Origin of the sequence: Brachybacterium tyrofermentans, assembly GCF_014897585.1 — a bacterium.
Classification (GTDB): domain Bacteria; phylum Actinomycetota; class Actinomycetes; order Actinomycetales; family Dermabacteraceae; genus Brachybacterium; species Brachybacterium tyrofermentans.
This window is the reverse complement of the sequence record NZ_JABUXW010000027.1, coordinates 1-54,741: the sequence shown is the minus strand read 5'-3', so window position 1 is coordinate 54,741 and position 54,741 is coordinate 1. Positions and strand designations below refer to the sequence as shown.

Sequence of the window (54,741 nt, the reverse complement as noted above, 5' to 3'; positions counted from 1 at the left end):
CACCCGGCAGAGAGGCTGTTCGACCGGCCCCTTACACAGAAAACTTGACACCTCCACGGCTGGGATCCGAGGTTCGTGCAGGATCAAGTGGGGCACGAACATGCCTCGACCACGTCGATCTACACCGGGGTCTCCTCAGACTTCCGCACCCGCACGCTGCGACGCGCACTGGACCAGATCATCGCCGACGCGGTCGGCCCGCAACAGGAGGAAGCACGATGACCAGACAACGACGGAAGGTGTCCTACGAGTGGCGGCTGCGAGAGGTGATGGCCGCCCACAAGCTCTACGCCACCACCGAGCTCGTCCCGCTGCTCGCCGAGCGCGGCATCGTGCTCTCAGCCTCACAGGTCCACCGGCTCGTGACCACGACCCCCGAGCGATTGTCGCTTCCGGTGCTCGCCGCGCTCTGCGACATCTTCGATGTCACCCCAGCCGAGCTAATCCCCACCGACGCGACGGGCGTCGGCGTCCGCAAGATCGCCGCTGGCGACCGGCCCGCGAAGCCGACCGGCATCGGCGACCTGCGCCCCGTCCGCGCCCGGATCGTCCGCCCCGGCGAGTGACCGCAACCGCCGCGGATCACACCGCGGGCGAAGCCTCCCGTTGCGCCCGCTGCGACCGCCTCGTCCGGGACCGATACGAGCGGGTCGAAGGGGCAGGCGAGGTCGTCCTAGTCTGGATTCGCCGATGGCCGGACGGGTTGATCTGCTCCGGCTGCTTCGCGACCGCGATGGAGACCTACGGGATCTGCGACGGCTGCGGCATCGACCGCCTCTTGCCCGGCATCGGCCCAGAGGGGCAGCACCGGTGCACCGACTGCGCGGGTGGGTTGGGCGACTTTACCTGCACTCGCTGCGGCCGCGAAGGATGGCGCGAGCACGCCGGCATCTGCGGCTGGTGCGTGTTGCAGGACCGCGTCGACGAGATCCTGGACGACGGCACCGGCAGGGTCCGGATCGAGCTCGTGCCCCTGGCGGCGCTGATCATCAGCATGAAGCGTCCCCGGTCTGGCATCCTCTGGCTCAGCCGCCCCGAGCCGCGAAGCGTGCTGCGCGCGATCGCCCGCGACGAGGTCCCGCTCACGCACGAGGGCATCCACAGCCTCCCGCACCGCCGGTCCACCGTCTACATCCGCGATCTCATGGTCACCGCCGGCATCCTCCCGCCGATCGACAAGTCCCTCTTCTACTTCGAACAATGGTCGCGCAGCTGGCTCAACGAACTCGCGGACCCTGAGCAGCGCAAGATGTTCCGGCTATTCATCACCTGGCACTACCTACGCGTCTTCCGAGCACGCATCGACGCGCGCGGCGAGCTCGGATACGCCGCCCCGCAGATCGCCCGGCATCAACTCCGCACCGCCGCTACGTTCGTCGCTGGCCTCGCCGAGCAAGGACGGGCCCTGGCCGAGGCCACCCAAACAGATCTCGACCGCCTCTTCGCCGAGGGCACTCCGCGACTGCGCGACACCCTTCGCCCATTCCTGCGCTGGACGATGAACACCCGGCGCATCCCGAAGCTCGAACTACCACCTCCCATCAAACGGCCCGTCGCACTCATGACCCAGCAGCGTCGCATCGAGCTCATCCGCCAGGTTCACGACGGCGACGGCATGGAACTCACCGACCGAGTACTCGCCCTGTTCGTCCTGCTCTACGCTCAACCCCTTACACGCATCCAGCAGCTCACCATCGACGACATCGGCATCGACGACGAGGGGAATCTCCTGGTCCGACTCGGCGATCCACCGATACCGATCCCCGCACCATTCGACGACATCATCCGCAAACACGTCGCCGCCCGCCGGAACCAGACCACCGCGACCAACAAGACGAGTCCCTGGCTGTTCCCCGGACGCGCGTCCGGGCGGCCACTGCACACCACGTCGATCAGAGACAGGCTCCACAACCACGGCATCCCGAACCTCAGCAACCGAAGCCGCGCGATCCGCGAGCTACTCCGCCAAGCCCCGCCCATCATCGTCGCCGGAATGCTCGGCTACAGCCCCACCGGCAGCGAGAGAATCGCCACCGAATACGGCACCACCTGGCAGCACTACGCGCCGCTCGGCAAGCCAGCCCGACGCCTGCCCCGCCTCAACGAGTGAGGAACTCGTCATTCAGGTTCACGTCAGGGCGCCAGTTGAGCCCCTGGAGGGGCTCTTCGAAGCGCCGCTATCGGGGCGCGGAGCCTGTGGTTTCGATCGGCTTGTCCCAGGTGAGCAGGTATCGGTAGTAGAGGCCACGACGGATCTTGCGCCCGAGCAAGACCTCGGCACTTATCTGCCGGATCGATGCGAGGTTCTCGCGCGGTTCCGTGGTGGGGACTCCGATGTCGTCCGTCTCGCGGTGCAGGAGCGATCCGATCCTCACGAGCGGAAGGGCGGCTGCCGAGAGGATCCAGTCGATCAGGGTGCGGTTCGCCGCGACCCCGACGACCATCAGGTGCCCTCCGGGACGGAGCAGCGCAGCGGCCTTCTCGAGCGTGGACTGGAGATCCATGTGGTGGAGTGTCGCAACAAAGAGGATCAGGTCGAACCGTGCGGCACCGGGATCGAAGGCGGCAAAGTTGGTGCGCTGGAGCGATACGTTCTCGGCGTCGTGCAGTCGGGTGCGTGCGCGTGCAATGGTCTCCGCGTCCGGTTCGATGCCGATGGCTGTGGTGACGTGCGGTGCAAGGCGCTGCAGTAGGAGCCCGTCGCCACACCCGACGTCCAGCACGTCGCGCACGTCGTCGCGTTGCGCTGTGCGGAGAATCCACTCGTGGTACGCGGTGTTGTGATTCCAGTAGTCGCCCACATCACCAATCTTCCAGGACACCGCTATCTGCAACCTGCTGCGACTTCGCGGTGGACGGTGCTTGTCCGAACACCGCCCGATAGGCGCGGGACGCGTGGCTCAGATCACTCCAGCCAACGAGGCGCGCGGCTTCGCTGACATTCACGACACCTCTGATGAGAAGTTGATGCATCCGGCGCGCACGGGCCTCGCGGAGGTACCGGGCTGGCGACATGCCCGTGTGCCTGGCGAACAGGCGGGTGAGTTGGGACGGGGACAAAGCCACCCTGTCCGCGAGGGCTCGCACCGTCCACGAGCATTCGAGGTCGCTTTCGAGAAGCCTGATCGCCTCTTCGATCTCTGGGTGTTGCAGATCGGGCAGGAAGACGGGTACCTCGCCGTCGGGGTGGATGAGACCGAACACACGTGCCAGGCCGGCCATCTGCTGTAGCTCAGAGTTTGGCGAGATCGTTTGGACCTGCGTGAGCTCGTGTAGTCGACGGTGAAGTTGCGAGCGACGATGGGGCGTGACGGTGAGCGGCCGCGGTTCGGTGGCAGAGAACAGTTCTTCGAGGAACGGTGCTGTGCTTGGGAGCCATCGGAGTTGGTCGAGAGCGAATTGCGGGTCGATGTAGACGGCGATCGTTTCAACGACAGCAGATGGTGATCCCACATATGTCCGATCCGCGGGCAGGAACGCGATCTCCCCCTCGCCCATCGGCAGGGCACCTGCGTCGTACGTGATCTTTGTGCGACCCCCTGAGACATAGACGAGCTTCATCCGCGCGGAGCGGGTGGGGCCGACCGTGCTCACAGCTTGCGCACGAAGCGCACTGACAGGCCCAGTATGGGCGCGGACGCGCTCGGACGGTGAGGTCTGCGGTGGAGGTGTCCGTGCTCCTTCCAGGCCGGAGCCAACCGCAAGAGGAGCACCGACGTCACACGGCAAGGGTCGTCTCCCTGTCTGGGCGGAGCCTTCCGTGCCTGTTTCCATTGGTCAACGCTGGCTTTCGCGTGGTTGGCAACAAGACCTGCGCCGGTGGGTGCTGTCGCAAGCCCATACGACTTCACCGCTCTTGGCCCTCGCATCGTCTAAACCTCTGGAACGAGGTCTGCCCGATGGTGCTCTGTGGATGCCCAGTTGCCTTGGTGGAGTAAAGCGGGAGACGGTGGTATTCGACGAATCGATTCTCCCCGAGCGCTTGGCCCAGGTCAGAAAAGTGCAGCTCTGGGCTCCGCACGATGACTGGCTCGAGCGTCTGCCGGGAGCCCTCGGCGAGATGGAAAACCTCACCTCACTCACTGTCGGCAGTGGCAGCTCGGAACCCTCGCTGGCGAGAGGCCCGCGCCGGTGATCTTCCCGACTCGTTGGAGGAACTACGCATTCTCGACGAGCGCTGATCGTCCGCCCCGGCCAGCGACCGCAGCCGATTCCAGCAGCGACGTGACACGCTGCGACCGCCGGGTCCGGGATCGGCACGAACAGCTCGGGCGCCATGCTGGTCTGGATCCGCCGCTGGCCCGACGGGCTGATCTGTTCCGGCTGCCTCGCCCGGACGATTCGACCTCTTTGGGGAGACGACTCGCGAGCCGCGCCCGGAATCGCTGCACGGTGCGAGTTCACTGGATCACGCCTGACGTCGCGGGCGCTACCTCCATGCTGGAATGCACGTCGTCATCGTGAAGGATCGGCTCGGCCAGCGGACGTCGACGACGAGGACTGAAGACCAACTGCGGAACCCCGTCAATGTCGAGTCGCCGGACGTCGATCCCGTACACGGGGGTGAGCACCTCGGAAGTGAGCACCTGCGTCGGCGTGCCCCGGGCGACGGCGGCCCCTTCGTGGAGGAGGACGAGCTCGTCGCAGTAGCGGGCGGCGAGATTGAGGTCGTGTAGCACGACGACGGTGGTCAGGGGCAGGTCCTGCACGAGAGAGAGGATGTCGTGCTGGTAGCGCACGTCGAGATGGTTGGTGGGCTCGTCGAGCAGGAGATGATGCGCCCCCTGCGCGAGCGCCCGGGCGATGAGGACGCGCTGCCGTTCACCACCGGAAAGCTCGTCGATGGAGCGCGAAGCGAGATGGAGCACGCCCGCCCGCCCCATCGCGTCTTCAGCTGCCCGCTCGTCCTCCTGCCGGTAGCTGGACCAACCGGAGATGTGCGGGGAGCGTCCCAGGAGGACGGAGTCCCATGCTGTCAGCGGAAGACCGCTGGGCTCCTCCTGCGCGACCACGGCGAGGCGCTGGGCACGCTGCACGGGGCTGAGCGCCTCGATGGGATCGTCGTCGATGAGCACAGTGCCGCTCTCTGTCCGGACCGCCTGGAGGATGGCCCGCAGCATGGTGGATTTCCCCGACCCGTTGGGGCCGATAAGGCCGACCGTGCGACCCGACGGCACGGCCAGGTCGGTGGCGTCGAGGGCGAGCGTGGAGCCGTACCGGACGGTGATCTCGCGCGCGGTGATCATCAGGTCAGCGCACCAGTGGCTTCGAGGATGGTGCGCAGCCCCCGGAGCGCACCGGGGTCGGGCGCGAGGTCACTGGCGAGGACCCCGATGATCCGATCATTCTGCACGGCCGTGAGGTTGGCCGCGCCGGGGTCGGCCAGCAGCCTCTGCTTCGCCTCCTCGAAGGTCTCCCCCCAAAGCCCGTAGGCGAGCACGATGCTGTGCGGGTCAGCGTCAAGGAGCGTCTCGATGTTCGCTCCCTCGACGTAGACGGAGTCCTCGTCGCCGTAGACGTTGTCGAGGCCGGCCCGGGCGAGCACGTCGTCGGCGATGCCCAGTCCGCCGCGAGCGGACATGGCGGCGGACTCGGAGAAGTAGTACACGACGGCCCCGGTCTGCGTCTGACCGCCGTTGCCGGCGGTCGCGGTCAGGGTCTCGAGCTCCTGCCGCATCTGGGCCAGATTCTCGTCGGCGACGTCCTCGGTTCCGAAGATGCCCGCCAGGCGTTCGACGTCGGCGAAGATCGCCTCGAAGTCGGTCTTCCCGGATAGCGCGGTGCCGTGCCCGCACTCCCCGTCGATGATGACGTTCGGGATCCCTGCGGCGGCGACGTCCTCGGGGGATGCGCCGAGCAGTCCGTAGCCGACGATGATGTCGGCCTCGGCGCCGACGATCGTCTCGATGGCGGGGTCGGCGGGATCGATGATCGGCGCATCGTCCGGAGTGTGGCGCAGCCCCTCTGGTAGTTCGCTGCCGAACTCTCCGGCCCGGGCGGTGATCCGGTCGGACGCGCCCGCGGCATCGAGCAGCTCGACGGCGGAGGTGCCGATGCTCAGCACTGACTGAGGCTCCTCGGAGATTGTGAGCTCTTCGTCGCAGTTCGGCACGGTCATGGGGTATGACGCGCCGGTGTCGGGGTCCTCGGTCTCGGCGGCTGGACCGCCGGCGCAGGCCGCCAGAGCCAGTGCTGTGCCGACGGCGATGAGTCCGATGCCTGAGTGTCGAGAGATGCGTGAACGGGGCACGATGTGGCCTTTCTTCCTGGTGTGTTGGTGAAGCGTGGCGTCAGCGAGTGAGTGAACGCCGGATGAGGACGATGAGCATCGGGGTGCCGATGAGCGCGGTGAGGATCCCCAGCGGCAGCTCCCTGGGCGCGAAGGCGATGCGGGCCAGGGCGTCGGCCGACACCAGCAGCAGCGCGCCGAGCAACGCCGCGGTGGGATACGCGATGCGGTGGCGGCCTCCGACGAGTCGGCGGGCCAGGTGCGGGACGACGAGGCCGACGAACCCGATGAGCCCGGACACGGCTACGGCGACGGCGACGGTGAGGCTGACGGCGAGCGCTGCGAGCGCCCGGAATCGGGTGGGGTCGGTCCCCAGCGCCAGAGCGGTGTCGTCGCCGATGGCGAGGGCATCGAATCGCCGGGACCAGAACATGAACAGGACGAGGGAGAGCACTACGGCGAGGGCGAGGATCGGCACGGATGCCCATCGGGACTGGGCGAGGGATCCGAGCATCCAGAACATCACGGCACGTGTGCCGTCCCGGGATTCGCTGGCGAAGACCAGGAAGTTCGTCAGGGCCGTGAGCGCGAAGCCGACCGCGATGCCGGCGAACACCAGTCTCGAGGTGATCAGTCGTCCGCCGATGCGCGCGATGGACAGCACCAGGGCGATGGCCAGGACCGCGCCGATGAACGCGCTGCCGGTCAGGGCGGCGGCACCGAGCCCGCCGCCGATGCCGAACAGGATGCTCGCGGCCGCGCCGGTCGAGGCTCCCGAGGAGATGCCGAGCAGATAGGGGTCGGCCAGCGGGTTGCGCACCAGCGCTTGGATGGCGACGCCCGCCGTCGCCAACGCAGCACCGACGAACGCGCCGATGATGACCCGGGGTACGCGGATGAGCCACACGATCGACTCCTCCGACGAGCTCCACCACGGCGTCACTGGCAGGCCCGCCTTCTGGGCGACGACAGCGAGGGCGACGTCGGGCGCGACGGCGACTGGTCCGAGCCCGACCGCGACCACCGACACGACGAGCAGCAGCACGGCGAGAGCGCCGACGAGCGCTCCCCGGCCGCGGCGCAGCGCCCGGGAGCCTTCTGTCGGCGATGCGTCGACGCGTGCGGCCTGCCCCGGCGGAACGAGCATCTTCACAGGCCAAACTCCCTAATTGAGAACGATTATCGTTTACGTTAGCATTCAAGCGTGATCCATCTCCAATTGCTCCGGCTGCTGCGCCCCGTCTGGGCGGGCATGCTGCTGGCGACACTTGTGGGCCTGGCGCTGAGCGCGCTGGCGATCGCGCAGGCGCTGGCGACCGCCTTGCTGTTCTCCGGGATTGTCGACGGCCTGTCCCTGTCGGTTTTGGTGGGGCCGTTCGCGGTGCTCGCCGCGGCACTCCTGCTGCGCCCTGCAGCGACTGCGGGCCGCGAGCTCGTCGCCCACGGCGTCGCCAGCCGGATGAAGCGGGTGATGCGAGAGAAGTTCCTAGAGAAGGACGAGGCACTGGGGCCGTTCGGGGGCCAGGACGTGCGACTGGGCGAGCGGCACGCGCTCCTCGTCGACGGGATCGAGAATCTCGAGCCCTACGTGACCCGGTACCTCCCGCAGGTGATCGTCACGATCATCACCGCGGTCGTCACGGTGAGCCTGCTCTTCTCCATTGACCCGGTCGTCGGGGCGGTCGCCGCCGGCACCGCGGTCGTGGTGCCGCTGGTGCCGCGGCTGTGGGACCGGGTTCTTCGCGGCCGCGGGGACGAGCACTGGAGCGCCTACTCCCAGCTCCACGCCGACGTCGTGGACTCCATGCGCGGCATGGAGACGCTGAAGCTGCTGGGCGCCGAGCAGCGGCGACGTGCGGAGCTGGGCCGATCGGGAGACTCGCTGTTGCGCTCGACGCTGAGCCAACTGCGGCTCTCCCTGGTCGAGTCGGGACTGACCGGCTTCCTGCTGGTCGCCGGCCCCGCTCTTGCCCTGGGCGTCGCCGTGGCCCGGGTCGGCTCCGGCGCGCTGGAGCCCGCGGCGCTCTTCGCCGTCGCGCTCATCGGCTTCGAGGTCTTCCGACCCTTCCGAGATCTGTCCAACCACTGGCACGCCGGCTACCTGGGAGTCACCGCCGGCACGCGCCTGCTGGCCTACTTCAACACCCCAGTGCTGGGATCCGCGATCAGTCCGGTGAGCGACGACGTGCCCGCCGGCACCGCGGTCGAGATCCACAACGTGCGCGTGCGCTACCCCGGGGCGGACGAGACAGCTCTTGACGGGCTGACCCTGCGGATCCCCCGGGCGACGGTGACCGCGATCGTGGGCGGCTCCGGATCTGGCAAGTCCACGGTGGCGAACGTGATCCTGGGCCTCCTGACCCCCGACGAGGGGCGGGTGGCGGTCGTCGACGGCCAGGGCCGCCCGCCCGTGAGCCTCGTCTCCCAGGACCCCGTGATCTTCTCCGGCACGCTACGGGAGAACCTCGCCGTGATCGCCCCCGACGCCGACGACGTGCAGCTGCGCGAGGCGCTCGCCCTGGCAGAGGCCGGCGAGCTCGCCGATCCCGCCCGCGGGGGCCTGGACGCTCCCGTCGGGGACGGCGGGGGACTGCTCTCCGGCGGTCAGCGCCAACGGGTCGCGATCGCGCGCGCCCTGCTGCGCGGTTCGCCCGTCCTCATCCTCGACGAGGCCTCCTCGGCGCTGGACGTACGCCGTGAGCACGACCTGCTCGAGAGCCTGCGGCGCTCGGTGGCCGAGGGCGGCCTCACCGTGATCGTCATCGCGCACCGGCTCTCCGCCATCCGAGAGGCCGACGACATTCTCGTGGTCGATGACGGCCGGATCGTCGAGCACGGCACCTATGACGACCTGGTCCTCGCGGGCGGCGTCTTCGCCCGCCTGCACGCAGCCCAGTCGCAGGGGGTGGCCCAGTGAGCGGGGCCGGATCCATGCTCCGACCGGTGCTGCGGCTGCTGGGCGAGATCCGCGAGGAGCGCGGACTCTTCGCCTGCTCGACCGCGTCCATGACGGCGTTCCAGCTCGCCACCGCGGTCGTGGCCGGAATCAGCACCGCGATCGCGACCGCCGTCATCGACGACAGGCCCACTGGCCTCGTGAATGCGCTGTTGATCGCCCTGGTCACAGCGGTGGTCGCTGTTGCCGTGTTCACGTGGATCGAGTCGTGGCTCAGCCATGTCCTGGCCTACCGGGTGATCAACGCGCTGCGGATGAAGGTCTACGACGCTGTCGAGCGGATCGTACCGGCCCGCTCGGGCCGGCGACGCGCCGGTGAGGTCGCAGGAACCGCCATGACCGACGTCGAGGTCCTCGAGTGGTTCTACGCACACACGCTGGGCGCGGGCATCAATGCGGTCCTCTCCCCCATGCTGGTCTCGGTGGCGCTGGTGGTCCTGGTCGGCCCGATCGGCCTGATCGTCCCGGCCGGGGTCGCACTGCTGCTGACCATCCCCTGGCTGTTCGCCGGGCTCCAGGTTCGGCAGGGCACCGCGATCCGCGAGCGGCTCGGAGATCTCCACGCGGTCGCCTTCGAGGGCGCGGAGGCGCGCCGAGAGCTGGCAACACTGGGGCTGACGGTCCGCCACCGCGAGGACGTCCTCGCGCGCACCGCCGGCGTGCAGGATGCCAAGCGCCGGTTCGCGCTGCGCGCCTCCGTGGAATCGGCGCTGGCGGACGTCGTCGTCGCAGCCACCAGCCTCGGATTCCTCGCCGCACTGATGGCCCAGGCGGCCTCGGGCAGCGTGGACCCTGTGCTCGTCCCAGCGGCCATGGTGCTCGTCTCCGCCGCGGTGCTCCCCGCCGCCGGCGCCTTCGCCATGGTCCAGCGCCTCGGCGAGATGTCCTCGGCAGCCCGCAGGGTTCGGGCCTTCATCGACGAGCCCGACACCGACGCCGCCTCCTCGGAGACTCTGCCCTCAGGCGGTGCCGGATCGGTGAGGTTCGACGACGTCCACTTCGCCTACGACGGGGCCGAGCCGGTCCTGAGCGGCCTCGACCTGACCGTGAACGCAGGAGAGACCGTCGCCCTCGTCGGAGCGAGCGGCTCGGGCAAGACCACCATCGCGCGGCTCCTCACCCGGCTCTGGGAGCCGGGCAGCGGCCGGATCCTGCTCGACGGCATCCCCATCGCCGAGGCCGACCCCGTCTCGGTGCGCCGGGAAGTCGCCCTGGTCTCGCAGCACCCGTTCGTGTTCCGCGGGACCGTCCGCAGCAACCTCGCCCTGGCCTCCCCCGAAGCCGACGAGGCCGACATGTGGCAGGCCCTGTCCGACGCGGGCCTGGCCGACACCGTCACAGACTGGGCGAAGGGCCTGGACGAACCAGTCGGGGACCGAGGCACGACGATGTCGGGCGGGCAGCGGCAGCGCCTGTCCATCGCCCAGGTACTGCTGCGCGACCCCGCGGTCCTGATCCTGGACGAAGCCTCGGCGCAGTTGGACGCGGTCCTCGAGATGGACCTCGCCGACGCCGTCGCCCGGCTGCGGGCCGGGAGGACCACGATCGTCATCGCCCACCGCGTCTCCACGATCCGCCGCGCAAAGCGCGTGATCGTCCTCGGCCAGGGCCGCATCATCGGCGACGGGGCCCATGAGGACCTGCTCGACCGGCTGCCCGCCTACCGGGCGCTGCTGGCCGGCGGGGACGGCCCCCACGATCCCCCGGCGGAACACGCCGGGTCACCTCGAGAGACGGAAAGGAGGTAGCCCCAATGACCGAGCTCAACATCACGGAGGTCGCGACGGAGCGTTCGGACGACCAGATCCTCGCGCCCAACGCGAACAACCACGGACACGTGTCCACGGCTTTCGCCTGGTCCTGACCGACCACCGGGTGCCCCGGGACCTCCCGTCCCGGGGCACCCACCCCCTTGACACGCCTTGACGACGGAGGAACAACGATGACGACGCCCACCCCGAGGGCCGAGGTCCGCGCGCTCGGACCCGAACGCTGCCTGGTGACCACCCCGACTGGGAGGTCGCTGAGCGTGGATGCGCCGTCGTCCACGGCGCTGCGCATGCTCGACGCCTGGGCGACCGGACAGGCGTCTCCCGCCCTCCCGGCGCAGTGGGAGTCCGCCGCCGCTCCTCTGCACGAGATCCTCGTGAATGACGGGGCGTTCGTGCCGCCGCGCGCCATGGGACTGTTGCCCGAGTCCGGGCCCAACTACGACCCCGGCGATGGAGCCGACGCGCAGCCCGGCGACCTGCTCGTGACCGGAGAGCCCCGGCTCGTCGCCGCGCTCCAACACGCCGCCGGCAGCGATGGCGTGCGCGCGGTCCCCTCCGATGACTGGCAGCGCGTCGTCCACCGCGCGTTCCGCACCGGCGAACTGCTCGTCTACGCAATGACGGGGAGCGACGACGCCACCCTCATCGCGCTCGACCGGCTGTGCAGCGATGCACGCACCCCGTGGGTCGCCGTGGAGCTTACCCGGTCCACCCTCTGGGTGGGACCGTTCGTCACCCCAGGGACCGGGGCCAACTACGAGGACTTCGCTCACCGACGCACGGCGGCGGCTTACGACGCGATCTCCCACCGTGCTCTGCGCACGCCGGGCGTCGGCGGGGACTCCGGCCATCAGCCGCACCAGCTCGGCACCGCGCTGGCAGCGGCCACGGGGATCCTGCGCGCAGACCGTCCCGGGGACACGGTCTTCGAGATCCAGTCGGACGGCAGCATCGACGCGCATCCCGTGCTGCCGCTGCCCAGCAGCGTGATCAGCCGATCCCTCCCGCACAGCCCCGACGACCTCGTCGACATGGTGACCGGACTGGTCCAGCGTACCCGCGACGTGACCCACCACCCCAGCATCCCGACCTCTTTGGCAACCGCCCAGAGCGACGTGTGCAACATGCGGCGCGTCTCCCGCTGGGCGAACAACACCTCTTGCCAAGGCTCCGCGTTCGGCGATCCGCAGCAGGCGCGGGCCAGCGCGATCGGAGAGGCCGCCGAGCGCTATTGCGGCAACCTCCTGGACACCCTGCCCGTCACGTTCGCCAGCTACGAGGCGCTGAGGCACGGCCCGGTGCGGGCGCTCGACCCGGCCGACCTGGTCCTCTACTCCGACGCGCAGTACGACGCGCCGGGCTTCCCTTTCGCGCGGATGACCGCCGACCTCGAGATGGCCTGGGTCCCGGGCCGGTCATTGACCAGGGACGAGGATGTGCTGGTCCCGGCGAGCATGGTCTACGTCAACTGGTTCACCGCCGGCCACTCGGGTGCTCCGGTGACGAACTTCTGCCCGTTCGCGGGGATTGCGGCGGGACCCACGATGGACTACGCGGTCACCTCGGCCCTGGAGGAGATCATCGAGCGGCACGCGACGATGGTGTGGTGGCTGAACGGCCACCCGATCGACGCCACCGACCCCGCCGACCTGGCCCGCCTCTGGGACTCGGTGCCGGCCGAGGCCGGGCAGCGCCCCTCGCTGATCATGATCGACAACGAGTTCTCCGTGCCGGTCGCCGCCGGGGTCCTGCATAACGACGTCGACACCCTCGTCAACGTCGGGTTCGCATGCCGCCACACCCCCGAGGACGCCGCCCGGAAAGCCTGGACCGAGGCCTGCACCCTCCAAGAGGGCAGCCGCGACCTGCTGCGGGCGGACGGAGCGCACTGGGACGCGATGAGCCGAGGTGAGCTCAACAGCCGCTCCTTCAAGCCTTGGCGGGCCGATCGCCGGTACCTCGACTCCTACCGCAAGGACATGCGCGACTGCGACGACCTCATGGTCCAGCAGCAGGTCCACCTCGATCCGCGCGCCGTGGAGCGTGTCGCGCCCCTGCTGGAACGACCGGTCACCCGCACGCTCGCCGACACGCCGAGCCTGCCCGAGCGCAGCCCCGACGCGTACCGGTCGGCCCTGGAAACAGCGGGGCACGAGGTCATCGTCGTCGACATCACCTCGCCCGACGTGGCGAGCACCGGCATGGCGGTGGTGCGGGCGATCGTGCCGGGCACGGTCGGCAACGCGCCCGCCGCCTTCCCGTTCCTCGGCAACGGCCGGGTACAGGACCTCGCCGTAGAGCTGGGATGGCGCAGGACGCCGCTGGCCGAATCGGAGCTCAACTACTTCCCGATCCCCCACGCATGACCCGTCTCAGCGTCCATACCCTCGGGGACGACCGACTCCTGGTCTGCACGGACGCGGGCCGGCGCTTCGAGGTCGCCGCGCCGCCGAGCAACATCGGGAACCCGGTGGTCCAGGACCTCCTCCGAAGGCTGCGCCAGGAGCACCCGGACGACGACCTGATGATCGCGCCCGCCGGGAATGGCGCGCTGAAGCTCGAGTGCCTGGCCGCCCTGCCCCAGGCGGCCCACATGATCGGCGAGCCGGCACTCGCGCAGTGGACCTTCGCCGGCCAAGCCCACCGCGTGCGGCTCGAACCCGAGACAGCAGAGCACACTGCGCGGGAGGTCGTCGGCTGCCTGCTGGCGACCATCGCGGACCCCGAGCACGCCGCCGCACTGGTGAGACCCGCCCTCATCGACGACCTCTCTGCCGGGCTGATCGACGAGCCCGTGCACGTCGAGGGCACCGCCTGGCCGGACGCCGACGTGCTCGAGCGGTGGGAGCACGGCGCCTGGCACGAACACCGGCTGGATCCGCCTGCCCTTCTCGACCCGGTCACCGGGATCCTGCGCCGCGTCGTCGAGCGGCCCTCCGAGCCCCGGGCTCCCGAGGGCTTCGTGCACCTGCACGCCGAGCTGCCCCATCTGACCAGCGTCGACCCGACCTACCAGCCGGACCCCCTTGCCCCGGCCGGGGCTCTGCAGGGAGCACCCCTCAGCGCGCACGACGAGGGAGTCCTGTCCGGCATCGCCCACCTGTGCGGCGCGTACCTGGGCCAGGGGACGCGCCGATCGGCCAGCGCCGACGAGCTCCGGCGCGAAGGGCACCGAGTCCTGACGGTGAGCCAGTGGCGTCCCCACGATCCCCGGCTGCACGACATCCCCGGCTTCCCGTTCGTCCGCGACGATCCCGCGCAGCGCATGTGGTGGCTGGAAGGCAAGGACGAGCGCGGGTCCTGCTGGGTGCCACTGAGCCTGGTCCACGCCGGCTATCTGGCCTCTGGGCTCGAAGGCCTGCCCGCCACCAACGGCCACAACCTGGTCGGGCTGCAGGCCGGCTTCAGCGCAGCGCAGGCCCGTGACCGGGCCGCGGCGCACCTCATCGCCCAGGACGCCGTCGCCCACTGGTGGAGGGACGGCAGCACTCATCTCGCGGAAGCTCCGCCGCCTCAGGCCGTGACGGACGGGTGGGGCGAGAGCCCGTGGAGGGTGACGGTCCTGGAGGTCCCCACGCCGTACGGCGCACCCGTGCGGCTGGCCGTCATCGACGACACGGACGAGGACATCGTCGCCCTCGGATACGGATGCGCGAGCACAGCCGACGAAGCGGCGACCAGAGCCGTCAGCGAGGCGCTCGTCCAGCACGCCTCCGCACGCGACCTCGACCGACCCGACGGCCTCATCCGCCGCGCCGAACGGCTCGGCAACGGAGGAGTCGCGGGCCTGGCACCCCACGATCCCGCACGTGGGTACAGTGCAGCGTTCGCGGGCCGACGGCTCCTCATCGACCCGATGTGCCACCTGCAGCACGGCCTGGACCCCGTCGTGGCGGAGGAAACCCGGCAGCGCACGCGTCCCGAGGGCCATGCAGATCACACTGGATCAGCCCCGGTCTCCCCGTTCGAGACGCTGCGGAGGTCTACTCAGGTCGTCCAGGTCGACGTGACGACCGATCGGGTCCGCCGCGCCGGCGCTCATGCGGTCCGGCTGCTCGCCCCTGCCCTGGCCCGCCTCGGCGCCGCGGCGTTCGACTACGACACCAACACGGTTCCTTACCCCGGCTGGTGAGCCGCAGCGGGATCGCCATATCCAGGTCGGCCGGAAACGCGTCGGTCAGGTCGTGGTGTGCCATGGCGGAGGTCAGGCAGATCGTCGCCTCGGCGGGTCGCTGCCTCCTGCCAGTCCCAGTCCGCGGCGGCATGGTCCGCGGGAAGATAGATGCCACGCGCGATCCGCTCATAGCGGCCCTCGCGCGCAGCGCGATAGAGCCCACTGCGGTACAGGCGCTCACGCTCAGCGGTGCCTGGCGCCAGCGCAGCCACTTCGATCACCCTGACTTCGACATGAAACGTCTACAAGAAAGCACAGCTGCTGATGTTTCGTCCCACCATCATGCACCCGCCTCGAGACGTCACGGACTCACGAACGGTGCTCAGCGTGCCGTGGGCGGGTCAATCGCTCCGAACTCGGGCAGGTGGATACGTTCCCCGCTGCGGTTGAAGATGGACAAGATCTCGACAGGCTCGCTGCCGAGGGCGGCGACCCCATGCGGGAGGCGAGTGTCGAACTCGGCGGCCTGCCCTGCCTCGATGACGAGTTCGCGGTCACCGAGAATGACGCGGGCACGGCCACGCAGGACGTAGCACCATTCGTAACCATCGTGCGACCGGGTCTGGATGGGCTCGTTCGTCGGGGTAAGGGTCATCTTGAACGTCTGGACGGGCGCGGACTCGGGTGAGAGGTACTCGACGGTGAGGTTCCCGAACCGCTGGGTGCGGGAGCGGATGCGCGGGTCGGGGGCGGTCCACATGAGCAGATCGTCCAGACTGAGCCGCAAGGCACGGGTGACCGGGATCAGCAACTCCAGGTTCGGCGCACGCTTGCCCGACTCCAACCGGGACAGTGTCGATGGGGAGATCCCGGTGGTGTCGGAGAGCGCTTCGAGGGTGAGGTCGCGTTTCAAGCGGGCGGCGCGCAGGCGCGGCCCGACCTCGCGCAGGACTGCCTGCGTGAGGTCGGGCCGACGATCCTCCGGTGCCTGGTCCGTCACCGGGCGGATCCGATCATCCGCGTCATGACTCCAGCCTACGAAGGTGTAGCACATGGTCCTCACGGACGCCGGACCGCCCTTCGGGTCCGGCGAGCTCGATCCGGTCGAGCTCGTCGCGCACCACTTCCCAGCCGCCCTCCGCAAGCTGCAAAGCGGCAAGATTCTCCGCCGGCGACTGCAGGGTGAGGTTGATCGGATGCCCTGGGTCGGGCATCGGCGGGTGCCGGGGGGGCACGCTCCAGTGCGACACCACGAGCAGGTGCCCGCCGGGCGCGACGGCCTCGGTCGCGCGGCGCAGGATCCGCTCCCGCTCGCCGCGGCCGGCGACGGGCGAGTGCAGGAACTGCGCCGAGACGAGGTCGAAGCGCCCAGGTGGGAAGTCGGTGCTGAGGTCGTGTTGCGCGAAGCGCGCCCGCTGCCCCAAACCCAGCCTGTCAGCATGTGCCTGGGCGCGCTCCACCGCGATCTGGGAGGCGTCGACGCCGAGGACGTCCCAGCCATGCTGAGCCAGCCAGATCGCGTCGGCACCTTCCGCGCAGCCGAGGTCGAGCGCGGCGCCCGGGGCCAGCCATTCGCCCTCGGAGATGAGGATGCGGTTCACCGGTCCCTGCTCGGCCCGGGTGTGGTCGGTGTAGAACCCGTCCCAGAAGACCGGGGCGGTCGGCATGGGTCTGGTCACGATCTGCGTCCTCTCACTGGCCGGCGGTCTTGACGTCGGCGGCGATCGCCTCGAGCGCGTTGACAATGCCGACGCCGCTGCCCTGGGCGAGGTTCTCGTCGGCGCCGTAGACGCGGTTCTCGGTGACCGCGGCGAGGTCGGGAAGGGCTGCGGTGAGGTCGGCGATCGCGGCCTGCTCGTCTCCGACGTAGTTCACGAACACAATGTCGGGGTCCATCGAGAGCGCCTGCTCGGTGTTGAGCTCGGCGAACGCGGTCGGCAGGTCGGCGAACTCGTTGGTGAGCCCGAGTGCCTCGGTGAACGCCGAGACTGGGTAGCCGCCGATCGCGTAGACCTTGCCGCCGACGACCTTCAAGAACGCGACCGTCGCGGTGCTGCCACCCAGGGATTCCTTCGCGGTCACGACGCGGTCCTTGAGCTCCGTATTGAGCTCCTCGGCCTGGGCGGGCACGTCGTAGATCTTCCCGAGGTTGGTGATGTCGGTGTAGACGGTCTCGATCGACTGGGTGCCTGTCGACTGGGCGCAGTAGGCGCCCATGACGTAGGCGTTCGCGCCGATGCCAGCGAGGTCGTCGTAGGACAGCGTGCCCTGGCCGACCAGCTGTGCCTCGTTGAAGGACAGGAACAGGTCGGGCGCGGCCTCGATGACCGGCTCGCGGGCGGGGATCACGTCCGGGGAGACCACGTCGACACCCGCGGGCAGGTCCGCGGGCGCCTGACCGCGGTCATCGGGTCCGAGGACGACACCCGTCACGGAGTCGCCGACACTGAGGGCATCGAGGGTCTCCAGGGTGCGCCAGTTGCCGAGCACCACACGTTCAGGCGCCTTCTTGTAGGTGAAGTCCTGTCCGCACGAGGACACCGTGACCGGATAGCCGGCGGTGTCGCTCGAGGTGCTGGGCGCCTCGGAGGGGGTGGCGGAGCAGCCGGCGAGAGCTAGCCCGGTCAGCAGTAGCACGGCGGGTGCCGTGAGACGAGTGCGGGATGCGGTCATGTGGGTGTGCTTTCTGTGATGAGGCGCGGGCCGAGGTGGATCGCGCGGGTTCCGGTGAGGGGGTTGGTGGTGACGGCGGCGGCGACGCCGAACACGTCGCCGATGATTTCCGGGGTGAGCACCTCGTCCGGGTTGCCGGAGGCGACCAGCCGCCCCTGGTCGAGCAGGTGCAGCCGGTCGCAGTAGACGGCGGCGAGGTTCAGGTCGTGCAGGGCGGCGATGACCGTGACGCTCAGGCGGCGGAACAGGCCGAGCAGGTCGTGCTGGGCTGCCAGGTCGAGGTGGTTCGTCGGCTCGTCCAAGAGCACGAGCGGCGTGGTCTGGGCGAGGGTGCGGGCGGCGAGCACCCTCTGCCTTTGCCCACCCGAGAGGGTGTCGATCCGCCGATCCGCCAGATGAGTGACCCCGGCTGCGGCGAGGGCCTCGCCGACCCGGTCTCGGGGATCCTCGTCGGCGCCCAGCAGGCGACGGTGCGGGAGGCGGCCGGTCTCGACGACTTCGCGGACGGTGTGGCGGGCGTCGGTGCCGTCGTCCTGCATGAGTACCCCGACCCGACGGGCCAGCTCCCGGGTGGGCAGGCCGGCGACATCGGTGCCGTCGATGAGCACGGCCCCGTGCGAGGGTGCCAGGGCGTGCCAGATCGTGCGCAGCAGCGTGGACTTGCCCGAGCCGTTCGGACCTAGCAACCCCACCATCGCCCCATCCGTGACGGTGTCCGTGATGCCCTCGAGGATCTGCGCCGCACCGATGCGCACCGAGATGGCGTCCAGTTCGACGCTCATGCCGGCGCTCTCCGGTCGGTGCGGGCGAGCTGGGCGATGAACAGCGGGGCGCCGACGGCGGCCGTGAGGATGCCGATCGGCAGCTCCGTGGGTGCCAGCAGGGTGCGGGCGAGGATGTCGGCGGCAGGAAGGAACGCGGCCCCCAGCAGTAGGCTCGCCAGCAGGACCCGGCGGTGGGCGGCGCCGACGAGGAACCGGGCGGCGTGCGGGATGACAAGCCCGACGAACCCGATCCCGCCCACGACCGAGACGACACACGCGGTGATGAGCCCGGCGATGCTCATCAGTTCGAGCTGGAACAGGCCCACCGGGACGCCCTGGGAGCGTGCCAGCTCGGGGCCGGCGGCAAGTGCGTCGAGCCAGCGGGAGCGCAGCAGCATCCATCCGCAGCCGAGGACGGTGACGATCGTGAGCAGGGGCAGGTCGTCCCAGCCGACGCCGGCGACGGATCCAAGGGTCCAGAACAGGGCGCGCTGCAGTTGGGTCGGGGTGGCCATGATCTGCAGGAAGTAGGTGGCCGCGGCCAGCAGGTAGCCGATCGCGACGCCGGAGAGGATCACCCGCCCGGGGGCCCACCCGCCGCCGCCGCGGGCGAGGGCGATGATCACCAGGAACGCGGCGATCGCTCCGGCGAACGCGGCGGCGGTGATGCCGAGGCTGCCGGCGCCGAGCAGGACGATCGCGGCGACGGCGCCCAGGCTCGCGCCCGGGGTGACGCCGATCACGTAGGCGTCGCCGAGGGGGTTGCGGACGACGGCCTGGATCACGACCCCGGTCACGGCCAGGGCGATGCCGACGACGATGCCGCCGAGCACGCGCGGGAGGCGCACGTCCCACACGATCTGCTCCGCCATCCGACCGGCGGACGGTGGTGCCCCGAACAGGTTCGTGGCGATCACCTGACAGACCTCACCCAAAGGCACGGTGACCTGGCCGATGAGGACGCCGGCCACGGCGACACCGACAACGAGCAGGCCGGCACCGGTCCACACCCAGCCCCTCGGGCCGCGCGGGCGGGAGAGCGTGTCGGCGGCGCTGCTCGCGGTCGTCGTCACACGCCCTCCCAAGTGATAATCGTTCTCAGTAGACTTCTGGGGAAACGGTACGACGGCGATGGGAGCGGGTGAAAATTCTCATGCCGAATCAGCAAGACACGCGTAACGGGCTCCGGCCGCCGGTGTGGGGGCGGGTGCCAGTGGTCGCGGTGACCGGGTATCTCGGGGCGGGCAAGACGTCCCTGCTCAACCACCTGCTGCGAGCCCCCGGCGCCCGGATCGGGGTGGTCGTCAACGACTTCGGCACGCTGAACGTGGACGCGGCGCTCGTGTCTGGCCAGATCGATGAGGTGGCGGGGATCTCCGGAGGATGCGTGTGCTGCCTCCCCGATGCCGGTGGGTTCGATGACGCGTTGGAGAAGCTCGCCCACCCGCGGTTGCGGCTGGATGCGATCGTGGTGGAGGCCAGCGGAGCGGCGGATCCGGTGACGTTGGCCCGGATGATCCGTTTCAGCGGGGTCGAGCGGGTCAGGCCCGGCGGGGTCGTCGAGGTGATCGACGCGGTCGAGCACTTTCGCACCGTGGACACCTGGCCGGACCCGCCGCTGCGCTACGCGGCGGCGACCCTTGTTGTGATCGGCAAGAGCGATCTGCTGCCTGCCGCCGAGCGGGAGCGCACGGTCGAGCGCATCGGGCAGCGGGTGCGTGCGCGTAACCGGTACGCACAGTTGGTCGTGGCCGAGGCTGGGCGGATCGACCCTGCCCTGGTGTTCGACACCGCGAGCCAGACCGAGCCCGAGGACGAGCTGCCCATCGCCGCGCTGATGCGCGACGAGCACCACGGCCACGAGCGACACGAGCACGCTCGCGCCGCCACGGTGGCGCTGAGCGGACCGGTGGCGCCCGGGGCGCTGATCGATCTGCTCGAGGATCCGCCGCAGGGTGCTTACCGGGTGAAGGGGCGCGTCCGGGTGCGCGGCCCGAGGGCCGAGCGCGGATATCTGGTGAACGTCGTCGGGCGGATGATCCACGTAGCACCCTTGCCTGAGCCTCCAGCTACGGGTGAGCTCGTCGCCATCGGCCCAGACCTGGGTCCGGCGCTCGCGCAGCCGGCGTTGGCAGCGGTCGCCGCCGCGCCCGCGGACTGGCCTGATGCGGCGGGCCTGCGGCGGCTGCACCGCTACCGCCGACTCAGCGACTGAACAAGCCGGACAAAGTCCCAAAGAGGAAGCAGGACGAGTAGATGAACACGTTGCGTCGCATCGCGGAGGAACCGGATGCGGTCCTTGAACTGGTCGCTACGGGTATCGCCCGGCAGAGCCCGTCGCCCGGGTTTGCCGACCGTGGCCTGGACGATGTGCTGTTGCACTACGTCGACGACAACGTGCTGTCCGGCCCGTTCTGGAGCCGCCGCGGCTTCGCACCGCTCGTCGTCACGCTCGCCGGCGACGTCCTGTCTTGACCGTCGCCGTGTCGGCGGCGCAGCAGTGCCGTGATGACCGTGAGATGGGGGAACTCGATGAGCATGCCGAGGATGATCGCGGCGTGCACGACGGGTTGGTCTGGGAGCGCGACGGTCGTGACGGCGAGCATCAGCGGGGCGTTTCGGGCCGAGGTGGTCATCGTCAGTAGCGCGTGCTCGGGATGGCGCAGTCGGAACAGCCGCGAGACACCCTCACCGGCCGCGTAGGTGACGGCGAAGAACAGGAACACCACGACCAGCACCCACGCGAATGACGCAGGGTCGGCGAGGATCGTGCCGACATTGCCCGCGAAGATGGCCACGATCACCGCGGCGATGACTCCGGGAACAGCCCCATCAACCGCGGCGACGATCCCGCGCCGAACGCCCGCAGGCAGCACGAGGCGCAGCAGCAGTCGCAGTCCGAGGCCGACGACCGCCGGGAGGACGAACCATGTCAGCAGCGTCGGGGCCGCGGAAGCGACGAGCCCGTCGACGTGCTCGCGTGCGAACAGGGCGAGCCACACGGGGTACAGGAGCAGCTGGAGAGTCAGCTGCACGGGGATCAGAGCCGCCCCGGTCATGGTGTCCCCACCGGCCAAGCGGGTGAAGCCGAGGAACCAGTCGGCGCAGGGTGCCAGGCAGTAGATGAGGACACCGAAGCGCAAGGCGTCGTCTGGCAGCAACGCGGTGAGCGCGAGCGCGATCAGCGGGACGGCGAGGAAGTTCATCCCCACCGCCAGCAGCACCGTCCGCGGTGCGCGGCGCAGCGCGGGCAGTCCGTCCAGGCGCAGGGTGAAGAACAGACTCCCGACCAGCAACAAGATCAGCGGGTCGGTGAGCCCCGCGACGCTCTGCCCCGTGGCCGGGGCGAGAGAACCCAGCAGGCTGCCGGCGAGGATCGCGGCGAGAAACAGCACGGTCGTGACGCCGGTACGCAGCGGGGCGGTCAACATGCGCACTCCACGCCGCAGCACGAGAGGTCGTCGGTGAGCATCCCGGCGGCGCGCCACGCTTCCAAGGCCCCGGCGTCCTTCCCAGCCCGCTCGCCGATGACGCGGGCGATGTGGGCGAAGCGTTGGCGGAACTTGTAGACGAAGCAGAACTTCAGCCCGCCGTGTCGGATCGCCGGGCCCGACAGGAACAGGCCGGGAGCGATCGTGGATTGGTCGTCCTCGTCAAGCTCGGGCCAGCCGTCCGGCCGGCTCTCGAACAGGTGCTCGACCGGGCCGAGCCCGGGCCCGTAGCCGGTGGCCGCGATCGGTCGCGAGTCGACCCGGACGCGGGTCCCGTTGTCCAGGCTCACGACCCACTCGGCGCCGTCGCGCTTGACGCCGCCGGCGTGCGCATCGATCAGGATCAGCCGACCGGTGGCTTGCGCAGCTTTCAGACGGGTTCGCGAGCGTGGTGCCAGTCGGAAGGAGGGGTCGGATCCGGTGCGGGCGTCCCAGGGAGTGGACCGGTCGACGATCGTGACGTGCGCTCCCTGTTCGACGTGGTGGCAGGCGATGTCGATACCCGACTCGTATCCGCCGATCACCAACACACGGCCGCTGCGGGGCTCCCATGCCTCGGGCGTGCGGCCGGGATCGGCGAGGCCGCTGCCGGAGATGCGCGGATCCAGTGGCTGGTGGAACTCGCCGCCGGCCCACACCAGCGACCGGGCCACCACGGGTCCGCGGCCACACTGGATCTCGAATCCCAGTTCGTGACGGGTGACCGCGGTCACCTCCGTGCCGTCCAGCACCGGGACCCGGAAGTGCTTCACGACGCTGCGCAGATACTTCGCGTACTGCGGCCCGGTCGGATAGTCCACCCCGAGGCTGAACGCCGGAGAGGTCTCCGGATGTACGGCATTCAGGTCGGTGGCACCGAATCCGTTGCCGGTGAACGACGGGGTGAGGAACATCTGTTCTGCGGGCCAGTCCAGGAACGTCTGGCCGATCTGACCGCGCTCGAGCACCCCGAAGGTCAGGTCCTCCACGGCCGCCAGAGCCAGGGCGGTGCCGATCCCGGCGGGTCCGGCGCCGATGACAAGGGCGTCGGGGGTCTTGGAATCTGTCGGCATGGGCTCGCAATCTAGTTGAGAATCATTCTCAACAGCCTACGATAGGCGCACTACTCCTCGCGAATCGCGCCTGACAGTTCACAGGAGGCGACATGGCTCACCACCCAGCGCTCCAGACGGGCGCGCCGGCAGCGACCATCCTCCGGCTGCGACAACGGCCTCCTGACCGGGCGCTCCCCAGATCAGGTCAGATTGGACCGAGTCCCGAGGAACGAGAAGCCCTGGACCGTCAGCGCAGAAACGACCAGGCGTGCCGGCAGCGTGAGCGCGAGTTCGAGCGCCGCTGGAGGCTTGGCCCGTAGGTATCTCCCGTGGTAGGCCCGAGGCCCTCGGCTCAGGAGTGCTGCATGCGATCGACCAATGCGCCGAGCCGGGCGAGGACGGCACCCTCGGTGGTCCCGGTCGCTACCCCCAGTTCGATTGCTAGCAGCCGGGACACCGTCGCCAGCCCGACGACGACATCCGCCGAGTCGGGCTCACGGCGCAACGCCCCGTCGAAGGCGGCCTCTGGCTCGTGCTCGGCATCGGCCCAGGCGGCCACCACGCGCAGCCCGGCCTGGATCGAGCGGAACTGTGCCTCGGACACCCACGACGGCTCAGTGATGCTCACGGGATTCCCGTCAGGTGATCGAGGCCCGGTAGATGGACTCGATCGACGCGTCCAGGGTGCGGTCGAACTCATCCTCGCTCTGCTGTGCGGTGAGCCGGTCAAGCAGGGCGCGGCTGAAGCTCGCGATCAGGCCCGGGCTGCGGGCCAGCCGGAGGTTCGCCTCGTCGCGGGCGTAGCCGCCGGACAGTGCCACGACGCGGGCGACCCGGGGGTGGGCGATCAGATCTGTGTAGAAACCGTCAACCGTGGGGATGGTGACCTTGATGGCGACCTTCCCATCGCCTGCGAGCCCGTCGAGCTGGCGCAGCAGCTCGGCCTTGAGCACCTCCTCCGCCTCGGCCTTGTCGGCGGCGTGGATGTCGACCTCGGGTTCGAGGATCGGGACCAGGCCCGCAGCCAGGACGTGCTCGGCGATGCGGAACTGCTGCGTGACGATCACCTCGATGCCGGCCGGGTTCGCCGCATGGATGACCGAGCGCTCCTTTGTGCCGAAGATCCCCCGCTCGGCCGCACGGTGAAGGAGCGCGTCGAGGTCGGGGATCTCGCGCATCGGCTGCACGGCGTCACGCTGCGCCTGGAGGCCCTTGTCGATCTTCAGGAAGGGAATGATCCCCTTGATGGCCCAGAGGTGCTCGGCGACGGCGTGGCCCTCGATCTCGCGGTCGAGAGTGCCTTCGAACAGGATAGCGCCGAGGATCCGCTCACTGGTGAACGCCGGGCTAGTGATCACGCGAGTGCGGGCGGCGTGGATGAGGTCGAACATCTCCGCCTCGTTCGCGTACTGCGACTCGTCGATCCCGTAGTGGGCGAGGGCCTTCGGGGTGCTGCCGCCGCTCTGGTCCAGGGCGGCGATGAATCCCTGCCCGGTCTCGAAGCGGGTCGTCTGGGTGGCGTCGGGCATCGTTGCTCCTCTGATGGTTGCGCGGCGCGGGGTCAGCCCTGGCGGCCCTTGAAGCGCGGGTTGAGCTTGTTGTTGACGTAGACCCGCCCGCGGCGGCGCACGACCTGCGCACCGGGCTGGTTCTTGAGCGACTTGAGTGAGGCACGGACCTTCATGGCAACTCCTAGATGAGAATAGTTATCATTAGTGAGCATACCGGTAGCGAACGGAACGAGGAACAACGGGTGGATGCAGTAGGCGTAATCGCGGTTGTCGGAGCATGCGGGCCGGAAAGGCTGAGCTACGCGAAGCGGCTGGCGAAGGCGACGAACCGAGCGTTCTTCTCCGCTGCCCGTCTGGCCGGGTCGCCCGATCCGGCGCAAGAGGCAGCGGTACTCGCGTCATGGACCGATCCGGCGGCAGGAGTAGTGGTGGAGCTGCCCGACGAGGTGGTTGCGACCGAGTTGATCGGCGCCTTCGTCGACTTCGACGACCGCACCCGACTGCTCGGATTAGTGTGCGTGGTCGACGCCGCTCATTTGCTGGACGATCTGCACCGGGACGACTACCTGCCGCTGCGAGACGCCGACAGCGGAATCGCGGCGCCGCTGGCCGCGCGGGCTCAGCTCACCGTCACCCAGATCGAGTACGCCTCGACGATCGTGCTAGTGAACTGGAAGGTGCTGACACCGCCCGATCTCGCGGTCGTGATGGCGCTACTGAACCACCTGAGCCCGCACGCCCGGCTGCGGCTGCATCAGGACAGCCTCGAGCGCCTCGAACCGGGGCAGGCGTACTCGGTCGAGCAGGACCGCCCAGGGTGGGTGCGCTTACTCAATGGCGACTTCGACCCGCACATGACCGACCCGCGTGTGAGCGCATTGCGCTACGAGCAAGTCCGCCCCCTGCATCCCGGTCGCCTCAAGCATCTTCTGGACGACCGGATCGAACCCGGCGAGTTTGGTGCCGTCGTGCGCTCGGCCGGGTTCTGCCGGCTCGCCACCCGTCCTGGGATCGTGGCTCAGTGGGAGCATATCGGTCGAGTGATCGCCCTGAACCCCCTCGCGATCGACGACCGGCTCGAGGGCGAGGATGAGCTGCTGGCGCTCGGGCAGGACCTCGCTTTCATCGGTCTCGACCTCGACCACGACGGCCTCGTCGCCGCGCTCGACAAGGCCGCGCTCAGCGATGCCGAGCTCGCCGCCGGCCCTGCCGCGTGGGTGAGGTTCCCCGACCCCTTCCCGACCTGGGCGAAGGCCGCCGACCGCAGCGAGTAACGAGCAGAGATGACAAAGGGGTGCGCCGCAGACGCGGCACACCCCTTGCCAGCAGCGAGCGGGTCAGTGCTCGTCGTAGTGGTCCGCATGAACGGCGCGCTTGTGCCCGTCGTGGACGTAGTCGACGTGGTCGTCGTGCTGAACCGTCTCATGTCCGCAGCCAGCGCCGTGCGCGTGAGCCTCGCGGGTGTGCTCGGCAACCGACTCGTGCTCGTCGTAGTGATCACCGTGCAGCGCGTGGCGGTGCGTGCCGTGCACGTAGTCCGTGTGGTCGCCGTGCGGGACGGCCTCGTGGCCGCAGTCGGCGCCGTGCTTATGCTCCGCGGTGCTGTGCTCCGCATGGACGTCGGCGATGGTCATGATGACTCCTTCTGCTATTTCGATGGGTTCTTGTCCGCGGACAGGCCCGCGGCAGGTTCTTGGACGTGAGCGAGCGCATCGGCGATCACATGACTCACATGCAGATCCGCCAACTGGTACGTGACCTCTTTGCCGTTGCGGCTCGAGGTCACCAGGCCCGCCTGACGCAGCGTCCGCAGATGCTGGGAGACCAGCGGCTGCGACAAGCCCGTCGACTCGGCCAGAGCGCCCACGGTGCGCGGCTCCTGCCCGATCACATGCAGCAGGCCCAGCCTCGCCTCGCTACCGAGGACCTTGAACAACTGTGCCGCAGCTGCAAGCCCTGGTCCTGTGTCCATGTCATCCATCCCATCACACACATAAACAGATTGCAATGTGACTATACTACTGGGAAGGGTTCTCATCCCAGAAGGGAGGCGAGTATGTCCGCCACGATCCACGACCGCCGCAACACCGTCCAGAAGGAGGCGGTGAAAGAGGCGCTGGAGACCGCGCCTGGTTTCATCTCCGCCGGGGAGCTGCACCACCGGCTCAACGAGGAGGGCACGGCGGTAGGGCTCGCGACCGTCTACCGGCAGCTGAACGCCCTCGTTGAGACTGGCCGCGCCGACACCATCAACGTGGCCGGAGGCCAGTTGTTCCGCGCGTGCGAGCCCGGCGACCACCATCACCACCTGGTGTGCGAGAACTGCGGGGTGGCTGTCAAAATCGACCCGCCCAGCGAGGATTGGATCCTCGCCGCAGCCGCACACAATGGCTTCACCGTGACGCGGCACGTCGTCGAGGTCTTCGGGCGCTGCGCAGCCTGCGCGGTCTGAGACCTCCCCGCCGACGAGTTAGAGCGAAGGGCTCCGTCCGTGGCCAAGCGCCGGCTCCGCAGACGTCAGGCCGGCGCGAAGGCCGGCGATGATCGAGTCCAGGCCAAGGTCGAAGATCTCCTGCATCGAGAGCGTGAAAAACTCCGGTCCGATACGCGCCGCGGTGGGGTACTGCGCCGGATCAACCTCGCTCAGCCCGGCGACGAAGGCTCGCGCGCGATTGCGGCGCTTGGTGCGTCGACGGGCGTCAGCGTTGTCCTCGATCGCCACCCGTGAGAACGTCCAGCTCATGATCTGCGCGGCGCCACGAGCGACGCGGGCGTCGTCGAAACCTCCGGCGCACAATGCTGATGCCAGCAGCTCGAGCAGGCGATAAGCCTCCGCGCCGGCGGGCCCATTCGCCATCAGCCACTCCGCGACGCCGGGATGCTGCCGCAATGTGCCTCGCTGCGCGACGGCCCACGCACGAGCCAGCTGCTCCCATGGCGCCCCCGACGGCGCCTCAGGATGCACCAGGCTGCCGATGCGGTCCGCGACGAGCCGGACCAGCTCCTCACGGTCGGCGACATGCCGATAGAGCGCCATTGGAGTCACATCGAAGCGGGATGCGATCGCGCGCATTGTTACCGCCCGCAATCCATCGGTTCGGGTGACGTCCAGGGCCACCTCGACGATGTCGTCGCGGCTCAGCGAGAGGTCAGCCATGCTGGCGATCCTAGCGGGCGTCTTGTAGTGATAATCGTTCTCAACTTCATGGTATACATAGTAAACACCGGCCGTCGCCGGTGTCTCTCTGACGATGGAAAGTGATGGTGTTCGATGGTGTCGAGCAGGAAACGGGGGCTGGCTGCGATCGTCGCGGCGGCCGCGATGCTGACGGTGGCAGGTTGCACGGCAGCACCACAGGGCGAAAGTTCCCCGGAGGGCGGCGGCACGCTGCGGGCCGCGTTCGCGGGCGGTTCGACCGAGACGCTGAACTACTTCCAAGGCCCCACGGCCCTGGACTACGTGCGCGCTCGGCTCGTTCACGCGCCGCTGTGCGAGCTCGACCCGGGCGCGTCCGATGGCGTGGCGTATGGCGTGGTGGAGTCGATCGACGTCTCCGACGATCTGTCGGAGTACACCCTGCACGTGCGTGACGGCGTCTCGTTCACCGACGGGGCCGCGCTGACCTCGGCCGACGTGCTCTACTCGCTGCGCGCACCCGTCCTGCTGGAAGGGCTGCCGTTCACCATGCTCGTTGCCCGCAACTTCGACCTGGACGCGGCAACCACGCCGGATGCCTCGACCGTGGTGCTGCCGACGGCCGCGCCGATCGCGGACGGGCGGGAGCTGATCTGCCAGAGCATGCTGGCGATACAGGACGGCACCACCGAGTTCGCCCCGGACACGCCCTCGTCCGGGCCGTTCACGATCGCCGCGTTCGAGCAGGGTCAGTCCACGCTCCTGGAGCGCAACCCCGACTACTACGGACAGGCACCGTCGCTGGAGGCGATCGAGCTGGTCTCCATCCCCGACGGCACCGCCCGGGTGAACGCGCTGCGGCAGGGGCAGGTTGACTACATCAGTGGCATCACCCCCGCCCAGGCGCAGACCCTCGACGGCGCCGATGGCCTGGCGGTGTCGACCAGCGAGCCGCCATATGTGTCCTACATGCCGTTCACGATGAACACCGCCACGGCCCCGTTCGACGACCCGCGCGTGCGGGAGGCGTTCAAGCTCGCGATCGACCGGCAGCGGATCATCGACAACGTCTACTACGGGCTCGCCTCGCTCGGCAACGACCTCCCGGCACTCGGATTCGCCAGCTACGACGCCTCGATCCCGCAACGCGAGCACGACCCTGACGAGGCCAGGCGGCTGCTCGAGGAGGCAGGCGCGGCAGGGATGAGCGTCGAGCTGACCGCAGGTCCTGAGCTTCCGGGGATGGTGGAGACGGCGACGCTGATCGTGGAGGACCTGCAGGCGGTCGGGGTGAACGCGACCCTGCGCGAGCTGCCGGCCGGTCAGCTGTTCGCCGACTACCCGGCATGGTTGGCGCTGCCGTTCAAGGTCGGTTACAACCCGCCGGCGCTGTTCGAGCCCAACCACACCCCCGGCACCTTCCCGGAGGTCGACGCGCTCGTGCAGACGGCGCGCAGCGCCGCCACGCCGGAGGAGCGGCTGACCGCCTCGCACGAGGCGCAGCGGCTGCTGTGGGAGGAAGGCTACGAACTGGCGCCGGTGTTCGTGCCGAACATCAGTGCCGCCCGCGACGGGGTGACCGGGGTGCGCGAGCTGCAGTTCCCCGACCTGTCGCAGGTCGTCCTCACCGACTGACCCGGTGCGGACGGTCTCCTGGATCGCGGTGAGGGTCGCCACCTGTGCGGCGACCCTCACCGTGCTGTCCTTCGTCGTGTTCTGGGCCACCGAGGTGCTGCCTGGCGACGCCGTCGGCGTGGTCTCCGGCCCCGATGCGACCGACGCCGAGCGTGAGGCGGTCCGGGTCGCGCTCGGCCTGGACCGGCCACCGCTGGAACGCTACGGCGTCTGGGTGGCCGGTCTCGTGCGCGGCGACCTCGGCGTCTCGCTGGTCTCGGGGCGCGAGGTCGCCGTGATCGTGGTCGCCCGGCTGGGTGCGAGCCTGGCCGTTCTGGTACCGGCGGCGGTCGGCATCGTGATCCTGGCCGGGGTGCTTGGCACGATCGCCGGGATGCGCGCCGGCGGCAGGCTGGATCGCATCTTGTCCGGGGTCACGCTTGGGCTGATCGGCACCCCGGACTTCCTCATCGCGACCGTACTGCTGGTCGTGTTCGCGGTGTGGCTGCCGATCCTCCCGGCGGTCGCGATCGTCCCTGCCGGGCAGAGCCTGTGGCAGCACCCCGAGCTGATCGCGCTGCCCGCCCTCGCCCTTGCGCTCGGAGGCTTCGGGTCGACGATGCGGCTGCTGCGCGCCTCGGTCGCGCAGACCGTCGCCACCCCGTTCGCCGAGTTCGCACGACTGAACGGCATCCGCGGGCCCGCCTACGTCCGCACCATCGTCGCGAACGCGGCACCGCCCGCCGTGCATGCCTTCACGGTCATGATCGCCGGCCTCCTTGGTGGCGGCATCGTCGTGGAGACCCTCTTCAACGTGCCGGGCCTGGGTTACGAGCTCACCCGCGCCGTCGAGAACCGGGACGTGCCGCTCGTGCAGGGCCTCGCGCTGGTGCTCGGTGCGGTCGTGCTGACGATCCTGCTCGCCGGCGACATCATCACACGGGTGCTGCAGCAGCGCACCCGGCGGCAGGAGCACTCGTGACCGCCCGCCAGTGGGTCGCCGCAGTCCCCGCGACGCTCGTGCTGCTGCTCGCCCTGACCGGTCCGTGGCTCGTGGGTGGCAGCACCAGCACCCCGGTCGGCGGCCCCTTCCAGCCGCCCGAATCCGGTATTCCGCTGGGGACGGACGTCCTGGGTCGTGACGTGCTCGCCCGCGTCCTCGCCGGCGGACGCACCCTCGTCCTGCAGGCTGCCGCGGCGACGGTGCTCGGCAGCGTGATCGGCATGTGCGTCGGCGTATGGGCGGGAATGACCCACCACGCCCGCACCAGCGGGGCGGTGCTGCGGGTCGTCGACGGCATCGCAGCGGTGCCCGCACTGCTCCTCCTACTCCTGCTGGCTGCCGGGCTCCCCGGCAACGACACGGTCGTCGCGGTCGCGATCGCCGCGGTCAGCGTCCCGTTCTCGGTGCGGGTCATCCGCGAACGCACCCACACGCTCGCGACCACCGACTACGCCCGGGACGCCGAGGCGCGCGGTGAACCTTGGACGGCACGGGTCCGGTTCGACATCCTCCCGGGCCTGATCCCGGCCGCCCTGGCCGAGGCGGGCATCCGCTTCGTCGCCGCGACCCAGCTCGCCGCCACCGCCGGGTTCCTCGGCCTGGGCGCCGGCGCCCCCGCGGCGAACTGGGGGCGCATGGTCCGCGAGAACAGCACCGGCCTCCAGACCAATGCCCTGCCCGTGCTCGTGCCCGCCGTGCTCCTCGTCGCCCTTGCGATCGGCGTCACTGCACTCCTGGATCGGGCCGCCGAGACCCGCGTCGGCGGCCTCGGACCGATCGGGCGGCTCGCATGAGCATCGCCACCGTCACCGGGCTCACCATCGCCGACCGGCAGGGGGAACCGATCCTTCACGAGGTCGACCTGACCCTGCGTCCCGGGGAGGTCACCGGGCTGGTCGGCGAGTCAGGGGCAGGCAAGACCACGCTCGCCCACGCCCTACTCGGCCACCTCGCGCCGGACCTACACCTGACCGCGGGGACGGTGCGCGTCGACGGCCGCGACCCGCTCACTCCCGCGGAACGGCGAGCGTTGCGCGGGCGGGTCACCGCGTATCTGCCGCAGGACCCCGCCAGCGCACTCGACCCCGCCCGCACGGTCGCCGCCCAGCTGCGCACCGCCGCTCGCGCCGCTCACCCCACAGCCTCACGGCGCGCGCGGCACGAGTTCAGTCGCGCTGCCGCGGAGGCCGCCGCACTCGACCCCGCCCTACTGTCCCGACATCCGGCACAGCTATCCGGCGGGCAGGCGCAGCGGGCGCTGCTGGCCTGGACCTTCCTCACCCGACCCCGACTGCTCCTGCTCGACGAGCCCACCAGCGGCCTGGACGCCGACACCGCCCTGCGGGTCAGCGCCACCTTCGCGCGGCTGCCCTGGCACCCGGCCGTGCTCTTGATCAGCCACGATCAGGACCTGATCGACCGCACCGCCGACCGCACCCTCCGCCTCGACCACGGGCACCTCTCGGAACAGACCTCCCCGCCCGCTGCTCCTATGAGCGTCACCAAGACGCCTCGGGTGGACCCGGGGCGTCATCTCGCACCGAGCCGGCCGGTGCTGTCGATGGCGGGGGTGACGATCCGCCGCGGCGGGCAGGAACTGCTGCGCGACGCCGAACTGCACCTCGAGGCCAGTGAGCTCCTCGCGATCCGCGGACCCTCCGGGGCCGGGAAGACCGCGCTCGCCCGCGCCCTCTCCGGTCTCGCCCCACCGCATGCCGGCATCCTGCGTCTGCACGACAACGAGATCCCCTGGGACGCCGCGATCCGCGCCCGAGACCATGCCCCCTTCCTCGCCTACGTCGGACAGGACGCCCGCGCCGCCCTCAACCCCCGCGAGACCGTCCGCCGCACCCTGCACCGCGCCCTCGACACGGCCCGCCGGCGATCTCGGCCGGCGCCGGCGGGACCGAAGAGCGTCCTCGCGCTCGTGGGCCTCGGCCCCGGCGTGCTGGATCGCACCCCGGATCAGCTCTCCGGCGGGCAGCGGCACCGCATCGCGCTCGCACGCGCACTCGCAGCCGGCCCCTCCGCTCTGGTCAGCGACGAGACCACGGCGGCGCTGGACCACGACAGCGCCCAGCAGATCCTCGACACACTCGACCAGCTGCGACGTGACACCGGGCTGCCGGTGCTGCTGATCACTCACCAGGATCCGGTCGCCCACCGCGCCGACCGGATCCTCACCCTCCAGGAAGGACGACTCGGATGAGCCCGTTCACGCTGCTACGTCCCGTCCGTGCCCCGCTGATCCTCGCCGTCGTGCTGCAGGCGCTCGCCGGGCTGCTGGCGCTGCTGCCCATCCTGACCCTGATCGCGTTCACCAGCGCCTGGCTCACCGGCGCTACCGCCCCCGAAGCCGGGGTCGTGATCGCCGCCGTCCTCGGCACGCTCGGGTCGGCCCTCGCCGCGGCGGGGGCGACCTGGATCACCCACCGGGCGGATGCCCGCCTGACCTGGCTGCTGCAGCGCCGCCTCGCCGACGTCATCCGCCACTCCCCGCTGCCGGTGGTGACCGGACAGGGGGCGGCCCGGCTGCGGAAGGTCGTCCAGGACGACACCGCGGCGCTGCACTACCTCGTCGCGCACACCCTGCTGGACGCCACGACCCTGATCGTCACCCCGATCGCCGGACTCGCCGCCCTCACGATCGTGGACTGGCGCCTGGCCCTGGTGAGCCTCGCCCCTCTGATCTTGGGGGTCGCCTGGTACGTGCGGGCGATGCGCGGATCGGGCGCGAACTTCGCCGAGTACGCGACCCAACAGCAACGCATCGGCGGCGCCGTCGTCGACTTCGTCCACGGGCTGCCAGTTGCGAAGATCTACGGCGATGCCGGCGGCCCGAAAACCCGCTACGCCGCGGCGGTGAACACCTTCCACGACTTCTTCCGCGCCTGGTCCGGTTCGACCGCGGCCGTGACCACCGCGTCCTGGCTCGCCGTCGCACCCGGCCTCACCACGGGGCTGCTCGCTCTCCTCGGGAGCACCGGTGTCCTCGTCGGCTGGGTGACCCCGGCCGCCCTCGTGGCCGGCGTGCTGCTCGGCCCCGCGATCGCCGCACCGGTCGCCGTCGCCGGTCCCCGCCTGCAGGCCATCCGCACCGGCCTGTCCGCGCTCGGCTCCATCGGCGATCTCCTCGACCAGCCCCACCTGACCTGGGGCAGTTCCGAACCACCCTTGCGCGGCGCCGCCACACGGCTAGAGGCCGTGACCGTCCGATACGGGGAGCAGGTCACGGTCGACGATATGACCATCGCGCTGCCCGACCGCGGGCTCGTGGCGCTGGTCGGCACATCCGGCAGCGGCAAGAGCACGCTCGCCGCCCTACTGGCACGCTTCACCGACCCCGACGAAGGCCGGGTGCTCCTCGGCGACATCGAACTGCCTGCCCTGCGGGAGGCGGACCTGTACGAGCGGATCGCGTTCGTCTTCCAGGACACCACGCTGCGCGAGACCTCCATCCGCGACGCACTCACCGGCGGCCGCCCCGTGCCGGATCACCGCATCGTCGAGGCGGCGACGCAGGCGGCGATCCAAGACCACATCTCCGGGCTCCCACACGGCTACGACACCGTCCTCGGCGAGGACACGGAGCTGTCCGGCGGGCAACGCCAGCGACTGGCTCTCGCCCGGGCGCTGCTGCGCGAACCGGACCTGCTCGTGCTCGACGAGACCCTCTCCGCGCTGGATGCGACCACCCGCACCCGCATCATGGACACCCTGCGGACGCACGCGACGGATCGGGCGGTGCTACTCATCACCCACCAACTGCACCTCGTCCGGCACGCCGACCGCATCCTCGTCCTCGACCACGGCCGGCTCGCAGGATCCGGCACCCACGAAAACCTCCTCATCGCCTGCGCTCCCTACCGCACGCTCTGGGACGCGCAGAAGACGACCACCCCGGAAGGGAGCCGCTGATGCTCCGCACCCTGCACCGCCTCCTACCCGCCCCCGATGCCCGAAGACTCGTCACGCTCACCATCTGGCTTGCCGCGGCCGCCACCCTGCACGGCGTCGCCCTGGGCATGGCGGGCATCCTCATCGCCGCCTGCCTCGATGCGGCGTCCGATCCGACGGCGTGGATGATCGTCCTGGCCGGCGCGGTCATCGCCTTCGTGGTCGCGCAATGGGTCGCGCAGATGGTCGCATTCCGGGTCGGCAGCAGCACCGCCCGCGCGCTGCACCTGCGGCTCGGCGAACAGCTGGCCGAGCTGCCACTGGGATGGTTCACCGGCACCCGGCAGGCGCACATCATCGACCTGGCCACCACCGGCGTCCCGCAGACGATGTCCTACCCAGCCATCCTGTTGCGGCCCGCGCTCACAGCACTGGTCACGCCCGTCGCCGCCGCGCTCACACTCGCCCTGCTCGACTGGCGCTTCACCCTCGCCATCCTGGGGATGACCGCCGTCGCCTTCAGCGCCAGTCGGGTCAGCGCCCGCCTGGCCCGCACGGTAGATGCCCGGCGGCACACAGTCTCCGCGGAGGCGACCCGTCGCATCCTCGAGTACGCGGACCGGCAGCCACTCATCCGTACCGACCAACGCCCCGAAGACAACGATGACCTCGACCACGCCCTCGACGCCGTCCACACCGCCGCGGGTCGCTCCGCCGGAACCGTGATCCCCGGGTTCGTCCTGTTCGGCCTGACCCTCAACGCCCTGTTCGCCATCCTGATCGGCCTCGGTGTCCTCTGGGTCGTCGGCGCGAGCCTGTCCCTCCCGACTCTGCTCGGCGTGCTCGTGGTGGCGGCACGGCTCGTCGCCGTCGCCCAATCCGGTGCTGAGCTCGCCGCCGGGCTGCGCCTGCAGGCCGGCATTCGCGACCGCCTCGCCGCTGTCCTGGGCACAGCGCCTCTCCCACATCTGCCCGACGGGCCACCGCCCGAGCCGGGTGGGGAGCTCGTCCATGTCGAGAACGTCTCGTTCGCCTACGACGATGCCCCGGTGATTCAGGAGGTCTCCTTCACGCTTCCGCGGCGCGGGCTCACCGCCCTGGTCGGACCGTCCGGATCGGGCAAGACCACCCTCGTCCGTCTGCTCGCACGATTCTGGGACCCCTCGGCCGGCAAGATCCTCCTCGACGGCACCGACCTGCGCTCGCTCGCTTCGGAGGAACTCGCCAGCGCACTGGCCGTCGTGCTCCAGGACGACTACCTGCTCGAGGGAACCATCGGCGACAACATCCGCCTCGGACGCCCGACCGCCTCCCCGCAACAGGTCGCCGCGGCCGTCACCGAAGTCGGGCTCGACGCCTTCCTCGCAGGGCTGCCGGACGGACTCGACACCCCCGTCGGGCCCGGCGGCAGCCGGCTGTCCGGCGGGCAACGGCAACGCGTGTGCGTGGCCCGCGCGCTGCTGAAGGCCGCGCCGCTCACCCTCATGGACGAAGCCACCTCTGCCCTCGACCCCGAAAACGCCTCCCTCATCGCCGACGCCGCCACGCGGCTCGCACGCACCGGAAGCGTCCTGATCATCGCCCACGACCTCGACACCGCCGCCCGCGCCGATCAGATCCTCGTCCTCGACAACGGTCGCATCGTCCAACACGGCGGCCCCACCGTGCTTGCCTCGACTCCAGGGCGCTACCGCGACCTAGTACGCGACCACGCCGGACCGCGGAGTTGACGCACCCGCATGCACATCATCGATGTCCTCGCATGTCGCGCCGAGAGCCGTGTTGCCGGAGCCCGCTCATCCCCGGAAAACAGCGAGTCAGGGCAAGCCCAGACCACCGTCGCGATCAGACGTCGATGCTGCCGCCGACACGGGCACGGCAGGTATGCGGCGGAAGCGTGGATGAGTCAGCACGAATACGGCGACAATTGCCATGATGGCTCCGCCGATGATGATCGGTAGCGGCGCCCACACCCCGTACAGCGCGGTGCTGGCAGTCGGGGCGACGACGAAGGTGAGGCCGGTGGTCGCGCCGATCAGCCCGGCAAGGCCGCCTTGCTCGTCGCGGCTGACGAGCAGGGTGGGGCCGGCGGTGTAGCCGGGCATCGCGATGCCCAGGCCCAGTCCGATGAGCAGGATCGCGGCGAACAGGAGGACGGGGCCGGCGTCGATGACGAGCGCGAGGAAGCCTGCGAACGCGATCACGCTGCCGACGCGCAGCAGGGTGGGCGGGGTCCAGCCGCTGCGGGGCACGATGACAGCCTGGGCGAGGATCATGCCGACGCCGGCGGCCAGGAGCGCGCCGCCGGTGACGAGTCCGGTGGCGGTCGCATCGAGGCCGAGGCGGTCTTGGACGATGAAGCCAGTGATGACCTGGATGAAGCCGAGCGCGGTGAACATGCCGAATCCGGCGACCAGGAACGGCCACACGCGCGAGTCGAACGGGCTGACTCTGGTGGGGGTCTCGATCAGCTCGTGCCGCGGCTCGCGGCGCAGCCGGAACAGGATCAACGCGAGGCCTGCGAGCAGCAGCACCGGCACCGCGATCAGCGGGGTGAGGATGCCGAGGGCCGAGAGTGCTCCGCCGATGACGGACCCGCCGATCATGGCGATGCCCTGCACGGCGCCGACGCCGGCCATGCCCTTGACCCGGGTTTTCTCGTCCGGGGTGACGTCGGCGATGTACGCCTGCGCGGTGGGCGGCACGGCGGCGATCGCGGTGCCGAAGCCGATGCCGCGCAGCAGGACGAACAGCAGGAACAGGGTCACGCCGGTGATCGCGCCGGTCATGCCGAGCCAGGCCAGCAGCGCGAACAGGATCATCGCGGCCGTGGCGAGCACGAACGCCGCCACGAGGACCGGCTTGCGCCCGAGGGATTGGGAGCGGCGGCCCCAGAACTGGCTGGTGAGCACGACCATGACCGCTGCGGTGCTGATCGTGACGCCGATCTGCCATTCGGCGAGACCGACCTCGCGGGACAGCGGTGCGATGATCGGGTTGAGGGTCATCTGGCCGAGGTAGATGAGCAGCACTGCGGCAAGCAGCAGCGGGATCTGCGGGCGCGGCGAGGTCGTCTCGGGCGCGGGGATCGGGGTAGCCGAGGTCATGATGCCTTCCTTATTCGTTCCGGCTGGCGTCGGCGAGCATCGGTTGCCGCTGCGTGGCGGGTGGGGTCAAAGTCAGTTGCCGGTCGGCGGCCAGGGCGAGCAGGTCGTCGTCGTGGCTGATGAGCAGCACTACGCTGCCGGCGGCGGCGACCTGGCGGATCTGATCGCAGATCGACTGGAGGTGGCGTCGGTCCACGCCCGAGCTGGGTTCGTCGAAGATCACGATGCGGCGACCGGCGACGCGGACGCCCGCGACGACCAGGCGTTGCTGTTGTCCACCGGACAGTGACAGTGGATGGCGTTCGGCGAGATGGTCGAGATCGAGGGCGGCGAGAACGGCAGCCGGATCGGGAGCGGTCGGGGCATCGACTGCGGCGAGGTCGATCTCCGCCTGCACGCTGTCGGTGAAGAGCTGGCGTTGCACGTCCTGCATGACGATTGCGCTGGCCCGTTGCCGCGCGCGCCGGCTCAGCACTCGTCCGTCGATCCGGATCGTGCCGGCGGATGTCTGCAGGCCGGTGATGATGCGGGCGAGTGTGGACTTGCCGGCGCCGTTGACGCCGCGGATCGCCGTCACTTCCCCGGCGGGGAAGGCCACCCGTTCGAGGTCGAGTACGACGCGGCCGCCGAGCCGGCAGCGGATGCCGTCTAGCAGCAGTGTCCCGCTCGGCACGTCCTCTACCGGGGCCTGTTCGGCCGCGCTGCGGCCGGCCGCGGGCAGGGCGGGCACGTCGGGCGAGCGGATCTGCCCGCGCAGTCCCTCCTGGGCGAGCACGGCGTCGGGGACGGCGCGGAACTGCGCCGCGGTCCATTCGAGGTCGACGGTGCCGTCGCGCATGACGACGACCCGGTCGATGAGGTCTTGGAGGTAGCGCAGGCGGTGCTCGGCGATGACGATCGTGACGCCCTGGGCTTTGAGGTCTGCGAGGGTGGCGGTGAGCCGTCGCACGGCGTCGGCGGACAGGTTGGAGCTGGGTTCGTCTAGCAGCAGGATGCGAGGGTCGTGGGCGGTGGCGGCAGCGATCGCGACCTGCTGTTGCTGCCCGCCGGACAGGTGCCGCAGCCGCTGCTCGATCGGGACGTGCGCCGCGAGGTCGGCGAGGGTCGCCTCGACGCGTGCTCGGATCGCGTCGCGCGGGAACCCGAAGTTCTCCATCGCGAACGCGGTCTCCTCGCGGGCGGTGTCGGTGAAGAACTGGCGTCGGGGATGCTGGAGGACGGTCCCGGTGACGAGGCCGAGGGCGTCGAGCTCGACGTCGGTGGTGACCATGCCCTCGACGGTGACGGTGCCAGTGAGGATGCCGTCCTCGTGGAACTGCGGGACGAGGCCGTTCATCAGCCGTAGAGCCGTCGACTTGCCGGAGCCCGACGCCCCGCACAGCACGACGAACTCGCCGGGCGCGATCCGCAGGTCGAGGTCGTGCAGCGCCGGGGCTTCGGCGTGCGGATAGGTCCAGGACACGCCCGTGATTTGGATCATGCGATCACCATCGTCAAGGGGTTCGGGAGCAGCAGGCTCGCCGCCGCGAGGACTGTCACGGCGAGCAGCAGCCCGAGGTCGGGCCCGCCGAACCGGGGTGGGTCGAGGGAGACGGGGACGCGGCGTGAGCCGAGTCCGCGCAGGATCGCCGAGGCGGACAGATCCTCGCTGGCGCGCAGGCTCGCGGCGATCATCGGGACGGTGAAGCGTTCCATGCTGAGGATCGGATGCCGGGCTAGGCCCGCCATGCCGACCAGTCCGCGCAGGCGCATGGCGTCCAGCACTGCGGAGGACTCCGCGGCGACGACAGGGAAGAACCGGAGCATCACGGCGAGGGTGACGGAGATCGCGCGGGGCAGGTGCCAGGCCCTCAGCGCGGCGCTGAGCTGGGTCGGCGAGGTGGTGGCGATGAGGTGTGCGCCGACCCCGAACGCAGCGACGAACCTGATGACGTATCCGCAGCCGATCGCGACGATGGTCACGACAGGGTGCGCCCAGATCAGCGGCAGCACCCACCCGAGCAAGTACATGGCGATGGCTGCGACAGGGATGAGCAGGGCACGCGACCAGGCGCGCTCCGTCACGGCGAGCACGGTCGCCAGCACGATCCCGGCCGGCACGAACATCAGCCCGCCGGGGCTCATGACGGCGAGGCTGACCAGCAGCACGAGCAGGATCTTGCTGCGCGGGTCGAGCGCCCGCCGCCCGGCGACGCTGACCGGTGTCGCGGCGATGGGGGCCGCGGTCTCAGGCAAGGCCGGCACGGACAAAGTGCTTGCGCAGGACAGCAGAGCCGAACAACCCGCCCAGGAACCCGGCGACGGCGATCGCGAGGGCCAGCACACCGAGCACCGGCAGCGTGGTGAGCGCGTCGGCGCCGGCGACGTACTCTTGGCCCATCGTCGTGAAGCTCGGGCTGCGGAGGTAGTTCTCGCGGTCGAACACGAGCGGCAGGAACGGGGTGAAGAAGCTCAGGGCGAAGATCGTGTACGCCCAGATCGCCGCCCACCTGGAGCGATACCTCCCCGCCCACAGCACAACCTCCGCGAGGACGGCGAGGACGATAATGCCGATAGTGCTGAAGACCGTGTTGCCGGTCAGCAGGTAGAACAGGGCGACGGCGACGCCGAGCAGCGTCACCATCCCGGCGTGCTTGACCCTGGTGACGAACAGCAGGAACACGATCCCGTTCACCAGCACTGACACCGGCACGACGGCAAGCCACACCAGGGGTGAGAGGATGCCGAGCATCCCGATCGCGTAGGTGACGACGATCATCAAGACGGCGAAGATCGCAACGCTCACCAGGTCGCGTGCGCTGAACCGCACCGAGAGTCGAGTCCTGGCGGGTCCGGCCTCGGTCGGGACGGTCGTGTCGGTCATGCGAGTCCCGCCTTCGCGAAGTGCTTGCGCAGCACCGCGGCGCCGAGCAGACCGCCGAGGAACCCGAAGACGATCCCGACGATCCACACGCCGAGCACGACCGGCCCGGTCAGGACGGCCTCCATCTGCGTGGCGTACTCGGCACCCATCGACTGGCTGGCCTGCTGCGAGATGTAGCCGGCGGGATCGAGGAAGAACGGAATCCAGGGTCCGATCATCCACGCCGAGAAGATCGTGTAGGTCCAGATCGCCGCCCACCTGGAGCGGTACTGCCCCGCGTACATGACCAGTTCACCGATCAGGGAGACGGCGACGATGACGAGGACGCTCTGCCACGGATGGCCCCAGCCCATCGAGGCGAGGCCGAACACGATCCCGAACAGGGTGATCATGCCGCCGTGACGGACGCGGCTGAGGAACAGCATGTACGGGATGCCGGCGACCAGCGGCGCGAGGGGCAGCGTGATCACCATCACGAGCGGGCTGATGATGCCGAGCATCGCGACGGCGAAGATCACCACGATATAGATCACAGCGAAGATGGCGACGTTCAGGAAGTCGCGGGCCTTGAACTTCAGTGTGAAGGGTGGGCGGCCCGTCGCGGTTGCGGCGGTCTGGGGTGGGGCGACGGTGTCGGACATGGGGTTCTCTTTCCGGGGTTCGGGGGTTCAGTCGTGGTGGGTGAGCTGCCAGCCGGCGGCGTCGACGCGTTCGCGCCAGTAGTGGGCGTAGGCGCCGCCTGCCGCGAGCAGTTCGGTGTGGCTGCCGGACTCGCGGATGCCGCCGTCGCCGTCGAGCATGATGATCCGGTCGGCGGTCATGATCGTCTGGAGTCGGTGAGCGACGACGACGAGGGTGCGGCCTGTACGGATCGAGTCGATGGCGTCGCCGATGGCGATCTCGTTGCCGATGTCCAGCGCGCTGGTGGCCTCATCCAGCAGCACGATCGGGGCGTCCTTGAGCAGGGCCCGGGCGATCGAGACCCGCTGCCGTTCCCCGCCAGACAGGTTCGAGCCGCCCTCCCCGACGCGCGCATCCCATCCGCCGGGCAGACGCGCGACGATTTCGTCGACGCGGGCACGGGTCGCTGCGGCGATGACCTCCTCACGGGAGAGGTCGGGGCCTCCGATCCAGACGTTGTTCAGGACGGTGTCGTCGAACAGGTAGACGTCCTGGAAGACGGGTGCCACGGCCCGTTCGATCACGTCGGTGCCCAGCTCGGGCACGGGCACGCCGCCGATGAGCACGGTCCCCGCCTCGGGGTCGTAGAAGCGGGCGATGAGCTTGGTGATCGTGGTCTTGCCTGAGCCGGACGGGCCGACGATCGCGGTCATCCCACCAGCGGGGGCGGTGAAGGACAGATCCCGGAGCACCGGGTCACCGCCGTAGCCGAAGGTGACGCCCTGGAACTCGATGCCGAAGTCGGCGGGTGTCGCCGGGTGCTCGGGCTCGGGGAGCCTGGGGACGGCGGCTAGCTCGTCGAGGCGGTCGATCGTGGTCTTCGCCACGGCGACACCGCCGCCGAGGTCGCCCGCGGTGACGATCGGCTCGTTGAACCGCACACCGAGCACGAGCAGGGCGATCAGCGTGGCGATGTCGACGGTTCCGCCGATGGCGAGGAACGCGCCGACGACCAGCAGCACCGTGACGGACAGTTGCACGAGGCCGGCGAACAGCGCGATCGCCGAGCCGCCGGTGATGAGCAGCCCCCGGTACTGGTTGTGCTGGTCCTCGAGGGCCTCGGCCACGAGACGGTCGGCGATCGAACCTTCGCCGGCGGTGCGGAGGGCGGGCTGGGCGCGGGCGAACTCGACGACCCGGTTGGAGGCTTCGTCGACCGCGACCGCGTGCGCCTTATCGCCCCGCCCGATGCTGCGGCTGAGCCAGCGGTAACCGATCACGATGATCGGCACCATCACCGTCATCGCCAGGGCGAGCCGCCAGTCGAAGAAGTACATGCCGACCAGGACGGTGCCGGGGGCGACGAACCCGGCGAGGATCTGACGCAGGATCGCGTAGGGCATCGTCGAGACGAACATCGCGCCCTGCGTCGCGAGGCCCGCGATCAGGCCGGTCCGGTCGGTGGTGTACCAGGACACCGGCAGCGAGACCACGCTGTCGCCGAGACGCTCGAGCAGCGAGTCGAGCACTGCGGTCGATGCCTCCATCCCGATCTGGGATGCGAACCACGACGCGATCACATAGCCGACGGCAGCGGCGACGACGGCGATCAGCCATCCCCAGGAGCCGTCCACGTCCCCGACGAACAGGGACCGCAGCAGGGGGACGAGCAGCAGGAACGCGATGCCCTGCAGCAGGGCAGCGACGACGACGAAGCTCAGCTCGGCGATCACCAGGCGTCGGGCGCGGGGCGAGCAGTAGTGCAGCAGACGGCGGATCACAGCTGGACTCCTTCCGGGAGAGAGCGGGCATGGTTGGCCTGGTAGTCGGCCCACATCCGCGCGAACCGGCCCCCGCTCGCGACGAGTTGCGCGTGCGTGCCGCGCTCGACGATGCGACCGCCGTCGAGCACCAGGATCTGATCGGCGCCGACGATCGTGTGCAGCCGATGGGCGATCACGAGCACGGTGCGGTCGGCGGCAAGGGTGCTCAGCGCGCGCTGGATCGCGGCCTCCGAGTCCGGATCCGCGAACGCCGTCGCCTCGTCGAGCACCAGGACCGGGGCGTCCGCCAGCAGGGCGCGGGCGATCGTGACCCGCTGGGCCTCTCCACCGGAGAGGTTCGCGTCCTCGCCGACCACGGCGTCATAGCCACGCTCGAAGCGCAGGATACGGTCGTGGATCTGTGCTGCGCGGGCGGCGGCCTCGACCTCGGCATCGGTCGCGTCGGGCCGGGTGAGGCGGATGTTGTCGCGCAGGCTCGCACGCAGCAGCTGCACATCCTGGAACACGAAGCCGACCTGCCGGTACAGTTCGCCCGACGCGATCTGGCGTACATCCGCTCCGCCGATCTGGACCGCGCCGGCGTCGACGTCGTAGAAGCGCGGGACGAGCTTCGCCAGCGTCGACTTCCCCGACCCCGAGGCGCCGACCAGGGCGGTCACGGTGCCGGGCGCGCAGGACGCGGCGATCTCGTGGAGCACGCGGTGCTCGCCGTCGTAGCTGAAGGACGCCTCCTGGAAGCTGACGGAGCGTCCCTCCGGCGTTTGCGGGGAATCCGGCTGGGAGATGGGGGGAAGGGCGAAGAACGCGGTGAGGGACTGCTGGGCCTTGGTCGCGTTGCGCAGGAACTGGCCCGAGGCGCCGAGCTTCATCAGCGGCGCGGTGAGCCCGAGCCCGAGAAGCAGGCCGGGGAGCACGTCAAGCGCGGATGCCCCGCCGGACGCGGTGAGCCAGACCGCGGCGGTGAGCAGCCAGGTGAGCACGACGATCGGCGAGGCGATGAGTTCGACGATCGTGAACACCACAGCCGTCTCGCGGGTCCACTCGCCGACGAACCTCGAGTAGTCCCTCGTCGCGTCCCGATAGCGGCGGTGGCTGCGCCCCACCTGTCCGAACCTCTTGACGACCGCGATGCCCTGCACGAACTCCACGGTCGCGCCCGACAGGGCCTGGGTCGCCTCGTCGTACTGCACGTACTTCTCCCCGGCTCCCCGCATCATCAGCGGGTAGAGGAGGAAGATCAGCACGAGCGGCACGAGAGCGGCGAGTGCCATCCGCCACTCCACGACAAAGAGATACACCAGGCTGATCACGGGCACCGTGATCGCGGTCAGGCCGTCCTGGATCGAGTGCGCGACCAGCTGATGCAGCGCGACGACGTCGTTCTCCACCAGCTTGCGGGCAGAGCCAGAGCTGCGTTGATCGAACCAGCCCAACGGCAGGCGCTGCAGATGGCGGACGATCCGCCGACGCAGCGAGTGCTGCAGCTCGGCATCCGCGAAGTGACCGACCACGCCGGACAAGAACGCCGCACCGAAGCTCACCACCAGCGCGACCACCGCGATGATGACGATCGACCAGACGCGGCCCGCGTCGACCGGCGCCCCGTCGATCGCCGGGAGCAGCACGCGGGCGAGCTCGACGATCGCGATGAACGGCACCACGCTGCTGGCCGCACCCAGGACCGCCAAGACGATGATCGCCGCCAGACTGCCACGCACCGCGGCGAAGAACGAACCCTCCGCCGCCGGTGTCTCTCTCGGTGCCACGCTCATCGCGCCCCTTCCCTCATTCTATTGAGAACGATTATCACACAGTACAATGAACAGTGTTCTAATCCCAAGCGAAACCCTACAGGTAAGGCAAGCCTTACCTCAATAGGTTTCGGAGTATGCACCTACGTAAGCCAGTCCGAGGAGCCACAGTGACCACGACGGACCCCGCACCGTTCCACGTCGGACTGACCCCCGAGCGCGTCATCGACGCCGCGGTGGAGCTGACGCACGAGTCGCACTTGATGAGCTGGTCGATCCGCGACCTCGCCGGCCGGCTCGGCGTGGCCGCCTCGGTGATCTACCACCACGTCGGCGGGAAGGACTTACTGTGCCGCCGGGTCGTCGAGCGCATGCTCGGGCAGATCGACCCGCCCGAGGCGGACCTGCCCTGGCAGGAGTGGTTCCGCACCCTCCTGTACTCGGCCGGACCTCTCGCCGCAGAGTATCCGGGCACGGCCAAGTGGATGCTCATGCACGGACCGACGCTGCCCGCGGCACTTCCTGTCCTCGAAGCCGGCATGACCGTCCTGCACCACGCGGGCTTCGGTGACCGCGCAGACTTCGCCTACGCGGTGCTGCTCAACAACGCCATGCTGACAGTCTCGATGAGCGACGACCGACTCCAGCACGAGGACGACGGCCCTCGTGACCACGCCACGATGATGACCGAGTTCCGCCAGATGCCCACCGCATCCGAAGAGGTCCGCGCGATGGGCCAGGAATTCATCCGCCCCTTCGCGGAAGGCGGCGAGACCGCCGTGCGGATGCGCTGGAACTACTACCGCCTCGTCGTCGACACCACGATCGCGGGCCTCGAGGCCAGCCTCTCAGCGTCCGACATTGACGCACCCCGGTAGCGCCGTCATTCAGACGGGTCAGGCGCTTGTGTGCGTATGCATCCGGGCGCCGGCCTCGTTGAAGATGCTGATCACCTGCGCCGGACGGCCGCCGGCAGCGGACATCGCATGCGGGGAGCGAGTGTAGAACTCGGCCGTCTCGCCACGGCTGAGCGTCAGGTTCTGCTCGCCAAGTCGCAGGCGCAGGACGTACGCACCTCTCCGGGGTGATGGCAGCAGGTGAGGGCTGCCGGTACTTGCTGAACTCTGTTGTAACCGGTGACGGCGATCGCGATGCGGCAGCAAGCGCTGACACGGCACTACCAGGAATCTGGAACGCCGTAGGGGAGCAAAGGTCGCAACGTCCGAATTATCGGTATGTGCGAGACACAGTCACGTCGCGGTGGCGCACAAGGGCGCGGCGTCGAACCGATCCGCGCATACATCGTCCCTGACGGCTAGGGCTACCCCGGCGCAGCGAAGCTAATTGATGGTGATGGGTATCGTGACGATCGGCTGCGCGAAGGTGGATACGCGGGCAAGCACTTGTATCTCCCATTCTCCGGTGACGGGCATGTCTAGATCCGCGGAGTATTGACCGGTTACTGGGTCGAGTTCGGCTGTGGTCTGGAACGGCCCGAGATCGTGTTCGGCCTGGTGGGTGCGAATGGTCACGTCGTCGGGCGTGACTGGTTCGCCGTCGTATTCGAGTGTGAAGGTGATCTCGTTCTCGCCGGTCAGCGCTGGTTCGAGTTCGCCCCTCAGCGATAGCCCTTGGGCGTCCGCGTCGATAGTGACGGTCTGAGCGGTGGCTGCCGTGATCTCGGTTGGGGTGTCGTGGTGGTCGTGTGTGGGGCTGAGGTTGGTGAGGAAGCCGGTGAGCAGCAGGATGGCGACAAGGAGTGCGGCTTCGTAGCTGAGGGTTCGGGTCAGCGTCTGCCATTGCATGCGTGCGGTTGGTCGTGACGCGATGCGTGGGAGGAGTCGGGTCCTGTTGTAGGCAGCGATCGCGATGACGGGGATGAGGATCCCGATCTTGAGCAGGAGGGTGAGCCCGTAGTTGGTGGTGATGAGAGCGTTGACGCTTCCGACGATCATGATGCCCATGACAGTTCCGCTGACTGCGAGGACGGCGACGCTCCACACCGCGATGCGGGAGAACCTCTGCACGACCTTCGCAGCGAGCGTCGGTGCGGTACGGGCCTCTTGGGTATTGGTGACGCGGGTGGCGGCGAGGAATAGGAGGAGGCCGAGGACTCCTCCGGTCCAGAACGCGCCGGCGAGAAGGTGTCCGAGGTCGGCGGCGATGATCAGTGCCCGTGGTTCCATCAGTTGGGTATGCCCGACGAGCACGGGCGCGGCCAGCGCGAGGAGCGGCGGCAGCACGGCGAGCAGGCGCATCCCCCTGTTCCCCAGCTGTCGTGTCGATAGCACTGTGGCTCCGGCGAGTCCTGCGCATACGATGATGGCCGCAGTCACCGGTGCCCAGAAGACACCCGACCACCATGCAGTCGGATCGAGCACCGCGGTCAGTGGGTTTCCAGTCACGTTGAGCGCTGACGTGGGAATGAGCAGCAGCGAGGCGGCTCCTGCGCCGATGCCGGTCAGTCGCAGGATGTTCCTGGACCGGCGTTCAGGTGGTGCCGTGCTGCGCAGCACCAGTCGCTCGAACAGGACCAGGCCGGCGAAGACCAGAAGCGAGAGGTACTGCAGTGCAGTCAGGGCACTGACGGCGAACTGCGTATCCTGCGGGGTCGCGGTTTCCACGACGGGAGCCGTCGCGCTGTCCGCCTGGCCGTCTCCGATGGTGAAGGCGATCGCACCGGATATGGGGTGCCCGTCTGCTGAGACGACGCGGTAGCTCAGCGCATAGGCTCCGTCGGCTAGGTCGGCGGGGAGCACGGCGATGACGCTGGTGTTGTTCACGTGTGCGTCGAGTGTGAGGGGGTCGTCATCGCCGGGAAACAGGCGGATGCTGCCGTCGATGAGCTGTACGGGCTCGTTGAACGTCAGCACTGCCTCCGCGGGGGCCTCGTCGAGCACGGCACCGTTCTCCGGTGTCGTGGACAGCAGCTCGGCATGTGCGGACGCCGTCTGTGCTCCGGTGAGCGTCAGCAGTCCTCCCAGGAGGAGGACTGCCAGCACTCGGAGAGACAGGGCGAGGCCGCGTCGCGGTTGGTGTTTCCCGGCGATGAGAGTGGTCACGCCTTCTTGCGTCCCCTCAGCAGGGCGATCACGGCGATGATCAGGCCGAGGGCCCCGACGGCGAGCGAGGTGACCACGAGCGGCGTCTGATCTGCAGGAGCTGACGCGGATGCCGAATCCTCGTCGTGCGCATCGACGGTGGCCTCGGAGCTGTCACCGTGCCCGTGCGATCCAGCGTCGCTGGCTGCGACGACGTCGACGCTCGGGGCTGGTGCATCAAGATCGTGGCCGTCCTGACCTTCTTCCGGGATCTGCACCCAGGCGGTCTCGCCCTGTTCGCAGGTCTGGACGGTCGGGAAGTACAGGGTGGTGTCGGTTGCGTCCTCGGGGATCTGCAGTGAGAGTTCGAACGCGTCCCGCTGCCCATCGGGCAGGGGCGTCGAGGCGGTGTAGACGACCTGCGCGACCCGCTCGGTGACCTCGTTCCCGTGACTGTCGGTAATCGGGGTGTCGAGGTCTTCCATCACCTTCTCGACGGTGTAGAGGCCGTTGCGGGTGGGTGTGACGGCGTTGATGCCCTCGGGGATCTGGATCGCCACCTCCGTCGTCGCAGACCCATCGCATCCATGCGGCACCCCGAAGGTGAGGATCGAGTACGAGCCGGCCTCGACCGGGCCTTCGGCAATGCTGACGTGTGCGCTCGCGGCGACCGCGCCGCCGAGAACCAGTACGGCAGTAGCCGCGAGGGCTCCGGTTCCGATCAGCAGGGGTCTCTTGGCGCGTCGTGCACTCATGGTGTCTCTCTTTCTTGTTGACCCGCCGGCAGCGCCAGCGGACTGATGGTGGTGGTCAAGGGGTGTTCAGCCAGTGATCATCGGCCAGCACATCGCTGCCATGCCGAAGCTCATGAGCGCCCCGGAGGCGACATCCCCGGTGTGCGCAAGCCAGGTGGTACGCCCGCGCATGCAGCGGACGAGCTCGACCAGAAAGACGACCCCGGACGTCGTCAGCGCCGCGGTGACGGCAACCCCGGTCAGGGCCGCCCACGGCTCGAGCCCTCCATGGTGATGGTCATGCGTCGTGGCGTCGGATCCGGAAGGCATCGCGAGGAGCATCCAGACCATCGCGAGCATCATGACCGCGTGTGCCGCCTGATGCCACGCGCTGTGTCCGCCCACGGCAGCCCGGGTGATGCGACGCCGCGTCTGGAGGAGCACCACCGCAGCGAACCAGGCCGTGCCGGCCGAGAAGAAGAGCGTCTGCGGGAGTGACGGCAGTACGGTCCACCACGGCCAGCACATGGCGATCATCACGAGGCTCATCACCAGGTGCAAAGCGTTGCCCACGATGAGCAGCGGCTTGCGGTCTGTGACGAGCCGCAGTGTTGCGTACGCGGCGGTCGCGGAGAAGGCGAGTGTCAGCGTCCATTGGAGCACCGGGTCAGACAGCATGCCACACACCTTATCTCTACAACATGTAGTAGATACATTAGCGGGGTGGCGATCGCGAGGTCAAAACGCCTGCGCACAGCGCCTCCCGGGTGAGCCGGTCCAGCTCCCGCGAGGGCGCTACCGCCTGCGCAAGCGCTTGCGCAGGCGTTCGACGCCTTTGCGCACCCGAAAGGCGACGGAGTCCCATTCGTCGCGCAGGGTGGGATCTGAGAGCTGTGGGGGCCGTGGTGGTGTGGTGAGGGCGGTCCACAGGATGAGGAGGTAGAGCATCGCGGCAAGGGACAGCGGCAGGAAGAACTCCATCGGGGTATCTGTCTCCTGACGTTCTCCTACCGGGTGCTGCGCACGCGCTGGATGCGGAGGCTGTTGTAGACGACGAGCACGGATGACAAGGACATCGCGGCGGCGGCGATGAGGGGGTTCAAGAACCCGGCTGCAGCGATAGGGATGGCGGCGATGTTGTATCCGAAGGCCCAGCCGAGGTTGGTGCGGATGGTGCGGAGGGTCTTGCGGGAGATCGCGATCGCATCCGGGATGACGTGGAGGTCGTCGCGGACGAGGATGATGTCCGCGGCTTTGAGGGCGATGTCGGTGCCGGACACGAGCGCGAGCCCGAGGTCGGCGGTGGCGAGGGCGATGGCGTCGTTGATACCGTCGCCGACCATCGCGACCTTCTCTCCGGCTGCTTGGAGTTCGCGGACGACGTCAGCCTTCTGGGCAGGGGCGACACCGGCGTGGACGCGTTCGATGCCGAGTTCGGCCGCGATGCGCGCGCCAGCAGCGGGGCTGTCGCCGGTGAGGAGCACGGTGGTGAGATTCTGGGCGTGCAGCGCTGTGATGGCGTCCGCGGCGCCAGGCTTGATGGTGTCGGCGAGGGCGATCAGCCCGATCAGGTGCCCGTCGCGGGCGACGAGGGCGACGGTGTGCCCGTGCTCGTGGGCATCCGAGAGAGCGGCGACCGCCGGGGTGAGGTCGACGCCGCGCTCGCGGAGCAGGTCGGCGTTCCCGACGACGAGGGTGCTCCCTGCGATGCGGGCCGTAGCACCGAGACCAGGGAGGGCGGTGAAGTCCTCCAACGGGTGAAGGTCGGTGACGTGAGCGCGGGCGGCGTCCTGGATAGCGCGCGCGATCGCATGCTCGGAACCCTGCTCGACGGACGCGGCCAAACGCCACAGCTCATGATCGGCGATTCCAAAGGGGGTCGCGGTTTCGACGATCATGCGTCCGGTGGTGAGGGTTCCGGTCTTATCGAGAACGACGGTGGTGATGGTGCCGGAGGCTTCGAGGGCGTCGTGGCCTTTGATCAGGATGCCGAGGGTCGCGGCCCGCCCGATCCCGACCATGAGCGCAGTCGGCGTTGCGAGCCCGAGTGCGCAGGGGCAGGCGATGATGAGGACGCTGATCCCGATGCCGAACGCCTGCGCAAACGGAGTGCCGGTGAGGGTCCACGCGAGGCTGACGATGATCGCAAGGGCGATGACGGCGGGGACGAACCAGGTGACGATCCGGTCGACGAGGTTCTGCACGCGCGCTTTGCGGGCCTGGGCCTGCTCGGTGAGCGCGGCCATCTGCGCGAGCTGGGTGTTGGCGCCGACAGATGTCGTGGTCACCTCCAGGCGACCGTCGGTGCTGATCGTGCCGCCGGTCACCGCAGCTCCGGGGCCAACCGGGACGGGGACGGGTTCCCCGGTCATCATGCTCGCATCCACCGCAGCGGCGCCCGCGTGGACGGTGCCGTCAGCGGGGATCGTCTCTCCCGGGAGGACGACGAACGTGTCGCCGACGCGGAGCGCCGTTGCGGGCTCGATCGTCTCGACGCCGTCGCGGACAACCCGGACATGGGTGGCGGCGAGAGCGTTCAGCGCCCCGAGCACATCACCTGCCTTGCGACGGGAGCGGGTCTCGAAGTACCGGCCGGCGAGCTGGAAGGTCGTCATACCGGCGGCGACGTCGAGATAGATGGAGTCGGCACCTGCGGGGGTGACGCCGAAGCCGAGCCAGTAGCCGGCGGCCTCGGTGGTGCCGAACCCGAGCAGCAGGGTAAGGATCGCCCATCCGAAGGACGCGGCGATGCCGAGAGAGACGAGCGTGTCCATGCTGACCGCGCCGTGGCGGAGGTTACGGAGCGTCGCCCGGTGGAACGGCCACGCCGCCCATGTCACGATCGGCAGCGCCATCAGCACGCATACCCATTCCCAGCCGGGGAACCTCCAGCCGGGGACGAGGGCCAGGACGATCGTGATGTCCATGAGTGGGACGGTGAGCAGCGCGGACACGGCCAGGCGCCTCCGGAGCGACGAGATCCGTACCTCGGTGGCGCGCGTCGACCAGGCGTCGTCGCTGCCATCGCGCAGGTGCGCACCGTATCCGGCGTTCTCGACCTGCCGGATCGCCGTGGCTACGTCGCTGTCGGGAAGGCCGGAGATGATGGCGCGTTCGGTGGCGTAGTTGACGCTCGCCGTCACACCGTCGAGCTTGCCCAGTGCGCGCTCGACGCGTCCCGCGCAGGCCGCGCACGTCATCCCAGAGATGTCGAGCTCCACCGGAGCGAGAGCCACAGGTGTGGTGGTGTCTGTCGTCGTCATGAGTGGGTGTCCTCTCGGACGGTCGGTCGGGGCCCGGGTCGCGTCGCGTCGCGGTCGGTGAGGCGTTGGAGCATCTGGTTGTAGGCGTCGTATTCGTCATCGCGGCCGGTGTCGAGGTGCCGGTCCTTACGGCGGGCGTCCCTGGCGTCTTGCCTGCTCCATTGGATGCCAAGTGCGACGATGACGATCATCAGCGGGATCTCCCCACCCGCCCAGGCGACGCCGCCACCGAGATACTGCTGAGCCTGCAGATCGGCCCAGGGCAAGTCGAGGTAGCGGTAGAAGGTCTCGGCGATGATGTCGGAGCTGGTCATCAGGATCACCCCGAAGAACGCGTGGAACGGCATCGCCGCAAGCACGTACCCGAGCTTGCCGATGTGCGGCAGGGGCCGCGGGGGCCGGTCGACGCCGATGATCAGGCTGTAGTAGAGGTAGCCGACGATGAGAAAGTGCAGGTTCATGAGCTGGTGCGCCCAGTGGAACCTCATGTAGTCGCCGAAGATGCCGGTGAGGTAGAGGCCGTAGTAGGAGCCGATGAAGACCACGAAGACGATCAGCGGGTTGTAGAGGAACTGCAGCACCCGCCAGTGCAGCACCCACGTGATCCAGTCGTGCAGGCCCGCGGGCTCGTTCCGGTCCGAGCGGCTCGCGCGCAGCAGCAACGTGACGACACCACCGAGGACGAGAAGCCCGGGGGCCAGCATGTTCAGCGACATGTGCACGATCATGTGCACCCCGAAGTCCGGGGCGGAGTACTTCCCGAACCCGGAGCTCGTCGCGACGACCACAACCGTCCACCCGCCGATCCAGGCCGCCGTCCGCCCGAGAGGCCACCGATCACCCCGGCGGTGCAGCGTGCGCACGGCGACCAGGTAGACGATGATCGCCGCTGCGGCGATACCCAGAAACAGGAGGTTCGGACGCCACTGCCCGAACAGCACTCCGAGCGTCGGGGCGTCGGGAACCTCGAAGCCCATGAAGACCTGCTCGATGCTCGTCGGGACGAAGTACTGCGGCGGGGGTTGGCGCGTCATCGCCACGCCCACACCTGTCCACCCCGCCACCGCACCGGCTGAGAGCGAGAGCAGCGCGGTGAGATGACCTGCGCGCAGCTTCCCCCTGCTCGCGAGAATCGCGGCGGTCGCAAACGCCGCGGCGACGAGTGTCAGACAGGCGAGGCCTGCGAGGACGAGCCATCCGGTCAGCGAGGCCGTCATGCTGCTGCCAGCGAGTTTGAACACAGCGATGATCACATCCGTGATCACGATGACAGGGAGCGCGATGACACCGATCCAGAACAGCCGACGCAACGTCACGGGCGAGACAAGCCGCCCCGAGGCCACCCGCACGGCGGCGACCAGCACCGCCCCGAAGAACGCATTCACAGCGATGGTCTGGAAGATCGCCGCGTCGCTGCCGAAGTCATGATCGGGGCCCACGAGCACCTGCCCGGAGACAACCGGCGCGAGCACCGCGATCCCGGTCGCCCACAGCGGGATCAGCAGGCCCGTCCATCATTCTGCGAAAAACGAAGCGAAGAGGACAACCAGCGCTGCCAGGAAACTGACCGTCCACGCCTTCGGCGCGTAGCTCGCCTCCCACAAGTACGGCAACGCGCCAGGAGTAGCCAGTCGCGCCAACGGAGTGCCGTTGGAATCGAGAGCCTCGAAGACCACAAGCGCACCCGCGCACGTCGCCCACACACCGGAGGCGACGCGCAGCACCGAGATCTCGAAACCATCCTCGAGATACCGCGCTTTACGGGCTGGGGCGGCTCGCAAGAACAGCACATGCACCAGAGCCCCACTGGTGGCCAGGGTCCCGAGCTGGGCACCCGAGAGCAGGATCGTGGTGACTATGGCCACATCGACACCGGGATACCCGACATGCAGAAGGTCATACGGTTCTTCGCCGAGCATGACCGCCACGACGACCGGGAAGACGGCAAGGGCGAGGGCGGCTCCGCCGATCAGAAGCGCGACCACCGCAGCCAGAGGTTTACGGACTCGAGGATCCGGCACGGACGCGGGTACTGGCTCCGGGACGGGCGCTGCAGTGGGAGCGGCCGCGATGGTGTCAGGCATTCGTCGCCGTGGTCCAGGACCGCACCGTGTAGCCGGCATCCTCGACAGCCGACTCCACCGCATTCAGATCAAGGGGAACCTCGTGAGCGAGAAGAACGCGACCGGAAGCAGCATCCACCTGGACATCGACGACACCCGAGAGCGCGGAAAGCTCGGCCGTAGCAGCACGCTCGCAGTGCTCACAGGTCATCCCGTTCACCCAGAACTCGAACCCGGCCATGACCACTCCTCCTGACACCGAACCACTCCCCTAACTCTACATCGTGTCGTAGACAAGAGTGGTTCGGAGGTGTGGAGTCAGGCGCGTGCGAGGGCTGCTCCGCGCTGGCTCCGCGGCTTCTTCCAGCGGCGCAGGGTAAGCCGGTCTGCGCGAAGCTCCAGCCCGGGATCGGCGGTCGTGCGCCCCATGGTCGCGAGGGCGTTAGCAAGGTGGACGGCGCCAGCGCGACGGGCGGCGGCATCGTCCGCGATGAGTTCGATCAACAGGAGGGTGGCCCGCTTGAGCGCTCGCCCGGCCGGGAACCGCTTGGGCAAGCAGAGCGCGTTGATCTCAGCGATCCGCACGGCCCACCCGTGATGCTGTCGCAGATGAGCACGCTCATGCTCGATCACGGCACGAAGCTGCGGGCCGCTCAGCATCTCCTTGAGCGCCGTGGAGAGGAAGATCTCCGGCTCCCCAGAAGGCACGGCACACGCCACCGGCTCGTCGGAGCCGAACCACACGAGCGTGACACCATCCGAGTGCTCGCGGGACACCGCGACCGGGGCGAAACGACCGACCGCCTCCCGCCACGAATCGGCGAGCGGCTCCGCAGTCGCGGAGACAAGAGCGATCACCGCGGCCAGCACCCCGAGACTCAGCCAGCCCGCGATCGTCAAGAGCAGGCCTTCGACGGTTCCGTGCACCTCTCCGACCTCGACGCAGCACATCAGCGCCGTCACGGCAGAAGCGACCGCGCACCCGATGCCGGCGAAGAGGGCACTGAACCACAGGGCCAGTGCGGTGCGCGGGTGGCGCACCTGCCACCTGCCGGCGGTCAGCACGAGCGGCGCGAGTAGCAGAATCAGTGCTGCTGCAGCCAGGAAGGAACCTGTGGCGATCACATGATCACCTGCGCTTGCGCGAGGTCTTGCCGGTGATGGCGCTGCGGAGCAGGTCGAGGTCTTCCTCGGCGAGGTTTCCGGCGAACTGCAACAGCGCAGCCTGCCGGTCGCCGGCACCATCCAGGGCGCTCATCATGGACTGAGCTGCTGCGGTGATTTCGGACAGCGGATTCGGTTGATTTCTTATGCTGTCGT

General features: G+C 69.2%; 51 protein-coding genes and 1 pseudogene. 17 read left to right on the top strand and 35 right to left on the bottom strand.

From position 1 onward, the window contains the following. Positions 1–87 precede the first annotated feature (87 nt). The 3 genes from INT49_RS17100 to INT49_RS17090 are packed head-to-tail and all read left to right on the top strand — an operon-like array spanning position 88 to position 2,110. Entirely contained in the window at positions 88–222 is a 135-nt protein-coding gene (locus INT49_RS17100) for a hypothetical protein (protein WP_404801956.1), read from the top strand. Continuing rightward, on the top strand, positions 219–566 hold the full coding sequence (locus tag INT49_RS17095; RefSeq protein WP_141871456.1) for a helix-turn-helix domain-containing protein: 348 nt from the start codon (positions 219–221) through the stop codon (positions 564–566). Before INT49_RS17100 ends, INT49_RS17095 begins: the two co-directional genes overlap by 4 nt. Beyond that, the gene (locus tag INT49_RS17090) at positions 563–2,110 is read left to right on the top strand and encodes a hypothetical protein (RefSeq protein WP_193118951.1); all 1,548 of its coding nucleotides are present in this window, start codon (positions 563–565) and stop codon (positions 2,108–2,110) included. Before INT49_RS17095 ends, INT49_RS17090 begins: the two co-directional genes overlap by 4 nt. Positions 2,111–2,177: 67 nt before the next feature. Here the strand turns inward: INT49_RS17090 and INT49_RS17085 are convergent, their stop codons facing one another. From INT49_RS17085 to INT49_RS17065, 5 genes are all read right to left on the bottom strand, one after another. After that, complete coding sequence (locus INT49_RS17085; protein WP_319021682.1) at positions 2,178–2,822, bottom strand: class I SAM-dependent methyltransferase; 645 nt, start codon at positions 2,820–2,822, stop codon at positions 2,178–2,180. Beyond that, positions 2,803–3,561, bottom strand: a complete 759-nt coding sequence (locus tag INT49_RS17080) for a helix-turn-helix transcriptional regulator (RefSeq protein WP_193118950.1) — start codon at positions 3,559–3,561, stop codon at positions 2,803–2,805. The genes INT49_RS17085 and INT49_RS17080 overlap by 20 nt, the downstream gene beginning before the upstream one ends. Positions 3,562–4,400: 839 nt before the next feature. Next, positions 4,401–5,246, bottom strand: coding sequence for an ABC transporter ATP-binding protein (locus tag INT49_RS17075; RefSeq protein ID WP_193118949.1), 846 nt, complete (start codon positions 5,244–5,246; stop codon positions 4,401–4,403). Further along, entirely contained in the window at positions 5,246–6,250 is a 1,005-nt protein-coding gene (locus INT49_RS17070) for an ABC transporter substrate-binding protein (protein ID WP_193118948.1), read from the bottom strand. The genes INT49_RS17075 and INT49_RS17070 overlap by 1 nt, the downstream gene beginning before the upstream one ends. 40 nt (positions 6,251–6,290) lie before the next feature. Continuing rightward, positions 6,291–7,376 (bottom strand): FecCD family ABC transporter permease, encoded by a 1,086-nt coding sequence (locus INT49_RS17065; RefSeq protein ID WP_193118954.1) that lies wholly within the window; start codon positions 7,374–7,376, stop codon positions 6,291–6,293. 57 nt (positions 7,377–7,433) lie between these two features. On the opposite strand from INT49_RS17065, the gene INT49_RS17060 reads away from it, so the two are divergent. The 4 genes from INT49_RS17060 to INT49_RS17045 all read left to right on the top strand — a co-directional run bounded on the left by INT49_RS17060 (position 7,434) and on the right by INT49_RS17045 (position 15,089). Further along, positions 7,434–9,146, top strand: a complete 1,713-nt coding sequence (locus INT49_RS17060) for an ABC transporter ATP-binding protein/permease (RefSeq protein WP_193118947.1) — start codon at positions 7,434–7,436, stop codon at positions 9,144–9,146. Positions 9,147–9,160: 14 nt separating this feature from the next. Next, complete coding sequence (locus tag INT49_RS17055) at positions 9,161–10,933, top strand: ABC transporter ATP-binding protein (protein ID WP_193118946.1); 1,773 nt, start codon at positions 9,161–9,163, stop codon at positions 10,931–10,933. 194 nt (positions 10,934–11,127) lie between these two features. Then, a complete protein-coding gene (locus INT49_RS17050) occupies positions 11,128–13,323 on the top strand; it encodes a YcaO-like family protein (RefSeq protein WP_193118945.1) in 2,196 nt (731 codons plus the stop codon). Next, positions 13,320–15,089 (top strand): YcaO-like family protein, encoded by a 1,770-nt coding sequence (locus tag INT49_RS17045; protein ID WP_193118944.1) that lies wholly within the window; start codon positions 13,320–13,322, stop codon positions 15,087–15,089. The genes INT49_RS17050 and INT49_RS17045 overlap by 4 nt, the downstream gene beginning before the upstream one ends. Before the next feature lie 364 nt (positions 15,090–15,453). Here the strand turns inward: INT49_RS17045 and INT49_RS17040 are convergent, their stop codons facing one another. Genes INT49_RS17040 through INT49_RS17020 form a run of 5 tightly spaced genes read right to left on the bottom strand, consistent with a single transcriptional unit; the run spans position 15,454 to position 19,581 of the window. Continuing rightward, entirely contained in the window at positions 15,454–16,071 is a 618-nt protein-coding gene (locus INT49_RS17040) for a helix-turn-helix domain-containing protein (RefSeq protein WP_319021681.1), read from the bottom strand. Positions 16,072–16,093: 22 nt separating this feature from the next. Continuing rightward, on the bottom strand, positions 16,094–16,738 hold the full coding sequence (locus INT49_RS17035; protein WP_193118942.1) for a class I SAM-dependent methyltransferase: 645 nt from the start codon (positions 16,736–16,738) through the stop codon (positions 16,094–16,096). A gap of 25 nt (positions 16,739–16,763) precedes the next feature. Next, positions 16,764–17,744 (bottom strand): ABC transporter substrate-binding protein, encoded by a 981-nt coding sequence (locus INT49_RS17030; RefSeq protein ID WP_193118941.1) that lies wholly within the window; start codon positions 17,742–17,744, stop codon positions 16,764–16,766. Then, positions 17,741–18,526, bottom strand: coding sequence for an ABC transporter ATP-binding protein (locus tag INT49_RS17025; protein WP_193118940.1), 786 nt, complete (start codon positions 18,524–18,526; stop codon positions 17,741–17,743). Before INT49_RS17025 ends, INT49_RS17030 begins: the two co-directional genes overlap by 4 nt. Then, complete coding sequence (locus INT49_RS17020) at positions 18,523–19,581, bottom strand: FecCD family ABC transporter permease (protein WP_319021680.1); 1,059 nt, start codon at positions 19,579–19,581, stop codon at positions 18,523–18,525. The genes INT49_RS17025 and INT49_RS17020 overlap by 4 nt, the downstream gene beginning before the upstream one ends. An 80-nt stretch (positions 19,582–19,661) precedes the next feature. Here INT49_RS17020 and INT49_RS17015 point away from each other — a divergent pair, with 80 nt between their 5' ends. After that, positions 19,662–20,723: a CobW family GTP-binding protein gene (locus INT49_RS17015; protein WP_193118939.1), complete on the top strand. Its 1,062-nt coding sequence runs from the start codon at positions 19,662–19,664 to the stop codon at positions 20,721–20,723. Positions 20,724–20,889: 166 nt separating this feature from the next. Here INT49_RS17015 and INT49_RS17010 read toward each other — a convergent pair whose 3' ends face one another. The 5 genes from INT49_RS17010 to ykgO all read right to left on the bottom strand — a co-directional run bounded on the left by INT49_RS17010 (position 20,890) and on the right by ykgO (position 24,717). After that, on the bottom strand, positions 20,890–21,939 hold the full coding sequence (locus INT49_RS17010) for an arsenic resistance protein (protein WP_193118938.1): 1,050 nt from the start codon (positions 21,937–21,939) through the stop codon (positions 20,890–20,892). After that, positions 21,933–23,051, bottom strand: a complete 1,119-nt coding sequence (locus tag INT49_RS17005) for an NAD(P)/FAD-dependent oxidoreductase (RefSeq protein WP_193118937.1) — start codon at positions 23,049–23,051, stop codon at positions 21,933–21,935. The genes INT49_RS17010 and INT49_RS17005 overlap by 7 nt, the downstream gene beginning before the upstream one ends. A 334-nt stretch (positions 23,052–23,385) precedes the next feature. Beyond that, complete coding sequence (locus INT49_RS17000) at positions 23,386–23,661, bottom strand: hypothetical protein (protein ID WP_193118936.1); 276 nt, start codon at positions 23,659–23,661, stop codon at positions 23,386–23,388. A gap of 10 nt (positions 23,662–23,671) precedes the next feature. Next, positions 23,672–24,562 carry a fructose bisphosphate aldolase gene (locus INT49_RS16995; RefSeq protein ID WP_193118935.1) on the bottom strand — a complete coding sequence of 297 codons (891 nt, stop codon included), beginning with the start codon at positions 24,560–24,562 and terminating at the stop codon, positions 23,672–23,674. Positions 24,563–24,594: 32 nt separating this feature from the next. Further along, on the bottom strand, positions 24,595–24,717 hold the full coding sequence (gene ykgO / locus INT49_RS16990; protein WP_193118934.1) for a type B 50S ribosomal protein L36: 123 nt from the start codon (positions 24,715–24,717) through the stop codon (positions 24,595–24,597). Between the two features lie 255 nt (positions 24,718–24,972). On the opposite strand from ykgO, the gene INT49_RS16985 reads away from it, so the two are divergent. After that, positions 24,973–25,818 (top strand): GTP-binding protein, encoded by an 846-nt coding sequence (locus tag INT49_RS16985; protein ID WP_319021679.1) that lies wholly within the window; start codon positions 24,973–24,975, stop codon positions 25,816–25,818. A 63-nt stretch (positions 25,819–25,881) separates the two neighbouring features. On the opposite strand, the gene INT49_RS16980 is transcribed toward INT49_RS16985, so the two are convergent. Together INT49_RS16980 and INT49_RS16975 are read right to left on the bottom strand one after the other, a co-directional pair. Next, positions 25,882–26,178 (bottom strand): hypothetical protein, encoded by a 297-nt coding sequence (locus tag INT49_RS16980; protein ID WP_193118932.1) that lies wholly within the window; start codon positions 26,176–26,178, stop codon positions 25,882–25,884. Between the two features lie 14 nt (positions 26,179–26,192). After that, a complete protein-coding gene (locus tag INT49_RS16975; protein WP_319021678.1) occupies positions 26,193–26,525 on the bottom strand; it encodes an ArsR/SmtB family transcription factor in 333 nt (110 codons plus the stop codon). 75 nt (positions 26,526–26,600) lie between these two features. On the opposite strand from INT49_RS16975, the gene INT49_RS16970 reads away from it, so the two are divergent. Continuing rightward, positions 26,601–26,996, top strand: a complete 396-nt coding sequence (locus INT49_RS16970) for a Fur family transcriptional regulator (RefSeq protein ID WP_193118931.1) — start codon at positions 26,601–26,603, stop codon at positions 26,994–26,996. 18 nt (positions 26,997–27,014) lie between these two features. Here INT49_RS16970 and INT49_RS16965 read toward each other — a convergent pair whose 3' ends face one another. Next, a complete protein-coding gene (locus INT49_RS16965; protein WP_193118930.1) occupies positions 27,015–27,701 on the bottom strand; it encodes a TetR/AcrR family transcriptional regulator in 687 nt (228 codons plus the stop codon). Between the two features lie 114 nt (positions 27,702–27,815). Between INT49_RS16965 and INT49_RS16960 the strand changes: the two genes are divergently transcribed. The 6 genes from INT49_RS16960 to INT49_RS16935 are packed head-to-tail and all read left to right on the top strand — an operon-like array spanning position 27,816 to position 35,924. Next, entirely contained in the window at positions 27,816–29,315 is a 1,500-nt protein-coding gene (locus tag INT49_RS16960) for an ABC transporter substrate-binding protein (RefSeq protein WP_193118929.1), read from the top strand. 4 nt (positions 29,316–29,319) lie between these two features. Then, a complete protein-coding gene (locus INT49_RS21610; protein ID WP_193118928.1) occupies positions 29,320–30,276 on the top strand; it encodes an ABC transporter permease in 957 nt (318 codons plus the stop codon). Continuing rightward, on the top strand, positions 30,273–31,091 hold the full coding sequence (locus tag INT49_RS16950) for an ABC transporter permease subunit (protein ID WP_193118927.1): 819 nt from the start codon (positions 30,273–30,275) through the stop codon (positions 31,089–31,091). The genes INT49_RS21610 and INT49_RS16950 overlap by 4 nt, the downstream gene beginning before the upstream one ends. Continuing rightward, a complete protein-coding gene (locus tag INT49_RS16945; protein WP_193118926.1) occupies positions 31,088–32,506 on the top strand; it encodes an ABC transporter ATP-binding protein in 1,419 nt (472 codons plus the stop codon). Before INT49_RS16950 ends, INT49_RS16945 begins: the two co-directional genes overlap by 4 nt. Continuing rightward, on the top strand, positions 32,503–34,215 hold the full coding sequence (locus INT49_RS16940) for an ABC transporter ATP-binding protein (protein ID WP_193118925.1): 1,713 nt from the start codon (positions 32,503–32,505) through the stop codon (positions 34,213–34,215). The genes INT49_RS16945 and INT49_RS16940 overlap by 4 nt, the downstream gene beginning before the upstream one ends. After that, the gene (locus INT49_RS16935) at positions 34,215–35,924 is read left to right on the top strand and encodes an ABC transporter ATP-binding protein (RefSeq protein ID WP_193118924.1); all 1,710 of its coding nucleotides are present in this window, start codon (positions 34,215–34,217) and stop codon (positions 35,922–35,924) included. The genes INT49_RS16940 and INT49_RS16935 overlap by 1 nt, the downstream gene beginning before the upstream one ends. A gap of 87 nt (positions 35,925–36,011) precedes the next feature. Here the strand turns inward: INT49_RS16935 and INT49_RS16930 are convergent, their stop codons facing one another. From INT49_RS16930 to INT49_RS16900, 7 genes are read right to left on the bottom strand one after another with little or no spacing between them, the layout of a single operon-like run. Next, on the bottom strand, positions 36,012–37,301 hold the full coding sequence (locus INT49_RS16930; protein ID WP_193118923.1) for an MFS transporter: 1,290 nt from the start codon (positions 37,299–37,301) through the stop codon (positions 36,012–36,014). 10 nt (positions 37,302–37,311) lie between these two features. After that, positions 37,312–38,781: an ATP-binding cassette domain-containing protein gene (locus INT49_RS16925; RefSeq protein ID WP_193118922.1), complete on the bottom strand. Its 1,470-nt coding sequence runs from the start codon at positions 38,779–38,781 to the stop codon at positions 37,312–37,314. After that, positions 38,778–39,545, bottom strand: a complete 768-nt coding sequence (locus tag INT49_RS16920; RefSeq protein WP_319021677.1) for an energy-coupling factor transporter transmembrane component T — start codon at positions 39,543–39,545, stop codon at positions 38,778–38,780. The genes INT49_RS16925 and INT49_RS16920 overlap by 4 nt, the downstream gene beginning before the upstream one ends. Continuing rightward, positions 39,529–40,164 carry an MptD family putative ECF transporter S component gene (locus tag INT49_RS16915; RefSeq protein WP_193118920.1) on the bottom strand — a complete coding sequence of 212 codons (636 nt, stop codon included), beginning with the start codon at positions 40,162–40,164 and terminating at the stop codon, positions 39,529–39,531. The genes INT49_RS16920 and INT49_RS16915 overlap by 17 nt, the downstream gene beginning before the upstream one ends. Next, a complete protein-coding gene (locus INT49_RS16910; RefSeq protein WP_193118919.1) occupies positions 40,161–40,805 on the bottom strand; it encodes an MptD family putative ECF transporter S component in 645 nt (214 codons plus the stop codon). The genes INT49_RS16915 and INT49_RS16910 overlap by 4 nt, the downstream gene beginning before the upstream one ends. Before the next feature lie 27 nt (positions 40,806–40,832). Then, positions 40,833–42,566: an ABC transporter ATP-binding protein gene (locus tag INT49_RS16905; RefSeq protein ID WP_193118918.1), complete on the bottom strand. Its 1,734-nt coding sequence runs from the start codon at positions 42,564–42,566 to the stop codon at positions 40,833–40,835. After that, positions 42,563–44,341 carry an ABC transporter ATP-binding protein gene (locus INT49_RS16900; protein ID WP_193118917.1) on the bottom strand — a complete coding sequence of 593 codons (1,779 nt, stop codon included), beginning with the start codon at positions 44,339–44,341 and terminating at the stop codon, positions 42,563–42,565. Before INT49_RS16900 ends, INT49_RS16905 begins: the two co-directional genes overlap by 4 nt. 149 nt (positions 44,342–44,490) lie before the next feature. Here INT49_RS16900 and INT49_RS16895 point away from each other — a divergent pair, with 149 nt between their 5' ends. Beyond that, positions 44,491–45,198 carry a TetR/AcrR family transcriptional regulator gene (locus tag INT49_RS16895; RefSeq protein ID WP_319021676.1) on the top strand — a complete coding sequence of 236 codons (708 nt, stop codon included), beginning with the start codon at positions 44,491–44,493 and terminating at the stop codon, positions 45,196–45,198. Between the two features lie 462 nt (positions 45,199–45,660). Here INT49_RS16895 and INT49_RS16890 read toward each other — a convergent pair whose 3' ends face one another. From INT49_RS16890 to INT49_RS21285, 10 genes and pseudogenes are all read right to left on the bottom strand, one after another. Beyond that, positions 45,661–47,382 (bottom strand): copper resistance protein CopC, encoded by a 1,722-nt coding sequence (locus tag INT49_RS16890; protein ID WP_193118915.1) that lies wholly within the window; start codon positions 47,380–47,382, stop codon positions 45,661–45,663. Beyond that, entirely contained in the window at positions 47,379–48,116 is a 738-nt protein-coding gene (locus tag INT49_RS16885; protein WP_193118914.1) for a YcnI family copper-binding membrane protein, read from the bottom strand. The genes INT49_RS16890 and INT49_RS16885 overlap by 4 nt, the downstream gene beginning before the upstream one ends. Before the next feature lie 66 nt (positions 48,117–48,182). Further along, positions 48,183–48,773, bottom strand: coding sequence for a DUF5134 domain-containing protein (locus tag INT49_RS16880; protein WP_193118913.1), 591 nt, complete (start codon positions 48,771–48,773; stop codon positions 48,183–48,185). A gap of 117 nt (positions 48,774–48,890) precedes the next feature. After that, positions 48,891–49,076, bottom strand: a complete 186-nt coding sequence (locus INT49_RS16875) for a hypothetical protein (RefSeq protein ID WP_193118912.1) — start codon at positions 49,074–49,076, stop codon at positions 48,891–48,893. A 26-nt stretch (positions 49,077–49,102) separates the two neighbouring features. Further along, positions 49,103–51,358 (bottom strand): heavy metal translocating P-type ATPase, encoded by a 2,256-nt coding sequence (locus INT49_RS16870; RefSeq protein WP_193118911.1) that lies wholly within the window; start codon positions 51,356–51,358, stop codon positions 49,103–49,105. Continuing rightward, positions 51,355–52,830 (bottom strand): cytochrome c oxidase assembly protein, encoded by a 1,476-nt coding sequence (locus tag INT49_RS16865; protein WP_193118910.1) that lies wholly within the window; start codon positions 52,828–52,830, stop codon positions 51,355–51,357. Before INT49_RS16865 ends, INT49_RS16870 begins: the two co-directional genes overlap by 4 nt. A 42-nt stretch (positions 52,831–52,872) precedes the next feature. Continuing rightward, a complete protein-coding gene (locus INT49_RS16860; protein WP_193118909.1) occupies positions 52,873–53,343 on the bottom strand; it encodes a hypothetical protein in 471 nt (156 codons plus the stop codon). 91 nt (positions 53,344–53,434) lie between these two features. Next, positions 53,435–53,662, bottom strand: coding sequence for a heavy-metal-associated domain-containing protein (locus tag INT49_RS16855; RefSeq protein ID WP_193118908.1), 228 nt, complete (start codon positions 53,660–53,662; stop codon positions 53,435–53,437). 77 nt (positions 53,663–53,739) lie between these two features. Next, a complete protein-coding gene (locus INT49_RS16850; RefSeq protein WP_193118907.1) occupies positions 53,740–54,546 on the bottom strand; it encodes a M56 family metallopeptidase in 807 nt (268 codons plus the stop codon). A 4-nt stretch (positions 54,547–54,550) separates the two neighbouring features. Then, positions 54,551–54,741: pseudogene (locus INT49_RS21285) on the bottom strand (hypothetical protein); the annotation flags it as partial.

What these genes read in the sequence shown, in the direction of transcription:
- INT49_RS17095 (WP_141871456.1), top strand. Translation starts at nt 219, where the DNA reads ATGACCAGACAACGACGGAAGGTGTCCTACGAGTGGCGGCTGCGAGAG.
- INT49_RS17080 (WP_193118950.1), bottom strand. Translation starts at nt 3,561, where the DNA reads ATGAAGCTCGTCTATGTCTCAGGGGGTCGCACAAAGATCACGTACGAC.
- INT49_RS17075 (WP_193118949.1), bottom strand. Translation starts at nt 5,246, where the DNA reads ATGATCACCGCGCGCGAGATCACCGTCCGGTACGGCTCCACGCTCGCC.
- INT49_RS17065 (WP_193118954.1), bottom strand. Translation starts at nt 7,376, where the DNA reads ATGCTCGTTCCGCCGGGGCAGGCCGCACGCGTCGACGCATCGCCGACA.
- INT49_RS17055 (WP_193118946.1), top strand. Translation starts at nt 9,161, where the DNA reads ATGCTCCGACCGGTGCTGCGGCTGCTGGGCGAGATCCGCGAGGAGCGC.
- INT49_RS17050 (WP_193118945.1), top strand. Translation starts at nt 11,128, where the DNA reads ATGACGACGCCCACCCCGAGGGCCGAGGTCCGCGCGCTCGGACCCGAA.
- INT49_RS17045 (WP_193118944.1), top strand. Translation starts at nt 13,320, where the DNA reads ATGACCCGTCTCAGCGTCCATACCCTCGGGGACGACCGACTCCTGGTC.
- INT49_RS17035 (WP_193118942.1), bottom strand. Translation starts at nt 16,738, where the DNA reads ATGCCGACCGCCCCGGTCTTCTGGGACGGGTTCTACACCGACCACACC.
- INT49_RS17030 (WP_193118941.1), bottom strand. Translation starts at nt 17,744, where the DNA reads ATGACCGCATCCCGCACTCGTCTCACGGCACCCGCCGTGCTACTGCTG.
- INT49_RS17025 (WP_193118940.1), bottom strand. Translation starts at nt 18,526, where the DNA reads ATGAGCGTCGAACTGGACGCCATCTCGGTGCGCATCGGTGCGGCGCAG.
- INT49_RS17015 (WP_193118939.1), top strand. Translation starts at nt 19,662, where the DNA reads ATGCCGAATCAGCAAGACACGCGTAACGGGCTCCGGCCGCCGGTGTGG.
- INT49_RS17010 (WP_193118938.1), bottom strand. Translation starts at nt 21,939, where the DNA reads ATGTTGACCGCCCCGCTGCGTACCGGCGTCACGACCGTGCTGTTTCTC.
- INT49_RS17005 (WP_193118937.1), bottom strand. Translation starts at nt 23,051, where the DNA reads ATGCCGACAGATTCCAAGACCCCCGACGCCCTTGTCATCGGCGCCGGA.
- INT49_RS16995 (WP_193118935.1), bottom strand. Translation starts at nt 24,562, where the DNA reads ATGCCCGACGCCACCCAGACGACCCGCTTCGAGACCGGGCAGGGATTC.
- ykgO (WP_193118934.1), bottom strand. Translation starts at nt 24,717, where the DNA reads ATGAAGGTCCGTGCCTCACTCAAGTCGCTCAAGAACCAGCCCGGTGCG.
- INT49_RS16980 (WP_193118932.1), bottom strand. Translation starts at nt 26,178, where the DNA reads ATGACCATCGCCGACGTCCATGCGGAGCACAGCACCGCGGAGCATAAG.
- INT49_RS16975 (WP_319021678.1), bottom strand. Translation starts at nt 26,525, where the DNA reads ATGGATGACATGGACACAGGACCAGGGCTTGCAGCTGCGGCACAGTTG.
- INT49_RS16970 (WP_193118931.1), top strand. Translation starts at nt 26,601, where the DNA reads ATGTCCGCCACGATCCACGACCGCCGCAACACCGTCCAGAAGGAGGCG.
- INT49_RS16965 (WP_193118930.1), bottom strand. Translation starts at nt 27,701, where the DNA reads ATGGCTGACCTCTCGCTGAGCCGCGACGACATCGTCGAGGTGGCCCTG.
- INT49_RS16960 (WP_193118929.1), top strand. Translation starts at nt 27,816, where the DNA reads ATGGTGTCGAGCAGGAAACGGGGGCTGGCTGCGATCGTCGCGGCGGCC.
- INT49_RS16945 (WP_193118926.1), top strand. Translation starts at nt 31,088, where the DNA reads ATGAGCATCGCCACCGTCACCGGGCTCACCATCGCCGACCGGCAGGGG.
- INT49_RS16940 (WP_193118925.1), top strand. Translation starts at nt 32,503, where the DNA reads ATGAGCCCGTTCACGCTGCTACGTCCCGTCCGTGCCCCGCTGATCCTC.
- INT49_RS16935 (WP_193118924.1), top strand. Translation starts at nt 34,215, where the DNA reads ATGCTCCGCACCCTGCACCGCCTCCTACCCGCCCCCGATGCCCGAAGA.
- INT49_RS16930 (WP_193118923.1), bottom strand. Translation starts at nt 37,301, where the DNA reads ATGACCTCGGCTACCCCGATCCCCGCGCCCGAGACGACCTCGCCGCGC.
- INT49_RS16925 (WP_193118922.1), bottom strand. Translation starts at nt 38,781, where the DNA reads ATGATCCAAATCACGGGCGTGTCCTGGACCTATCCGCACGCCGAAGCC.
- INT49_RS16915 (WP_193118920.1), bottom strand. Translation starts at nt 40,164, where the DNA reads ATGACCGACACGACCGTCCCGACCGAGGCCGGACCCGCCAGGACTCGA.
- INT49_RS16910 (WP_193118919.1), bottom strand. Translation starts at nt 40,805, where the DNA reads ATGTCCGACACCGTCGCCCCACCCCAGACCGCCGCAACCGCGACGGGC.
- INT49_RS16900 (WP_193118917.1), bottom strand. Translation starts at nt 44,341, where the DNA reads ATGAGCGTGGCACCGAGAGAGACACCGGCGGCGGAGGGTTCGTTCTTC.
- INT49_RS16885 (WP_193118914.1), bottom strand. Translation starts at nt 48,116, where the DNA reads ATGAGTGCACGACGCGCCAAGAGACCCCTGCTGATCGGAACCGGAGCC.
- INT49_RS16880 (WP_193118913.1), bottom strand. Translation starts at nt 48,773, where the DNA reads ATGCTGTCTGACCCGGTGCTCCAATGGACGCTGACACTCGCCTTCTCC.
- INT49_RS16875 (WP_193118912.1), bottom strand. Translation starts at nt 49,076, where the DNA reads ATGGAGTTCTTCCTGCCGCTGTCCCTTGCCGCGATGCTCTACCTCCTC.
- INT49_RS16870 (WP_193118911.1), bottom strand. Translation starts at nt 51,358, where the DNA reads ATGACGACGACAGACACCACCACACCTGTGGCTCTCGCTCCGGTGGAG.
- INT49_RS16855 (WP_193118908.1), bottom strand. Translation starts at nt 53,662, where the DNA reads ATGGCCGGGTTCGAGTTCTGGGTGAACGGGATGACCTGTGAGCACTGC.